The 56119-nt window shown below is 68.1% G+C and carries 48 protein-coding genes, 2 tRNA genes and 1 pseudogene (1 of these 51 cut by a window edge); 24 read left to right on the forward strand and 27 right to left on the reverse strand.

The annotated features are described in order from the left end of the window. Nucleotides 1-135: 135 nt before the first annotated feature. A pseudogene (locus H7A85_RS15145) lies at nt 136-831 on the forward strand (zinc ribbon domain-containing protein); the annotation flags it as partial. Here H7A85_RS15145 and H7A85_RS15150 read toward each other — a convergent pair. Together H7A85_RS15150 and H7A85_RS15155 are read right to left on the reverse strand one after the other, a co-directional pair. Then, a tRNA-Arg gene (locus H7A85_RS15150) sits at nt 802-878 on the reverse strand. The pseudogene H7A85_RS15145 and the gene H7A85_RS15150 overlap by 30 nt on opposite strands. Before the next feature lie 136 nt (nt 879-1014). After that, entirely contained in the window at nt 1015-2487 is a 1473-nt protein-coding gene (locus H7A85_RS15155; protein WP_182086802.1) for a HAMP domain-containing sensor histidine kinase, read from the reverse strand. 317 nt (nt 2488-2804) lie between these two features. Here H7A85_RS15155 and rpmH point away from each other — a divergent pair, with 317 nt between their 5' ends. The 5 genes from rpmH (at nt 2805) to yihA (ending at nt 6568) form a co-directional block, all read left to right on the forward strand. Continuing rightward, complete coding sequence (rpmH, locus tag H7A85_RS15160; RefSeq protein ID WP_182086803.1) at nt 2805-2939, forward strand: 50S ribosomal protein L34; 135 nt, start codon at nt 2805-2807, stop codon at nt 2937-2939. A gap of 41 nt (nt 2940-2980) precedes the next feature. Continuing rightward, a complete protein-coding gene (gene rnpA / locus H7A85_RS15165; RefSeq protein ID WP_182086970.1) occupies nt 2981-3334 on the forward strand; it encodes a ribonuclease P protein component in 354 nt (117 codons plus the stop codon). Nucleotide 3335: 1 nt separating this feature from the next. Next, nucleotides 3336-5144 carry a membrane protein insertase YidC gene (gene yidC / locus H7A85_RS15170; RefSeq protein ID WP_182086804.1) on the forward strand — a complete coding sequence of 603 codons (1809 nt, stop codon included), beginning with the start codon at nt 3336-3338 and terminating at the stop codon, nt 5142-5144. 132 nt (nt 5145-5276) lie between these two features. Beyond that, entirely contained in the window at nt 5277-5882 is a 606-nt protein-coding gene (locus H7A85_RS15175) for a CatB-related O-acetyltransferase (RefSeq protein WP_280514926.1), read from the forward strand. Further along, nucleotides 5879-6568 carry a ribosome biogenesis GTP-binding protein YihA/YsxC gene (yihA, locus tag H7A85_RS15180; protein WP_182086806.1) on the forward strand — a complete coding sequence of 230 codons (690 nt, stop codon included), beginning with the start codon at nt 5879-5881 and terminating at the stop codon, nt 6566-6568. Before H7A85_RS15175 ends, yihA begins: the two co-directional genes overlap by 4 nt. Nucleotides 6569-6571: 3 nt before the next feature. Here the strand turns inward: yihA and H7A85_RS15185 are convergent, their stop codons facing one another. Next, a complete protein-coding gene (locus H7A85_RS15185) occupies nt 6572-6934 on the reverse strand; it encodes an NUDIX domain-containing protein (RefSeq protein ID WP_182086807.1) in 363 nt (120 codons plus the stop codon). A gap of 89 nt (nt 6935-7023) precedes the next feature. After that, complete coding sequence (locus tag H7A85_RS15190) at nt 7024-7695, reverse strand: TetR/AcrR family transcriptional regulator (RefSeq protein WP_182086808.1); 672 nt, start codon at nt 7693-7695, stop codon at nt 7024-7026. Between the two features lie 132 nt (nt 7696-7827). On the opposite strand from H7A85_RS15190, the gene H7A85_RS15195 reads away from it, so the two are divergent. After that, nucleotides 7828-9048 (forward strand): HlyD family secretion protein, encoded by a 1221-nt coding sequence (locus H7A85_RS15195; RefSeq protein WP_182086809.1) that lies wholly within the window; start codon nt 7828-7830, stop codon nt 9046-9048. 55 nt (nt 9049-9103) lie between these two features. Continuing rightward, nucleotides 9104-10684 (forward strand): DHA2 family efflux MFS transporter permease subunit, encoded by a 1581-nt coding sequence (locus H7A85_RS15200; RefSeq protein ID WP_182086810.1) that lies wholly within the window; start codon nt 9104-9106, stop codon nt 10682-10684. Here H7A85_RS15200 and H7A85_RS15205 read toward each other — a convergent pair. From H7A85_RS15205 to H7A85_RS15225, 5 genes are all read right to left on the reverse strand, one after another. After that, on the reverse strand, nt 10678-11124 hold the full coding sequence (locus H7A85_RS15205) for a low molecular weight phosphatase family protein (RefSeq protein ID WP_280514927.1): 447 nt from the start codon (nt 11122-11124) through the stop codon (nt 10678-10680). The genes H7A85_RS15200 and H7A85_RS15205 overlap by 7 nt on opposite strands. A gap of 46 nt (nt 11125-11170) precedes the next feature. Then, complete coding sequence (locus H7A85_RS15210; RefSeq protein ID WP_182086811.1) at nt 11171-11641, reverse strand: UPF0262 family protein; 471 nt, start codon at nt 11639-11641, stop codon at nt 11171-11173. 10 nt (nt 11642-11651) lie between these two features. Further along, nucleotides 11652-12947 (reverse strand): histidinol dehydrogenase, encoded by a 1296-nt coding sequence (hisD, locus tag H7A85_RS15215; protein WP_182086812.1) that lies wholly within the window; start codon nt 12945-12947, stop codon nt 11652-11654. A 45-nt stretch (nt 12948-12992) separates the two neighbouring features. Then, on the reverse strand, nt 12993-13439 hold the full coding sequence (locus H7A85_RS15220) for a DUF2948 family protein (protein ID WP_182086813.1): 447 nt from the start codon (nt 13437-13439) through the stop codon (nt 12993-12995). Between the two features lie 80 nt (nt 13440-13519). Beyond that, nucleotides 13520-14503, reverse strand: a complete 984-nt coding sequence (locus H7A85_RS15225) for a glycosyltransferase family A protein (protein WP_182086814.1) — start codon at nt 14501-14503, stop codon at nt 13520-13522. 122 nt (nt 14504-14625) lie between these two features. Here H7A85_RS15225 and H7A85_RS15230 point away from each other — a divergent pair, with 122 nt between their 5' ends. The 3 genes from H7A85_RS15230 (at nt 14626) to H7A85_RS15240 (ending at nt 17518) form a co-directional block, all read left to right on the forward strand. Further along, entirely contained in the window at nt 14626-15846 is a 1221-nt protein-coding gene (locus H7A85_RS15230) for a glycosyltransferase family 4 protein (protein WP_182086815.1), read from the forward strand. Nucleotides 15847-15926: 80 nt separating this feature from the next. Further along, nucleotides 15927-16646 (forward strand): WecB/TagA/CpsF family glycosyltransferase, encoded by a 720-nt coding sequence (locus H7A85_RS15235; RefSeq protein ID WP_244631222.1) that lies wholly within the window; start codon nt 15927-15929, stop codon nt 16644-16646. 5 nt (nt 16647-16651) lie between these two features. Then, entirely contained in the window at nt 16652-17518 is an 867-nt protein-coding gene (locus H7A85_RS15240; protein ID WP_182086817.1) for a DUF6492 family protein, read from the forward strand. Here the strand turns inward: H7A85_RS15240 and H7A85_RS15245 are convergent. Then, nucleotides 17515-18813: a lipopolysaccharide biosynthesis protein gene (locus H7A85_RS15245; protein WP_182086818.1), complete on the reverse strand. Its 1299-nt coding sequence runs from the start codon at nt 18811-18813 to the stop codon at nt 17515-17517. The two genes, H7A85_RS15240 and H7A85_RS15245, sit on opposite strands and share 4 nt — an antisense overlap. 135 nt (nt 18814-18948) lie before the next feature. On the opposite strand from H7A85_RS15245, the gene H7A85_RS15250 reads away from it, so the two are divergent. Together H7A85_RS15250 and H7A85_RS15255 are read left to right on the forward strand one after the other, a co-directional pair. After that, a complete protein-coding gene (locus H7A85_RS15250; RefSeq protein ID WP_244631223.1) occupies nt 18949-19959 on the forward strand; it encodes an endo-1,4-beta-xylanase in 1011 nt (336 codons plus the stop codon). A 103-nt stretch (nt 19960-20062) separates the two neighbouring features. Next, nucleotides 20063-22054, forward strand: a complete 1992-nt coding sequence (locus H7A85_RS15255; protein ID WP_182086819.1) for a GumC family protein — start codon at nt 20063-20065, stop codon at nt 22052-22054. A gap of 12 nt (nt 22055-22066) precedes the next feature. On the opposite strand, the gene H7A85_RS15260 is transcribed toward H7A85_RS15255, so the two are convergent. From H7A85_RS15260 to H7A85_RS15295, 8 genes are all read right to left on the reverse strand, one after another. Beyond that, nucleotides 22067-24016, reverse strand: coding sequence for a nucleoside-diphosphate sugar epimerase/dehydratase (locus tag H7A85_RS15260; protein ID WP_182086820.1), 1950 nt, complete (start codon nt 24014-24016; stop codon nt 22067-22069). Between the two features lie 117 nt (nt 24017-24133). Further along, entirely contained in the window at nt 24134-25948 is a 1815-nt protein-coding gene (edd, locus tag H7A85_RS15265) for a phosphogluconate dehydratase (RefSeq protein ID WP_182086821.1), read from the reverse strand. Nucleotides 25949-25981: 33 nt separating this feature from the next. Continuing rightward, a complete protein-coding gene (gene pgl, locus H7A85_RS15270) occupies nt 25982-26683 on the reverse strand; it encodes a 6-phosphogluconolactonase (RefSeq protein WP_182086822.1) in 702 nt (233 codons plus the stop codon). Nucleotides 26684-26691: 8 nt separating this feature from the next. Beyond that, a complete protein-coding gene (zwf, locus tag H7A85_RS15275) occupies nt 26692-28170 on the reverse strand; it encodes a glucose-6-phosphate dehydrogenase (RefSeq protein ID WP_182086823.1) in 1479 nt (492 codons plus the stop codon). 127 nt (nt 28171-28297) lie between these two features. Continuing rightward, nucleotides 28298-30889 (reverse strand): HWE histidine kinase domain-containing protein, encoded by a 2592-nt coding sequence (locus H7A85_RS15280; protein ID WP_182086824.1) that lies wholly within the window; start codon nt 30887-30889, stop codon nt 28298-28300. Then, complete coding sequence (locus H7A85_RS15285) at nt 30886-31494, reverse strand: biliverdin-producing heme oxygenase (protein WP_182086825.1); 609 nt, start codon at nt 31492-31494, stop codon at nt 30886-30888. Before H7A85_RS15285 ends, H7A85_RS15280 begins: the two co-directional genes overlap by 4 nt. Nucleotides 31495-31562: 68 nt before the next feature. Continuing rightward, the gene (locus H7A85_RS15290; RefSeq protein WP_182086826.1) at nt 31563-32855 is read right to left on the reverse strand and encodes an FAD-binding oxidoreductase; all 1293 of its coding nucleotides are present in this window, start codon (nt 32853-32855) and stop codon (nt 31563-31565) included. Further along, entirely contained in the window at nt 32848-34389 is a 1542-nt protein-coding gene (locus H7A85_RS15295; RefSeq protein ID WP_182086827.1) for a glutamine synthetase family protein, read from the reverse strand. Before H7A85_RS15295 ends, H7A85_RS15290 begins: the two co-directional genes overlap by 8 nt. A gap of 219 nt (nt 34390-34608) precedes the next feature. Here H7A85_RS15295 and H7A85_RS15300 point away from each other — a divergent pair, with 219 nt between their 5' ends. The 6 genes from H7A85_RS15300 to H7A85_RS15325 all read left to right on the forward strand — a co-directional run bounded on the left by H7A85_RS15300 (nt 34609) and on the right by H7A85_RS15325 (nt 40076). Beyond that, entirely contained in the window at nt 34609-35433 is an 825-nt protein-coding gene (locus H7A85_RS15300; RefSeq protein ID WP_182086828.1) for an aspartyl/asparaginyl beta-hydroxylase domain-containing protein, read from the forward strand. 29 nt (nt 35434-35462) lie between these two features. Continuing rightward, nucleotides 35463-35963: a GNAT family N-acetyltransferase gene (locus tag H7A85_RS15305; protein WP_182086829.1), complete on the forward strand. Its 501-nt coding sequence runs from the start codon at nt 35463-35465 to the stop codon at nt 35961-35963. A gap of 68 nt (nt 35964-36031) precedes the next feature. After that, the gene (locus tag H7A85_RS15310; protein ID WP_182086830.1) at nt 36032-37123 is read left to right on the forward strand and encodes a polyamine ABC transporter substrate-binding protein; all 1092 of its coding nucleotides are present in this window, start codon (nt 36032-36034) and stop codon (nt 37121-37123) included. Nucleotides 37124-37179: 56 nt separating this feature from the next. Next, complete coding sequence (locus tag H7A85_RS15315) at nt 37180-38331, forward strand: ABC transporter ATP-binding protein (protein WP_182086831.1); 1152 nt, start codon at nt 37180-37182, stop codon at nt 38329-38331. Nucleotides 38332-38343: 12 nt separating this feature from the next. After that, nucleotides 38344-39255: an ABC transporter permease subunit gene (locus H7A85_RS15320; protein ID WP_182086832.1), complete on the forward strand. Its 912-nt coding sequence runs from the start codon at nt 38344-38346 to the stop codon at nt 39253-39255. 2 nt (nt 39256-39257) lie between these two features. Then, nucleotides 39258-40076, forward strand: a complete 819-nt coding sequence (locus tag H7A85_RS15325; RefSeq protein ID WP_182086833.1) for an ABC transporter permease subunit — start codon at nt 39258-39260, stop codon at nt 40074-40076. A gap of 4 nt (nt 40077-40080) precedes the next feature. On the opposite strand, the gene H7A85_RS15330 is transcribed toward H7A85_RS15325, so the two are convergent. The 3 genes from H7A85_RS15330 to H7A85_RS21000 form a co-directional block, all read right to left on the reverse strand. Then, complete coding sequence (locus H7A85_RS15330; protein WP_182086834.1) at nt 40081-41292, reverse strand: hypothetical protein; 1212 nt, start codon at nt 41290-41292, stop codon at nt 40081-40083. Nucleotides 41293-41336: 44 nt separating this feature from the next. After that, nucleotides 41337-43133, reverse strand: coding sequence for an AsmA-like C-terminal region-containing protein (locus H7A85_RS15335; protein WP_182086835.1), 1797 nt, complete (start codon nt 43131-43133; stop codon nt 41337-41339). Between the two features lie 268 nt (nt 43134-43401). Beyond that, the gene (locus tag H7A85_RS21000; RefSeq protein ID WP_182086836.1) at nt 43402-46380 is read right to left on the reverse strand and encodes a histidine kinase dimerization/phospho-acceptor domain-containing protein; all 2979 of its coding nucleotides are present in this window, start codon (nt 46378-46380) and stop codon (nt 43402-43404) included. A gap of 238 nt (nt 46381-46618) precedes the next feature. Between H7A85_RS21000 and H7A85_RS15345 the strand changes: the two genes are divergently transcribed. Both H7A85_RS15345 and H7A85_RS15350 read left to right on the forward strand, forming a co-directional pair. Continuing rightward, entirely contained in the window at nt 46619-47107 is a 489-nt protein-coding gene (locus tag H7A85_RS15345) for a phasin family protein (RefSeq protein WP_182086837.1), read from the forward strand. Between the two features lie 82 nt (nt 47108-47189). Next, nucleotides 47190-47266: transfer RNA gene (locus H7A85_RS15350), tRNA-His, on the forward strand. A gap of 652 nt (nt 47267-47918) precedes the next feature. Here H7A85_RS15350 and H7A85_RS15355 read toward each other — a convergent pair. The 6 genes from H7A85_RS15355 to H7A85_RS15380 form a co-directional block, all read right to left on the reverse strand. Beyond that, on the reverse strand, nt 47919-48731 hold the full coding sequence (locus H7A85_RS15355) for a DUF1684 domain-containing protein (protein WP_182086838.1): 813 nt from the start codon (nt 48729-48731) through the stop codon (nt 47919-47921). Next, the gene (locus tag H7A85_RS15360) at nt 48728-49489 is read right to left on the reverse strand and encodes an ABC transporter ATP-binding protein (protein WP_182086839.1); all 762 of its coding nucleotides are present in this window, start codon (nt 49487-49489) and stop codon (nt 48728-48730) included. Before H7A85_RS15360 ends, H7A85_RS15355 begins: the two co-directional genes overlap by 4 nt. After that, nucleotides 49486-50295 (reverse strand): ABC transporter ATP-binding protein, encoded by an 810-nt coding sequence (locus H7A85_RS15365; protein WP_182086840.1) that lies wholly within the window; start codon nt 50293-50295, stop codon nt 49486-49488. The genes H7A85_RS15360 and H7A85_RS15365 overlap by 4 nt, the downstream gene beginning before the upstream one ends. Further along, complete coding sequence (locus H7A85_RS15370) at nt 50292-51134, reverse strand: ABC transporter permease (protein WP_182086841.1); 843 nt, start codon at nt 51132-51134, stop codon at nt 50292-50294. Before H7A85_RS15370 ends, H7A85_RS15365 begins: the two co-directional genes overlap by 4 nt. Next, on the reverse strand, nt 51131-52072 hold the full coding sequence (locus H7A85_RS15375; protein ID WP_244631235.1) for an ABC transporter permease: 942 nt from the start codon (nt 52070-52072) through the stop codon (nt 51131-51133). Before H7A85_RS15375 ends, H7A85_RS15370 begins: the two co-directional genes overlap by 4 nt. A gap of 85 nt (nt 52073-52157) precedes the next feature. Continuing rightward, nucleotides 52158-53639: an ABC transporter substrate-binding protein gene (locus tag H7A85_RS15380; RefSeq protein ID WP_182086842.1), complete on the reverse strand. Its 1482-nt coding sequence runs from the start codon at nt 53637-53639 to the stop codon at nt 52158-52160. A 224-nt stretch (nt 53640-53863) separates the two neighbouring features. Here H7A85_RS15380 and H7A85_RS15385 point away from each other — a divergent pair, with 224 nt between their 5' ends. The 3 genes from H7A85_RS15385 to H7A85_RS15395 form a co-directional block, all read left to right on the forward strand. After that, nucleotides 53864-54697, forward strand: a complete 834-nt coding sequence (locus H7A85_RS15385; RefSeq protein WP_182086843.1) for a MetQ/NlpA family lipoprotein — start codon at nt 53864-53866, stop codon at nt 54695-54697. Between the two features lie 85 nt (nt 54698-54782). Then, a complete protein-coding gene (locus tag H7A85_RS15390; protein ID WP_182086844.1) occupies nt 54783-55850 on the forward strand; it encodes an ATP-binding cassette domain-containing protein in 1068 nt (355 codons plus the stop codon). Then, nucleotides 55843-56119, forward strand: partial view of a methionine ABC transporter permease gene (locus H7A85_RS15395; protein ID WP_182086845.1) — the start only. 386 nt of this gene lie beyond the right edge of the window; only the first 277 of its 663 coding nucleotides appear in the window; its start codon is at nt 55843-55845; its stop codon lies off the right edge, out of view. Before H7A85_RS15390 ends, H7A85_RS15395 begins: the two co-directional genes overlap by 8 nt.

Genomic DNA, 56119 nt, shown 5'->3' on the forward strand with positions numbered 1-56119 from the left:
GCACCTGCCGCCGCGCTATGGCCGGCTGCGCCACCCCAACCCGCTTCGCCGGCCACCTCAACCGTGGTCGCCAAACCTACCATGCATTAGATTTGAACCGGACCACCTGATAGGGGCAGGCCAACGGGTCTTGCCACCTGCGCGCATTGCGGCGGTGGCATGACGCAGCGCACTGGCACGTCGCGCTCGGGAAAAGTCTACGCCTATTACACTTGCGCAAGTCGAGCGCAGCGCGGCCCGACCGTCTGCCGCGGCAACTCGATCCCGATGGCGCACCTTGACGATTTGGTGCTGACGGCGCTGCAGGAGCGGCTGTTCGCACCCAAGCGTCTTGCCGAGGTCTTATCCGCCCTTGTGGCCCGTCGTGCGGCTCGGGCGGAGGCGGTCGATGCTCGCCTCGTCGCGCTTCAGACCGAGGCCGCGGCCGCCGAAGACAAACTGCGCCGCCTCTACAAGCTTGTCGAGGACGGAATGGCGGAGCTGGATGACATCCTGCGCGATCGCATCGCCGTCCTGAAAGGAGAGCGGGAGAGAGCACAGGCCGCCTTTGAGCGGGCGCGTGCGCAATTGGGTGGGCATGCTGCGATCGATCCGGAAAAGGTGGCAGCCTTCGGCAAGCTGATGCGCGAGATTCTGTCCTCGACCGACACGCCGACCCGCAAAGCGTATCTTGGAGCCATTCTTGGTGCCGTCGAGGTCGACACGGCGACGGTGCGCATCACTGGTAGTCGCGACGTACTGCATGCCGCAATCGATGACACCCCAGCGGCGGGTAAAGTGGTTCAGTTTTCTGGACCGAAATGGCGCGCCCGAAAGGATTCGAACCTCTGACCCCCAGATTCGTAGTCTGGTGCTCTATCCAGCTGAGCTACGGGCGCCTACGGAACGTCGGGCAGTGCCTCAGCCGTTCGTGAGGGGGTACGTACCCAACCTCGCAGACGAATGCAAGGCCCTGCGGCGGGGGTTTTGGGATGTTTGTGCGTTTGGGCTTGTGCCGCACGCTCGTCTCACGCTTCAGGTCCCGGCGGGGGCGTGCGCTGGAGCGGGAAGGGCGTTGGGTAGGTCGATCTCGAAGCGTGCGCCGGAGGCGGGCGCGGCCGACAAGCGGATCTCGCCGCCGTGCGCCCGCACGATCTCGGCGGCGATCGCGAGGCCGAGACCCGTTCCCCCGGCCCGCGTCGAGCCTCGGAACGCCTGGAAGAGATGGTCGCGCGCCGCCGGCCCGAGGCCCGGCCCCGTATCTTCGACGACGATGCGAAGGGTTTCGGACTCCGGCTCTTCCGTGCGCACGGTGACGCGGCGAACCATCGCCTTGTCGTCGTCGCCTTCCAGCGCCTGCACGGCGTTGCGCACGAGATTGGACAGGGCGCGAAAGAACTGCTCCGGATCGAGATCGACCTCAAGACCGGCGGGCACGGCGTTGCGAAGCTCGATGCCGCCCTCCGGCGGTACGAGCTGCGTCTGGAAGATTTCCTCCACGACATGATGGAGGCGCACGCGCCGGCGCGCCGGGCGGCTTTCGCTGGCCCGGCCGTAGGCGAGAACTGACTGGGTGTAGTGCAGGGCGCGGTCGAGGCTGCGAATCAGAACCGGGGCGAAGCGCTGGACCTGCGCATCCGGCACGTCCACGAGGCGGTCGGAGATGAGCTGCGCGGAGGCGAGGATGTTGCGCAGGTCGTGGTTGATCTTGGACACGGCGAGGCCGAGATCGGCGAGATGGCGCTGCTTGCGCAGCGTGTCGGCCAGAACACTCTGCATGCCGGCGAGCTCGCGCTCGGCGATGCCGAGCTCGTCGCGTCGCTCGCTGGCTTTGAGAATCAGGCGGGGATCCTCCGGATCGGTGCCAAATCGCACGAGGGCGCGGGTCAGGGCGCGAATCGGGCGCAGAAGGAAGTGGTTGATCGCCCCGAACACGAGGAGCCCGGTAAAGCTCGCGATGCCGAGCGACAGGAGAAGGATGTTGCGCGAATAGATCAGCATCGCCCGGCGAAGCGGGCGCTCGTCGATGACGACCTCGCCGGTGATCGTTCCGTCGCCGATGGCGCCGACGAGCCGGATCAGGCGTGGGCGCGTGGTGAACAGCGTCTCGAAGGCCTCGACCACCGCCGACAGGCGTCCTTCGGTGGCGAGATCGACCTGGTCGTCCACCGTGCCGAGATCGGGGGCCCTGGCCAGAAGCTGCGTCGAGCCGGGCTTGCGGATGGCGATCAGATGCGCGTCCAGCGCATGAAGAAGCTCGCTTTCCTGGTCGGGCGACAAGAGAAGGCCGCCCTCGGCGAAGCTCGACACCAGCGTGGCGACCGACACGGTCTCGAGCTTGGACTGGAGCCAGTCGACGCGGAAATGGGCGATCGAGGGCACGAAGATCAGAATTTCCGCTCCCATGATGGCCAGAACCGTCATGACGAAGAGACGCGAGGACAGGCGCCGCGCGAAGGGGGGGCGCGTCGCGGAGCGAGGCTTGGCGTGGTCGGTCGGCTTGGTCATAACAAGCCCATCGCGGGCGCCTTCCTGCAAGGGCCGGCTCGGAGGGGCGCAAGCCGATCGTCGCCGATCGAAAGGACGCGGGCGCGCGAGACGGCATCGGCTGGGCTCAAGCGACGGCGAGCCGTCGGCAAGTCCGCGTTCGCGCCAACCTGCGTCCCGGCGATTGACTTCGCCGATGCTTCGTCCTTATAAGCGCGTCCACAGACGGATGCCGGGTCGGATGGGGTGTTGCCCATGCGGATCTTTCGTGCGTTCGACGTTCGATTTGAACCCCTAGCCGATCAAGAGGCCCGCGGGCCACCCCGTGGGAGACGTCCATGAAGCGCACCTATCAGCCCTCCAAGCTCGTTCGCAAGCGCCGTCACGGTTTCCGCGCCCGCATGGCGACCACCGGCGGCCGCAAGGTCATCGCCGCCCGTCGCAATCGCGGCCGCAAGCGCCTGTCGGCTTGAGCCCAAGCCGTTCCGACGCGGGCGGAGCGATCGTTTCCAGACTGACGAAGCGCGCCGAGTTTCTGGCCGCAAGACGGGGCCGTCGGTTGAACGGCCCTTTCTTTTTGATCGAGGCTCTGGACCGGGCGGACGGCGGATCGGCGCGATACGGACTGACCGTGACGCGCAAGGTCGGAAACGCGGTGGAGCGCAATCGCATCCGCCGCCGCCTGCGAGAAGCCATCCGCACGGGTTGCGGGGCTGACATGGCGCCCGGCTTCGATTATGTGGTCGTCGCCCGCCGCGATCTTCTTTCGCTGCCGTTCGAGACACTCAAGGGCGAGCTTTCCAGACGCGTCGCCAAGGTGAAGGCGTCCCGGCAACCGCCCGCAACGCCTCCCTCGGGGACCGAATAACATGGAAAACAGCCGGAATTTCCTGATCGCCATGGCGCTTTCGATCGCCGTTCTGGTCGGGTGGCAGTTCCTGGTCGTCAATCCGCGCATGGAGGCCGAGCGCGTCGCCGCGCAGGGCCAGGAGGCGACCCTCCAGACGCCGACGACCCCCGCGGGTACCGAGCAGGAGGGCGCGGTATCGCCGGCCGGGCGCGAAAGCGTCGTGCCGACCACGCAGACCCCGGCCGTCACCGGCCAGACGCGCGAGGCGGCGCTCGGCTCCAGCCCGCGCATCGCGATCGACACGCCGGCGCTGTCCGGCTCGATCAATCTTCAGGGCGCCCGCCTCGACGATCTCCGGCTGAAGAACTACCACGAGACGGTGGACGACACGTCGCCCACCATCGTGCTCCTGTCGCCCGAGACGATCGGCTCCAACGCCTATTTCCTCGAATTCGGCTATTCGGGCCAGGGCGCCGGCGCGCTGCCGGGCCCGGCGACGCTCTGGCAGGCTGAGGGCAATCAGACCCTGACGCCGCAGACGCCGGTGACGCTGACCGCCACCAACGAAGCGGGCGTCACCTTCGCGCGCCAGATCTCGGTGGACGGGGAATCCATGTTCACCGTGCGCGACACCGTGCGCAACGAAAGCGCGGCACCGGTCACCATCTCGCCCTACGGGCGCGCCGTCCGCTTCTCCAAGCCCGAGGTCGCCGCGGCCTTCGTGATCTTCGAGGGCCTGATCGGGCATCTCGGCGAGGACGGTCTGCAGGAGGTCACCTACAAGAAGATCGAGGATGAGGGCCGCGCCTCGCCCGCCAAGACCGACACCGGCTGGCTCGGCATCACCGACAAGTACTGGGCGACGGCGCTCGTTCCCGCGGAAGGGATCGGCACGTTCCAGCCGAACTTCCGCTATTCCGCCGAAGGCCGCGCCTTCTACCAGTCCGACTATCTCGCCGATCCGATCACCGTGCAGCCGGGCGCTTCGCTCGACACGACCACCCGCGCCTTCGCCGGTGCCAAGGTGGTGGACACGATCACCGGCTACGAGAAGAGCCAGCGGATCGCCCATTTCGGCCAGCTGATCGACTGGGGCTGGTTCTACTTCATCACCGAGCCGATGTTCCACGTCATCGACTTCCTGTATCGCTTCACCGGCAATTTCGGCGTCGCGATCCTGCTCGTCACCGTGGCGCTCAAGCTGATCTTCTTCCCGCTCGCCTCGAAGTCCTATCGCTCCATGGCGAAGATGAAGACGGTGCAGCCGAAGATCGCCGAGCTGCGCGAAAAATACGCCGACGACCGGGCGAAGCAGCAGCAGGAGATGATGCGGATCTACAAGGAGGAGAAGATCAACCCGGCGGCAGGGTGCTGGCCGGTGCTGGTCCAGATCCCCGTGTTCTTCGCGCTCTACAAGGTGCTGTACGTGACGATCGAGATGCGTCACGCGCCGTTCTTCGGCTGGATCCAGGATCTGGCCGCGCCCGATCCGACGAGCGTCTTCAACCTGTTCGGCCTGATCCCGATCACGCTGCCGCACCTTCTGATGGTCGGCGTCTGGCCGATCCTGATGGGCATCACGATGTTCATCCAGATGAAGCTGAACCCGACCCCGCCGGACCCGGCGCAGCAGATGATCTTCACCTGGATGCCGATCATCTTCACCTTCATGCTGGCCTCGTTCCCGGCCGGCCTCGTGATCTACTGGACGTGGAACAACACGCTCTCGATCACGCAGCAGAGCGTGATCATGAAGCGCCACGGGGCCAAGATCGAGCTGTGGGACAATCTGCGCGACACGTTCCGGCGCAAGAAGGCGAGCGGCTGACGGCCGTTCCATCCCGAAACTTCCAGCGAAGGCCCGCCCGTTCCGGCGGGCCTTTTGCCATGGACGGCGCCGGGATCAACTCGTAAGACGAACGCCATGTCACACGGCCCCGATCCCCGTGCGGTGCACCCCATGCCCGCCCATCAGCGCATCGTGTTCCTGCGCAACGTCGTCGACGATCCCAAGATCGAGATCGGCGAATACACCTATTACGACGATCCCGGAGGGGCGCTCCTCTTCGCCTCGCGCAACGTCCTGCATCACTACGATTTTCTGGGCGACCGCCTCCGCATCGGCCGCTTCTGCGCCATCGCCACCGGCGCCCGCTTCGTGATGAACGGTGCCAACCATGCGATGACCGGCTTCTCCACCTTCCCCTTCAACATCTTCGGCAGCGGCTGGGAGGAGGGGTTCGAGATGGAGACGATCTTGTCCGGCTTGAAGGGCGACACGGTGGTAGGCAACGACGTGTGGATTGGCTCCGATGCGCTGATCCTGCCGGGGGTGACGATCGGCGACGGTGCGATCGTGGCCGCCAACAGCGTCGTATCGCGCGATGTCGCCCCCTACGCGGTGGTGGCGGGCAATCCGGCGAGCAAACGCCGACGCCGGTTCGACGACGCGACGATCGAGCGGCTCTTGGCCGTGGGCTGGTGGAACTGGCCGGTGGAGCGGATCAGCCGAAACCTTGCCGCCATTCGCGGTGCCGACATCGACGCGCTGGAGCAGGCGACATGAGCGAGACCACCGGGCCGGATGCCGGCCAAGAGACCGCAGCCCAATCCGAAGAAGCGCGCCGCCTCTTCTTCGCGCGCCCCTGGGTCTTCATCCGGGGCGTGCCCGCCATGAAGTTCCTGCCGCCCGAAGGGCCACCGGAGATCGCCTTCGCCGGGCGTTCCAACGTCGGCAAGTCGTCGCTGATCAACGGCATCGTCGGGCAGAAGGGCCTAGCACGCACCTCGAACACGCCGGGGCGCACGCAGGAACTCAACTATTTCGTACCGGACGGCTTTTCCGGCGAGGCCGGCGACCTGCCGCCGATCGCCATGGTGGACATGCCGGGCTACGGCTACGCGCAGGCGCCCAAGGAACAGGTCGACGCCTGGACGCGCCTCGTCTTCGACTACCTGCGTGGGCGCGCCACGCTGAAGCGCGTCTTCGTCCTGATCGACGCGCGCCACGGCATCAAGAAGAACGATGCCGACGTCCTGACGCTTCTCGACAAGGCGGCCGTCTCCTACCAGATCGTGCTCACCAAGGCCGACAAGATTTCCGCCCTCGCCCTGCCCAAGCTGGAAGCGGCCACGCGCGAACTGATCCGAAAGCGCCCGGCCGCGTTCCCGGAGATTCTCGCCACCTCGTCCGAGAAGGGCGTCGGCCTCGACCTCGTACAGGCGGCCATCGCGGGATTTGCCGAGGGCTGACGCTCAAAGCGTCCGATGCAGCATGACGTCCAGGCGATCCGCCAGACCTGTCGGGAAGAGCCGCGGTTCGCCCCGCTTCAGGTCGCCGATCTCGAACCACCGTGCGATGCACGGCATGCCGTCGTCGAAGGCGAGGGGCGCATCGAGATCGAACGGGCCGTCCGGAAGGACGATCGGCGCCGCGAAGATGATCTCGTGACCAACGACACCTTCGTGACGGAAGAGGTTCTCGATCGCCTCCCACGGACCGATGATCCGGATCGCGGCGCCGATCTCCTCCAAGAACTCGCGACGGAGCGCGTCTTCTCGCGTTTCGCCGAACTCCACGGAGCCGCCGAGCGGGCGAACGCCTTTGAGACGCCCCATGTCATCTCGAACTTCCGCCGCCAGGATCCGTCCGCCAAAGTGCGGCAGGCCGATCACCTTGACCCGTATCTGCGGGGCGGGGCGCCAGCTCAACGGGCGTTCGCGCCGTAGCCGGCCATGAACAGGCGCACCGCCGAGGCGACGATCCGCTCGATCTCCTCCTCCTCGACCGGCGGCGCTTCGTCGTCGAAGAAGCGGCGGCGCAGGACCCCGGCCGTGGCAAGCTCCACGAACTGCGAGGCGGCGAGCGGCACGTCGTCGATGCGAAGCGCGCCCGTGTGGCAGGCCCGCTGAAGGTAGGAGGACAAAAGGGCCAGACCGCGCTGCGGCCCGTGCCGATAGAAGTCTCGGCCGAGTTCGGGCATGCGGTTGGCGACCGCGATCACCGTGCGCTTGGCATGCATCGCGGCCGGCGACATGATGTGGTGGGCCAGCTTCAGGCCATATGTGCGCAGGGTGTGCTCGGGCGCTTCAGGGTCGGTCAGGAGCGCTTCCATCTCGGCCATGTAAAGTTCGCGCTCCGCCTCGATCAGGGCGCGGAACAGGTCTTCCTTGGAGCGGAAGTAGACGTAGAGCGTCGATTTCGAGACCCCGGCCTCGCGTACCACGTCGTTCATCGAGGCGGCGTCGAAGCCGAGTTCCACGAAGATGCGCCGCGCCCCGTCCAAAATCTGCCGACGCTTGACCGGGTCCTCGCCCGCGGCCGAGCGCCGCTCCGCGGGAACGTCGCAAAGAGTTGGGGATTGAGTCGGTTGGTTCATGGCAACCCACACGGTTCGCTAAGTCTGCCGAAAGAAAATGCGAAAGAGCGCTGTCGTGCTTCTTGCACTGCACCCTCATCACGTCTATGTCAACGTCGAACCGAACGGTTCGGTTCGATTGGGATCATTGTCATGTCGCAATCCTCGTCTCCGATTTCCAGTGCCCCGTCTGCGGACGATCGCGCCAGCGCGCCGCGCCTCGAGGTGGTCGGCCGCAAGGGTGGCGAGGATGCGCCCCAGGCCGCCGCCACGCAGTCGGCCAAGACCGATGCGCCCAAGAAGAAGGGCATCGGCAAGCGCCTCGTTCTCCCGGTGGTCGTGATCGCGGCGCTCGCGGGCGGCGGCTGGTACGGGCACCAGTGGTGGGTCGACGGACGCTTCCTCGTGTCCACCGACGACGCCTATGTCGGCGCCGACATGGCGGTGCTCACGCCCAAGGTGACGGGATACATCCAGTCGCTTCCCGTGGTCGAGAACCAGCACGTCAAGGCGGGCGACACGATCGCGGTGATCGATCCGGGCGATTACCAGCTCGCCCTTCGCTCGGCGGAGGCCAAGATCGAGACGCAGAACGCCTCGATCGCCCGCATCCGCGCGCAGCGCGATGCCGCCGTCGCACAGGTTTCCGAAGCGCGCGCCAACGAGACGGCCGCCGAAAGCTCGGTCGCGCAGACCGCGCTCGACCTCGAGCGCGCCGATCGTCTCGTCCGTTCGGGCGCGGGCGCGCAGGCCCCGCTCGATCAGGCCCGTTCCGCCAAGGCGGAAGCCGACGCGCGTCTGGCCGGCACCAAGGCCGCCAGCGCCTCGGCCGAAGCCAACGTCTCGGTGCTCGATGCGCAGATTGCCGAAGCGCAGACGACGCTCGGCTCGCTCGCCGTGGAGCGCGACCAGGCCAACCGCGACCTCGGCTTCACGACGATCCGTGCGCCCTATGACGGCGTCATCGGCAACCTGTCGGTGCAGGAGGGCGATCTCGTGTCGCCGAGCCGCCGCCTTGCCGCCGTGGTGCCGCTCGACCGCGTCTATGTCGATGCGAACTTCAAGGAAACGCAGCTCCATGAGATCGCGGTCGGCGAAAAGGTCCGCATCGAGGTCGATGCTCTGCCAGGCCACGACGTGACCGGCACGGTGGTGTCGCTGGCGCCCGCTTCCGGCTCGGTGTTCTCGCTGCTGCCGGCCGACAACGCCACGGGCAACTTCACCAAGATCGTCCAGCGCGTGCCCGTTCGTATCGCGATCGACCCGTCGGATGCGGCCAAGGGCAACCTGCGCCCGGGGCTTTCCGTCACCGCCGCCGTCGATACGCGCACCGCGCCCGACGGCGCCGCCGAACTCGCCGAGGCCGCCCGGTAAGCGACCTGACACCAACGCCGGCCCGCATCACCCGAAGGCCGAGGTCCGTCAGCTCATGTCCTCCATCACCGCCGATAAGCCACTGGCCGCCGCCCCGGCCTCCGATACCGTTCCGACCCGCCGTATCCTGGCCTTCATGGCCATGGTGTTCGGCATGTTCATGGCCATTCTCGACATCCAGATCGTGTCGGCCTCCCTGTCCGAGATCCAGGCCGGTCTGTCGGCCTCGACCGACGAGATCGCCTGGGTCCAGACGGCCTATCTGATCGCCGAAGTGATCATGATCCCTTTGTCCGGGTTCCTCGCCCGGATGCTGTCGACGCGCGTCCTCTTCTCGCTCGCCGCCGCCGGCTTCACCGCCTCTTCGGCCCTGTGCGCGACGGCGACCAACATCGACCAGATGATCCTCTACCGCGCGCTCCAAGGCTTCATCGGCGGCGGCATGATCCCGAGCGTGTTCGCGGCCGCCTTCACGATCTTCCCGCCGTCCAAACGTGCGCTCGTGTCGCCGATGATCGGTCTCGTCGCGACGCTCGCGCCCACCATCGGCCCGACCGTCGGCGGCTATCTCAGCCACGCCCTGTCCTGGCATTGGCTGTTTCTGATCAATGTGCCGTTCGGCATCATGGTCACGCTGGCGGTCTGGAACCTCGTGGATTTCGACAAGCCGGACCTCGGCCTGTTCTCCAAGTTCGACTGGTTCGGGCTGCTCGGCATGGCGGCGTTTCTCGGATCGCTCGAATATGTCCTGGAAGAGGGGCCCATCGACGACTGGTTCGACGACGAGGTGATCGTCGTCATGACCGTCGTCCTGGTGGCCGGAGCGCTTCTGTTCTTCTGGCGCGCCTTCACCGCCAAGGAGCCGATCGTCGATCTGTCGGCCTTCAAGAACCGCAACTTCGCCTTCGGCTCCCTGTTCTCGTTCATCATGGGTGTCGGCCTCTACGGGCTGACCTACCTTTATCCCGTCTATCTCGGCCGCATCCGGGGCTACGATTCGCTGATGATCGGGGAGACCATGTTCGTGTCGGGTCTGGCGATGTTCGTCACCGCCCCGATCTCGGGCAAGCTGTCCACCAAGCTCGACCCGCGCGTGATGATGGGGATCGGTTTCCTGTCCTTCGGCCTCGGCACGTGGCTGATGACGGGGCTCACCCACGACTGGGACTTCTACGAGCTCCTGATCCCGCAGATCCTGCGCGGCTTCGGCCTGATGATGGCGATGGTGCCGATCAACAACATCGCGCTCGGCACTCTGCCCCCTCAGGTGATGAAGGGCGCGTCCGGCCTCTACAATCTGACGCGCAATCTCGGCGGTGCGGTGGGGCTCGCCATCATCAACACGATGATCAACGACCGCACGGCGCTTCACTACGAGCGGTTGGTCGAGCACGTGCGCTGGGGCAGCCAGATCGCCGAGGAGCGCATGGCCGACATCGCGGCCAACCTGTCGGCCGCCGGGCTCGACGGATCGCAGGCCGCGATCTCGCAGATGGTGCAACTGGTGAAGCGCGAGGCTTCGGTCATGGCCTTTTCGGACGTGTTTCTGGCCTTGACCACGCTGTTTGCGGGCCTTTGCGTCCTGTGCATCTTCGTCCAGCGCCCGCAGACGGGCGTCAAGGTGGACGCTCACTGACGGTTGGTAAGCTCCACGAGCTTGGCGCGGATGCGCCGGTAAAGGTCGCGATAGGCGTCGAGAATCTGCCCCCGGCTGCCCGACACGGCGGACGGGTCGGGCATCGGCCAGAACTCGACGCTCGTCGCCTCTGCTTCCGTCGCGCTCATCGCGGCATGGTGGGCTTCGGGTGAAAGGGTGACGATCAGGTCGAAGAACCCGTCTTCGAGATCCTCGTATTTCTGCGGCTTGCGGTCGCCGAGCGACAGGCCTTCCTCGGCAAGGATCACGTCCACAAACGGATCGCGCTCGCCATCCTTGACGCCAGCCGACGCGATATAGGTGGCGGGCGGCAGAACGGAGCGTGCGATCGCCTCGGCCATGGGCGAGCGGATCGCGTTCATCCCGCAGACGAACAGGATCGAGCCCGGCCGCGAGGCGGTGCCGCTCCGCTCGCTCAAGCGCGTTTTCCCATCGTGATCCGGCGCCGCATCGCTCCCATCCCCTTCAGTTCCGCCGATGAAGGACGCAGATCAGCGTGAACAAGCGCCGAGCCGTGTCCTTGTCGAGCGTGATCTTTCCGCCGAGCCGTTCGCGCAGGAGATCGGAGCCGTCATTGTGGATGCCGCGCCGACCCATGTCGATGGCCTCGATCTGCGACGGCGTCGAGGAGCGGATCGCCTCGTGGTAGCTGTCGCAGATCAGGAAATAGTCCCGGATCACGCGCCGGAACGGCGTCAACGAGAGGATGTGCGTGACGGTGGGCGCGCCGCTCTCGTCCGACACGTCGAAGACGAGGCGCTGGCCGGCGATCGACAGGCGCAGGTTGAAGCGCTCGCCCGCCAGTCCCTGGGGTTCGAAGACGTTCTCCTCGATGAGGTCGAAGATCGCGACGGCACGCTCGTGCTCGACGTCGGGCGAGGCCTGACCGATCGTCTCGTCGAGTTCCACCGCGATCAGCCGGGGCGCGCTGGCCATGTCGCCGGTCCTAGAGGTTGAGCCGGACGGCGACGGACCGGCCGTGCGCGTCAAGCCCTTCCACCCGCGCCAGCTCGATCGCAGACGGTCCCAGTGCGCGCAAAGCTTCGGGGGACAGTTTTAGGATCGAGGTGCGCTTGACGAAGTCGAGAACCGATAACCCGGACGAGAAGCGCGCCGAGCGCGCGGTCGGCAGGACGTGGTTGGAGCCGCCGACATAGTCGCCGATGACCTCCGGCGTGTGGCGGCCGAGAAAGGCCGCGCCGGCGTTGCGGATGCGCGCGAAAAGCGCGTCGGGATCGCCGGTCGCGATCTCCAGGTGCTCGGCGGCGAGGCGATCGGCGAGCGGGGGCGCGTCGCGCGCGAGATCGGCCACCACGATCGTCGCGCCGAACTCGTCCCAGCTCGCACGCGCCGTCTCGGCGCGCGACAATTGCCCAAGCTGGCGCTCCACCGCGTCCTCCACCCGCGCCGCGAAGGCGGCGTCGTCGGTGAGGAGGATCGACTGGGCCGAGCGGTCGTGCTCGGCCTGCGCCAGAAGATCGGCGGCGATCCAGTCCGGGTCGTTGTCCGCGTCCGCGATCACCAGGACCTCCGAAGGACCGGCGATCATATCGATGCCGACCTGCCCGAAGACCTGCCGTTTGGCGCTCGCCACATAGGCGTTGCCGGGCCCGACGATCTTGGCGACGGGGGCGATCGTCGCCGTGCCGTAGGCAAGAGCGGCGATCGCCTGCGCCCCGCCGACGCGGTAGATCTCGTCGACGCCGGCCAGGCGCGCGGCCGCCAGCACGAGCGGGTTCAGGGCCCCGCGCATCGCCGGCACCACCATGGCGATGCGCTCGACGCCCGCGACCTTGGCCGGCACGGCGTTCATCAGAACGGAAGAGGGGTAGCTTGCCGCCCCGCCGGGAACATAGAGGCCGACCGATTCCACCGCCGTCCAGCGGCTGCCGAGGACCGCGCCGATCTCGTCCTCGTAGAGATCGTCCCGCGGGCGCTGGCGCTCATGGTGGCGGCTGATACGCGTGTGCGCGAGGGTCAGGGCGTCCCGCGTCTCGGGCGGCGTCGCCGCGAAGGCGGCCTCGATCTCGTCTTCGCCGACGCGCAGCGTTTCGGGCGTCAGATCCAGGGCGTCGAACTTCGCGGTGTAGGCGATCAGCGCCTCGTCGCCGCGCCCCCGCACATCCGTTACGATGGCGCGCACGGTGGCTTCCACGTCGGCCGAGGCTTCGCGCTTGGCGGACAGGAGATCGCGGAAGCGGCGCTCGAAATCCGGCTCGGCCGCGTTCAGCCTTTGGGGCACTGTATTGGACTCCTTGGGTCGGCGGAGCGGTTCGTCGGCCCCGCGTCAGACCCGGTGGTTCGGCTGGGACGCCGTCGTCCACGCGGGGCCGAGATCGGTCAGCTGGACCTCGATGCATTCGATGTCGAGCCTTATCGCGGCTTCGCCCGCGAAGACAAGCTCGATCGTCCCCGATGGAGCCTCCCCCTCGATCCAGCGAAGGGCGAGAAGCGACAGGATCTCGTCGGGCGAGGCGGGATCGATGCCAACACGCCGGGCCGCGAGAACCCGGTCGAAGCGCAGGACGCTGCGCCGCCGCTCGTGCTCGGCCGTCCCCCCGAACCAGCGCCGGGGCGGCGTCTTTTCCCAAACGAAGCGGTTGACCGGGACGAGGAACCGGCGCGCCCGCGTGTCGAGCGTGAGATCGCCCGCCCGCGCCACCGCGTCCTGCGTATGGGCCGAAAGGACCGCGAGGTCCTCCGCGTCGAGGGCGTTCAGGCGAAGCTGGTCCATGCGAGGCGCGTCTTTCCCGGTGTTTGGAGCCGGCATCTAGCGCGCCGTTCGCGATTTGGCACCTTGGGCCTCGGGAAAGCTCAGTTGGCTTCCGGTTGGCGATACTGCTCGCCCATCCGACCGAACTCGCCCTGCAGCCGGCCGAGCGCGATCTGGATGGGGTAGAGACCGATCAGGGCCGAGCGCTCGCGAACCCCTTGCGCGATCGCGCGGGACGGCGAGGCGGCCAGAAGCAGAAGCGTCTTGGCGAGCGAGCGGCGCCGTCCGGCCCGTCGGCGCTGGATCAGGGCGGACAAGGCGCCGTTGCGCAAGGAGCGGGCGTGAATCCAGGACCACTCGACGCGCCGGGCTGGCACCGTTTCGAGAACCCGCCCGTCCGCGCACCACCCGAGTCGGATGCCCCGCTCGATCGCACGCGAGAAGAAGTCGGCGTCGCCCCCGCCGGTGAAGTTGAACGCCGTGTCGAACAAGGGATCGCCCATCCGTTCGAGAACGCGGCGATGGAGGCAGAGATTGCCCGAGGAATAAAGGATCGGCACGAGGCCTGTTCGCCCATAGGGCGCCCGGAACACCGGATGACGTGCCACCGCCGCGCTCGGGGAGCGCTCGAACACGGGCACCTGCGGGCCGCCGACGATGTCGACGTCGAGCATCGCAAGCGTATCCGCCATCGCGTCGATCCAGCCGGGCTCGGCGGCTTCGTCGTCGTCCAGCACGAGGCAGTGCCGCATGGCGGGAAACTCGCGCCGCGCCGCCGCGAACCCGGCATTATAGGCCGAGCAGTTCCCCCGCTCGTGCGCCACGAGGATGAGCCCTCGCGTCTCGCCGCTTTCGAAGCGGGCACGGGCGGCTGTGAGCCCGGCCAGTCCGTCGGCGTCGTTTTCCATCACCACCACGGCGAAGGAACGGCGCGTCGTCTGCGCGCGGAGCGAGTCCAGGCTGCGCGTCAGCCCGTCCGGCCGGCGGAAGGTCGGCAGGATCACCACCGTGTCGACCGCGGCCGGGTCGTGCGGCGAACGGGCTTCGATGGTGACGCAAGGGGAGGGCGCGGCAGATGCTTCCATAGCGGCCGACGATAGGGCGCAAATGTTGACGATCCGCTGAGCGTCGAAGTTTGTCCTGGTGCCTTTGACGAAATCGCAACGGCCTGCGTGCGAGCGTGATCTCGAAGAGGACGAATCCGTCGATGCATCTGCTTTTCGTGTCATCCCTCCTGCCGGAACGGAAACCGGCCACGGGCTTCGAGATCGCCAACACGGCGATCGCGCGCGCCTACGAGGCGAACGGAGCGCGGGTGACCTTTGCCGGGTTTCGCCGCCCGGGCGCCGAGCGTCCCGCCGGCCCTCACGTCGATCTCGGCGAACTCCTGATCGAGAACGCCGAAGCGAACGGCGCGCAGAAGCTCGGCTGGCTCGTGGCCGCGCTGCGGAGCGGACTGCCCGTCGGCGCCGCCAAGCTGCGCACGGTGGACGAGCGCGATCTCCTCGCCCGCATCGAGCGGGCGGGACCGTTCGACGCCCTGGTTCTGTCCTCCGTACAGATGCCGATCGCCTATCCCGCGCTCATGCAACTCGGCCCGACGATCTTCGTCGCCCACAATGTCGAGCATCGCTCGGCGGCCGAGATGGGAACGAGCGCGACCTCGCCGGCCACACGCCTCCTGTATCGGCGCGAGGCGCGCCTCCTGCGGGCGCACGAGGCCTGGGCCTGCAAGTCGGCGAGCGCCGTTCACTCGCTGTCCGCGACGGACGCAGCCGATCTTGGCCTGTCCGGCGATCGGCGTTCGGTGGTGCTGCCGCTCACCGTCGGTCACGGGACGAGCGGACTTGGCGATGCCGGGCTCCGCGCCTTCGACGTGGTGCTGATCGGCACCTGGAGCTGGGCGCCGAACCGGGTCGGCGTCGACTGGTTCGTCCATGAGGTCGCCCCGCGCCTCGATCCCGCGCTCGCGATCGGCATCGCCGGTCGCTTCGACGGCGCGCCGCCCCCGGCGCCCGGCTCGGTGCGCTTTCTCGGCCGCGTTCCCGATGCGCAGGCCTTTCTTCGATCCGGCCGCGTCGTCGCTCTGCCGATGCGGGGCGGGACCGGCGTTCAGCTGAAGACGATCGAGACCCTGGAGGAAGGCCTGCCGGCGGTCGCGACATCGTCCTCGCTGCGCGGGATCGGGACCGCGCTCCCGTCCAACATCCGCGTGGCGGACGATGCCGCAGCCTTCGCCGACGCGCTCACCGAACTCGTGGCGCGCGAGCGCGCGGGCGAGCCGCTGCGGCTCGATGGGCAGGCCTTCGCGGCCCGCCAGCGCGCCGAGCTCGAACGCGGCGTGCGGCGAGGGCTCGAACTGGCCGGATTGTCCGCCGAGCTCGCGAGCGTTCCATCCGATTTCGAACACCGGGCGCTCGCCTCATGATCGATCCGCTTCCGCTTCCCGTCCCCCCCGTTCCCCCACGAGCGCCGGCCCGCCAACCGAGGCCATTGCCGACGCGCCGCATGGGCGGGCTTCGGATCGCCGCGATCACCGGCGACGAGACGATCCGTATGATCGAGGCCGCGATCGAGGGGCGAACGGGCCTCCACGTCGCCTTCGTCAACGCGCATTGCGTCAACGTCGCCGCCGAAAGCGACGGCTATCGCGAGGCCATGGCCGACATGCTGTGCCTGCCCGACGGCATCGGCGTCGACATCGGCTCGCGCATGCTGTTCGGCGAGCCGTTCCCGGAAAACCTCAACGGTACCGATTTCCTGCCTCGCTTCTTCGGGGCGGCGAAGGGGAGCCTGCGCGTCGGGCTCGTCGGCGGCGAGCCGGGCATCGTGGAGCGCGCGGCGCTCGGCTTCGGCGAGCGGTTCGAGCAGCATCGCTTCATCGCCATTTCGGACGGCTATTTCGAGCCCGGCAAGGAAACGGCCAACGTTCTCGACTGGATTCGGCTGGCGCGCGTCGACGTCCTCCTAGTGGGAACCGGGGTGCCGCGCCAGGAACTCTTCATGGCCGCCCATATCGGCGCGCGCGAAGCGCCGGTGAGCTTCGCGGTGGGCGCGCTCCTCGACTTCACCGCCGGCAAGGTGGTGCGCGCGCCCGCCTGGATGCGCCGCTGGCGTATGGAATGGGTCTGGCGTCTCGTTCTGGAGCCGCGCCGTCTTGCCAAGCGCTATATCGCCGGCAACCCCGCCTTTCTCGCCCGGATCGCCCGGCAGCGCATCGAGAAGTGAGCCGCATGCGCTTCGCGCTGGTGACCTCCAGCTATCGGGGGGATTGGGATCGCTGCCGCCTCCTGTGCGACAGCGTGGATCGCTTCGTGTCGGGCCACGACTTCCACTACCTCCTGGTGGAGGAGGCAGACGTCGCCCTGTTTCGTCAGCTGGAGGGGCCCAAGCGGCGCGTCGTGTCGGAGCGCGATCTCCTGCCCTGGTGGCTGCGCCCGGTGCCCGATCCGCGCCGCCGGGGCCGGCGCCTCTGGTTGTCCCCGTTCGGGCCGGCCTTGAGCGGCTGGCACGTCCAGCAGCTTCGCCGTTTCGCGATGACGGCGGCGATGGGGGAGGAAGCGATGGTGTCGCTGGATTCCGACGTCGTCTTCGTGAAACCCTTCGACGTCGGCACGCTGCACGAGGGCGGGCGCGTCGCCTTCTACCGGGTGCCGGACGGGATCGACGGCGTGCTGCCGCACCTGCGGGCCGAGCACGAAGCCTGGAGCGTCCGGGCGGGCCAGCTTCTGGGAACGGAGGCGCCGAGTTCGGCCACCTATATCGGCACCCTGATCGCCTGGCGACGGGATACGGTTCGAGCGCTCCTCGCCCGGATCGAAGCCGTGGGCGGGCGCTCGGCGATGCGCCGGCTCGTCGCCTCGCGCACCCTGTCGGAATGCACGATCTACGGACGGTTCGTCGACGAGGTGGAGGGGCACCCCGAGCGTCATGCGCCGACCGCTCTCCAACGCTGTGCCGTCTACTGGGACGGGCCGCCGCTCGACGCCGACGGCCTCGCCGCCTTTCTCGGCGGTCTGGCGGAGCATCAGGTCGCGGTCGGGCTCCAGTCCTTCACGGGAACCGATCCGACCCTGATCCGCCGTGCGGCGGGTCTCTAGCCGGCGACGGTCGCCGAGCGCAACCGACCGCCGCGGCGCATGTCGAGAACGAGATAGGTCGTCATCGCCGAGGCGAGCCATAGCGCCCCGAACACACCGTTCAGACCGATCACCCAGCCCGTGTCCGAGGCTGCCCCGTTGCCGAGGATCACCGCTAGGAACCCGGCCTTCAGGACGGTCAGGAAGGCGAGCACCGCAGCGCGAACCCCGGTCCGCCCTTGCGCATAGAGAAGCTCGCCCTCGTATTCCACGAGGTTGCGAAAGGCGGGAACCAGCAGCACCAGAAGCACGAGCGGCGCCGCGTCCGCGACATTGGTGCCGAGCAGCGTCGGCCGGATATGGAGGATCACCCCGAACGCGGCGAGGCCGCCGGCCGAGACCAGCGCGATGGCGCCCTCGATCCCCCAGCGCATGCGCCAGGAGTTGAGCCAGGCGGGCGAGCGCATCAGCTTCTGCACCACCATCATGTTGAACGAGCGCACGGGCAGAGCGGTCAGGTCGATCAGGCGCATCAGCATGGCGTAGAGGCCGGCGATGTGCGGGCCGCCGAGCGACAGGACGAGCAGCTTGTCGAGTTCGGACTGGAGATAGAACAGGACCTCGGCCCCCGCCACGGCGAAACTGTCGGCCGCGCGACGCTTGTAGAGATCGGGGCGCCAGCGCAGGCGCTGGCGTGGGTAGAGCGCGAGGATGCCACTGATCGCCGACACGGCGTTGGCGCCGAGATAGAACAGGCTCCAGCCGAGAAGCCCGCTTTGGGGGGCGAGGGCGGCGAAGAGTACGGCGGCCAGCGCCTTCATTCCCGTTCCCACCACCACCAGAACCGAGGCGCGGCCGAAGCGGTTCATGCCGTTGTTGACGATGCACACGACTTCGAGCGCGCGCCAGCACACGACCTCGGCCGCGACGATGGCGGCGAAGGCGGCAAGGCCCATGTCGCCGGCGAACACCAGAACGAAGAACAGCGCGCCCGCCAGGACGACCAGCGGCATCGACAGCGCGAAGGCCGCGAGAAGCCCCGCCGTGTAGGTGCCGACGAGGTGGGGCTTGCGCGTCGCCGCGCGGTAGAGCGGCGAGACGAAGCCGAGCCCGGCGATGCGCGACAGGACGATGCCGGTGGCCGAGGCCGTCGCGAACAGGCCGAAGGCCGACACGCTCAGGCTGTTGGCGACGGCGGTGAAATAGAGAAGCGACAGAACCAGGCGCCCGCCGGAGCCGCCCAGGAGCTTGGCGTAGTCGCGCACGACCTTCAGCTTTGCTTCAAGACTTCCTGCCAGGAATGGCGACTGGAGCATCGAGACACCTTGGAGGGCTGCGGCGTGATGACGCGAAATCCGTTCGACGCCGTCCGTAGCACGCCGCCTTTCGCCGGTGATAGACCGTCGAGCTTAACGCGCCGTTCGCTGCTGGCGGGAGGCGCTGCGGCCTTCATGGCCGGCCCGCTGCCGGCGCGAGCGTCGAGCTCGCCCGGAGCGATTCCCTTCGGCGCGGCGATCCAGTCCGACTTTTTCGACGCCGACCCGGACTATCGCGCGCTGTTCACGCGCGAATGCGATCTCGTCCTGCCGATGAACGAGCTGAAGTTCGCGCTTCTCCGGCCGACCCGCGAGACCTTCGCCTTCGAGGCGGCCGACCGGATGGTGGATTTCGCACGGGCCAACGGACAGGCCTCGCGCGGTCACACGTTCGTCTGGTGGTCCACCAACCCGGACTGGTTGGAGGCGATCGAGGACGAGGGGCAAGCCGAGCGCGTTCTCGTCGAGCATATCGAGCGCGTCGCCGACCGGTATCGAGGGCGCTTGTCGAGCTGGGACGTGGTGAACGAGGTGATCGCCCACGACCCGGACGAGGACGGCGGCCCGTTGCGCGACACGTTCTGGCTTCGGCGCCTCGGGCCCCGCCACATCCCGCTGGCCTTCCGGACGGCAGCGCGGATCGACCCCGCCGCGCGTCTCGTCCTCAACGACTACGACCTCGAGTTTCGCGGGCCCCGCTTCGACACGCGCCGGGCGATCGCGCTCGGCATCGTGCGCCAGCTTCAGGATGCCGGCATCCGCATCGACGCCGTCGGCATCCAGGGCCACCTCTACGCGCATCAGGAGATCGACGTCGAGGCGCTCGCCCGGTTCGGGCGCGACCTCAAGGCACTGGGGGTCGGGCTTCTGGCCAGCGAGCTCGACGTCATCGACTTCCAGGTGCCCGGCGATGCCGAGGCGATCGACGCGGCGGCGGGTAAGGTCGTGTCCGATTTCCTCGATGGGCTCATTGGCGGGCAGCGGCCGGAGGCCGTCGTCACCTGGGGGCTGACCGACCGCTATTCCTGGGTCGGCGACGCCATGCCGCGCGCTGACGGCCGGCCCTGCCGGCCGCTCCCCTTCGATGCCGAGCTAAGGCCGAAGCCCTGGTACGGCGAGCTCCGGCGGCGGCTGGCGCGAGGCTGACGCTGGGGAAGGGCGCTGTTTCGAGAATTAACGCTTTCTTTGCCATGATGCCGGAAAGCTGGACCCGTCGCAGTTGCGCCGTCCCGATCCAGGACCCTTTCCGATGTTCTACGCCGAAAGTGCCGAGTCCCGTCCCGCTTCCCGCTGGGACCCTGCGCCGGCCGGCGAGGGGGCGACGAAGAGTTTCCTCGATCCCGCCTATCTCGCCGGCGCCGTCTGGCGCGCGCGCACTCTGATCCTCGTCATGGGTGTGCTCGGCGCGGTGGCGGCGGGCGCCGTCGCCATGTCGAGCCCGAAGCAATACACGGCCGCGACGCAGATCGTGCTCGACCCGCGCGATCTCAACCTCGTGCAGAACGAGGTCGCACCGACCGCCAACGGTCTCAACACGGAAGCGGCGCTGGCGCTGATCGAAAGCCAGATCGCGGTGATCACCTCGGGCAGCGTCCTCGGACGCGTCGTGGACGAGGCGAACCTCACCGCCGATCCCGAATTCGGCGGGGCCGCCCGCTCCACTTGGCTGTCGCGCCTTTCCGCGACGCTGACCGCGATCTCGGCCGACGAGCCGGAAAATGCCGTGCGCGACCGCAAGCAGCGCACGATCAACCTCCTGCAGCGGCACGTCACCGCCACGCGCAACCCCAACAGCTTCGTGATCAACCTTTCGGTCTCCAGCGAGGACCCGGAAAAGGCCGCGCGCCTCGCCAACCTGACGACCGAGATCTTCATCGCCGAGCAAGGGCGCGCCCAGTCCGAGCTGGCCCGCCGGGCGACGGCGTCCCTGTCCTCACGCCTCGCCGAATTGCGCGCGCGGGTGGTCGAGTCCGAAGACGCGGTGGAAGCCTACAAGGCGAAGAACCAGCTCGTCGGCGTCGGCGGACGGTTGATCGACGACGAGTTCATCACCCGCATCAACAACCAGCTTGCGGACGTGCGCACACAGATCACGGCGCTCAACGTGCGCGCCCGCTCGCTGCGCGAGGCAAGCGTCGAGGACGTCGCGTCCGGCTCCTTTCCCGAAGGGCTGAACGCCGAGTCGCTCCTGCGCCTGCGCCAGATCTATTCGGAAGCGGCGCAGAACCAAGCGGTCCTCGCCACCCGCCTCGGCCCCCGCCATCCCCAGCGCATCGCGGCCGACCAGGCCGTTTCCACCGCGCGCCGCGCCATCCAGACCGAGCTGTCGCGCATCGTCGCCTCGGCCCAGACCGAACTGGCCCGCGCCCAGGCGACGGAGGCGGACCTTTCCACCCAGATCGAGACGCTGCGCTCGCGCCAGATCGAGACGAGCGGCGCCTTCGTGCGCCTGCGCGAGTTGGAGCGGGAGGTCGACGCCTCGCGCGCGGTCTACGAGGCCTATCTCCTGCGCACGCGCCAGACCAGCGAGCAGGAAAGCCTGAACTCGGCCAACGTGCGCGTGATCTCGGACGCCAGCGTGCCGTTCCAGCCGTCCAGCCTGTCGCGCAAGATCGTCGTCGTCGTGGGTCTGATCCTCGGCCTTGGTGTCGGCATCGCGCTGGCGCTGGGGCTCGCGATCCTTTCCTTGTTCCGCAACGGCCGGCAACGCGTGCCGGAATCCGCGACCGCTGCCGCCGCCTCCGATCGCCTGCGCGCGCAAAGGAACGAAGCCCAGCCTGAACCCGCCATGGCCGAGGCGAGCGCGCACGAACCTTCGCCCGCCGCCGCCCGGACGCAGGCGTTCGCCCCGGCCGATGACTTTCATCCGACCGCCCCGCAGCTTCCCGAGCGCGCCGAGGAGGCGGAGGCGCCGGGAATGGAGGATTGGGCCGGCGACTGGTCGCTGCGCGGCGCGCTGGGAGACGCCGAGCCGCCGGGCGACGCCGTGCCGGACGAGGACGCGATGGAGCCATCGCCCGCCAGCGACATCGAGGAGCGCCGGGACGCCCTGCGCCGCCGCATCCGGGAACTTGGCGAACGCCGCTTTCCGTTGGGCGGGGCGAGCGGGGAAAGGGAAACGAGCGCGACGGGCGAGGCGCTGCCGCGCGACGAGCGCCGCGAGCGGATCAGCTTGCGGCTCGCCGCCGCACGCCAGCGCCGCATGGCAGGGGAAGACGAGCCCGCCACCCCCGAAGCATGAACGAGCGCCGGTTCAGGCGCCCGGCGCGTCGAGAAGAACCGGCCCGCCGTTCGTGGCCGCGATGCGCGTGCGCCCATATTCGGGCACGATCGCGCACAAGATTTCCACCGCGCGGGCCGCATCGCCATCGCCGAGCGCCCGCTCCACCGCCTCGAAACGCGAGCGCAGGAAGCTGAGGTCGGACACGCGCGATCGGGCGATCAGGAGGCCGGGGAGCCCGGTATCCTCGCGCGTTTCGCCTTCGCCGAAGAGCTCCTCGTAGAGCTTCTCGCCCTTGCGAAGGCCGGTGAACTCGATCGCAATGTCGGTATGCGGGCGCAGGCCCGCCAGCTGGATCAGCCGCTCGGCAAGCTCCACGATGCGGATCGGCCGGCCCATGTCGAGAACGAAGATCTGGCCCTCCGCCGCCCGGTCCGCGATCCCGTGTCCCGCGGCATGGAGGATCAGCCGTGAAGCTTCCGGAATGGTCATGAAGAAGCGCTCGATGTCCGGGTGCGTCACCGTCAGCGGGCCGCCGCGCCCGAGCTGGCTCTGGAACAGCGGGATGACGGAGCCCGCCGAACCCATGACGTTGCCGAAGCGCACGGTCATGAAGCGCGTGCCGCCGCCCGCCAGATCCAGCGCCTGACAATAGGCTTCCGCCGCCCGCTTGGTGGCGCCCATGACGTTGGTCGGGTTCACCGCCTTGTCGGTCGACACCATGACGAAGGCCATGGCGCCGCAGGCGAGCGCCGCGTCCGCGACGTTGCGCGAGCCCAGAAGATTGGTCTCGATGCCCTCCAGCGGGTTTTCCTCGACGAGCGGCACGTGCTTGAGGGCGGCCGCGTGAAAGATCACCTCCGGGCGCCACTGCGCAAACGTCGTCATGATCCGCTCGCGCTGGCGCACGTCGGCCACGCGCTCCACCACCGGTACGTTCGGAAAGTTCTCGGCCATGCGGCGGCCGATCGAGTAGAGGTTGAACTCGCCCGCATCGACCAGGAGAAGCCGGCTCGGTCCGAACGAGGCGATCTGCGCGACGAGCTCGGAGCCGATCGAGCCGCCAGCCCCGGTCACGGCGATGCAGCGCCCCTGGATCAGCCCGCTGACCTCGCCGATATCGAGCCGGATCTCGCGGCGGCCGAGAAGGTCCTCCAACGACACGGGCAGGACCTCGATCGGCGTGTCGCCGAGATCGCCGGCGCGCGAAATGTCGGGCAGGCGCTTGACCGCGATCTTCAAAGGCGCGGCGACCTCGACGACCTCCGACAGCTCGGGCGGCGACACATGGCCCTTGGCGACGATGAGCTGGGTGAGGGGGGTGGCCGAAAGCTCGGCGCGCCGGGCAATCTCGGGAAGGTCGGCGAGCGAGCCGAGCACCTTCACTCCGTGCAGATGGCGCCCCTGGTTCTTCGCCTTGTCGTCGACGAGGCCGACGATGTGCACCCCGTGATGGGAGCGCCGCGCGTCGCGGATGAAAAGGTCGGCATTGTCGGTGAAGCCGTAGAGGACGACGTTCTCGGTCGGTACGCGGATGCCGCTCGTGTCGAAGAAGCGCGCGGACAGACCGCGTTCTTTCCACAGGCGATATGCGAGACGCGGGCCGCCGAGGCCCACGATCATGATGAACCAGGTCATCACCAGCGAGGAGCGCGGCAGGTAGAGGCCGCGAAACAGGATGAAATGGCCGACCAGAAACACGACGTTGATCGCCGTCACCGCCTTGACGATCGACAGGACGTCGAGAAGCGAGGCGTAGCGCCAGGCGCCGCTGTTGAGCGAGAAGAGCGGGAACATCGCCGCCGACAGGAGCGTGAAGGCGACGACGAGCGACCAGATCTGCCAGTAGCCGAACAGCGCGGTGAAGCCGAAGGCCAGCCCCATCGACAGGGATATCGCGATCGCCGCGATCAGGACGTCATGGACGATGCCGAGCGAGCGGAACGACCCTCTAGGCAGGGAGAAGGGAAGGCGAGGCTGCATTCGGTTGTCCGCGTCGTCGAGGCGCGCAAGCCGCCGGGCGGCCCCGCTCGAGCCCACCTCTAGCCGATCCGGGCGGGCCCTGTCACGCAAGGCCGGTTTCGGCCGGCGCGGGGGCGCTCAGAAGACGCTGGCGCCCGTGTCGGCGGTGCCGACCGCGCGGCGGAACACGGCGAAGAGGTCGCGCCCGAGGCCCGTCTCGTTGGCCGAGAGATCGGCCTCGGCATTGGGCCGGCGCGCGAACTCGGCCGGGTCCACCAGGACTTCCAGCGTACCCGCCTCGCCGTCGAGCCGGATCAGGTCGCCGTCGCGGATCTTGCCGATCGGGCCGCCGTCCAGCGCTTCGGGCGTCACGTGGATCGCCGCCGGCACCTTACCGGACGCGCCCGACATGCGTCCGTCGGTGACGAGCGCCACGCGCTGCCCCCGATCCTGGAGGACGCCGAGCGAGGGGGTGAGCTTGTGAAGCTCGGGCATGCCGTTGGACTTCGGACCCTGGAAGCGGACGACGGCGACGAAGTCGCCGGTCAGTTCGCCCGCCTTGAAGGCGCGCTGCAACTCGTCCTGATCGTGGAACACGCGAGCCGGCGCTTCGACCACGCGCTTCTCCGGCTTCACGGCCGAAACCTTGATCACCGCCTTGCCCATGTTTCCCGACAGCATGCGAAGGCCGCCGTTTTCCGAGAACGGCTGATCGGCGGTGGTGAGCACCTTGGGGTCGCCGCTGAGCTCGGGCGTCGGCGTTCGAACGACCTGTCCGTCCTCCCCGAGCTTGGCCTCGACCGTATACGAAGACAGGCCCGTACCCCAGGCCGTGCGCACGTCGTCGTGCAGGAGGCCGTGGCCGAGAAGCTCGCGGATCAGGAAGCCCATGCCGCCGGCCGCCTGGAAATGGTTCACGTCGGCGAGGCCGTTCGGGTAGACGCGGGCGAGCAGCGGCGTGATCTCGGACAGTTCCGAAATGTCGGCCCAGGTCAACTTGATGCCGGCCGCCGCCGCCATGGCGACGAGATGCAGCGTGTGGTTCGTGGAGCCGCCGGTGGCATGAAGGCCGACGACGCCGTTCACCACCGCCCGCTCGTCCACCACGAGGCCGGCGGGCGTGTATTCGTTGCCGAGCGCGGTGATGGCGAGCGCGCGACGTGTCGCTTCACGCGTCAGCGCGTCGCGCAAGGGCGTGTTCGGGTTGACGAAGGAGGAGCCCGGCGTGTGGAGCCCCATGATCTCCATCAGCATCTGGTTGGAGTTGGCCGTGCCGTAGAAGGTGCAGGTGCCGGGGCCGTGATAGCTCTTCGACTCCGCCTCCAGCAGCGCGTCGCGCCCGACCTTGCCTTCGGCGTAGAGCTGGCGCACCCGCGCCTTCTCGTCGTTGGGCAGGCCCGATGTCATCGGGCCGGCGGGCACGAAGATCGCCGGCAGGTGGCCAAAGGACAAAGCGGCGATGACGAGCCCCGGCACGATCTTGTCGCAGACGCCGAGATATACGGCGGCGTCGAACATGTCGTGGCTGAGGCCGACAGCGGCCGACATGGCGATGACGTCGCGCGAGAAGAGCGACAGCTCCATCCCCGTCTGCCCTTGCGTGACCCCGTCGCACATGGCGGGCACGGCGCCCGCGACCTGCGCCGTGGCGCCGGCTTCGCGCGCGGTCTGGCGGATGATCTCGGGATAGGTCTCGAACGGCTGGTGGGCCGAGAGCATGTCGTTGTAGGAGGTGATGATGCCGAGGTTGAGCGTCCGGTCGCCGATCAGACGCTCCTTGTCGGTCGGGCCGCAGGCGGCAAAGCCATGGGCGAGATTGCCGCAGTTGAGGGCGGAGCGCTTGGGCGCGGTCGCGGCCTTCTGCCGGATGCGCGCGAGATAAGGCTCGCGCGTCGGAGCGGAGCGCTCGCGGATCCGGTCGGTGATGTCTTCGATACGGCGATCGGCGGACATGGCGTCAACCCTTCGGGATGGAAAGGGCGCCCTTCAGGGCGCCCAGAAGATCTGCAGCGGCTCGGCCCGCTCGCCCCTAAGGACGGAGCGCACGGGCATGTCCTCGACCGGACCCTTGCCGCAGGCACGCTGCAGCGTCGCGCGCTTGTCCTCGCCCTCGATGTGGAGCGCTAGGAACCGCGCTTCCAGAAGGAAGGGGAGGGTCAGCGTGACGCGTGGCTCGCCGGCGCCAGGGGCCTCGATCGCGATGACCCGGTGCGGGCCGTTCGGATCGATCGCTTGCGGCAGCCGGTCGGCACCTGGAAAGAAGGACGCCGTGTGCCCGTCGTTGCCCATGCCCAGAATCGCCGCATCGAAGGGGCGGGGCAGGGCGGAGAAGCGCGCGGACAAGGCGTCCTCGGCTTCGGCTGCCGAGGGGCCGTCCACGAAGATCGGCTCGAGATGGGCCGCGGCGGCGCGCCCCGTTAGGAGGTTTTCGCGCACCAGCCTCGTGTTGGAGCGATCGCTCGTCTCGCTCACCCAGCGCTCGTCGACGAGGCACACGGTGACATGGGCCCACTCGAGATCGACGTTCGCCAGCGCGGCGAAGAAGCGCTTGGGCGTCGAGCCGCCCGAAACGGCCAGAACCGCCGAGCCGCGTGTCGCGATGCCGCCGGCCAGAACCGCCGCGACGCCGGTGGCGAGCGCCTCGGCGAGCGCCTCACGCGTCGGATAGTCGTGCTCGCGGATCGTCATCGCCCGCCTCAATCCGGCTCGTGCCACGTCCGCCCGTCGCGCTCGATCAGCGCGATGGAGGAGGACGGGCCCCAGGTGCCGGACGTATAGCCCTGCGGGCGAAGCGAACGGGCTTCCCAGGCCTTGAGGATCGGATCGACCCATTCCCATGCGGCCTCGACCTCGTCGCGGCGCATGAACAGGGTCTGGTTGCCCCGGATCACGTCCATCAGCAGGCGCTCGTAGGCGTCCGGGTTACGAGCACCGAAGCTTTCCGCAAAGCTCATGTCGAGCGGCACGTGGCGCAGGCGCATGCCGCCGGGGCCGGGATCCTTGATCATCAGCCATTGCTTCACGCCCTCGTCGGGCTGAAGGCGCATGACGAGCTGGTTCTGCTGCACGTGGCCGGCTTGCTCGTCGAAGATCGAGTGCGGGATCGGCCGGAAGGTGACGACGATCTCGCTCATGCGCTCCGACAGGCGCTTGCCCGTGCGGATGTAGAAGGGGACGCCCGCCCAGCGCCAGTTGTTGATCTCGGCCTTGATGGCGACGAAGGTCTCGGTGTCGCTGGTCGGCTCGCCGAGATCGTCGAGATAGCCCTTCACCGCGCCGCCGTTGGAGGCGCCGGCCTTGTACTGGCCGCGCACGGTGAGATGCTCGATGTTGCTTTCGTCGATGCGCTTGAGCGAGCGCAGGATCTTCAGCTTCTCGTCGCGCAGCGCGTCGCCGGTGAAGGAGGAGGGGGGTTCGAGCGCCACGAGGCAGACGAGCTGCAGGATGTGGTTCTGCACCATGTCGCGCAGGGCGCCGGCCTTGTCGTAGTAGCCCGCGCGCCCTTCGAGGCCGACGCTTTCGGCCACCGTGATCTGCACGTGATCGACGAAGGCCGAGTTCCACAAGGGCTCGTAGAGCATGTTGGCAAAGCGCAGAGCCATCAGGTTCTGCACCGTTTCCTTGCCGAGATAGTGGTCGATGCGGAACACCTGGTTCTCGGCGAAATGCTCGCCGATCAGGGCGTTCAGGGCCTTGGCGGAGGCGAGGTCGCGCCCGACCGGCTTTTCCACCACCAGGCGCGTCTTCTCGTTGGCGAGGCCATGGCGCTGGACGCTGGAGGCGAGGTCGCCGAAGAGCGCCGGGCTGACCGCGAGATAGAAGGCGCGGATCCGGTCCCCGCCGGCTTCGTCGAGAAGGCTCTTCAGCTCGGCCCAGCCGGTCTCGCTGCGCGCGTCCACCTGCCGGTAGAACAAGCGCGACACGAAGCGCGCAATGGCCTCCTCGTTGCGATCGGCCTCGGCCACGAAGGACTGGAGCGCTTCGCGCGCGAAGGCGCGGTATTCCTCGTCCGACAGGGGCGTTCGCGACGCACCGATGATGCGTGCGCCCGGCGGGATCTGTCCGTCATTGTCCCGATGGTAGAGGGCGGGCAGAAGCTTGCGCTCGGCAAGGTCGCCGTTGCCGCCGAACACGATGTAATCGAAGCAATCGACGGGAATGATCTGACTGGACAAGCGGCTTCACCTCCGAGCAACGGCCGGATGGCGGCTTGGGACGTCCGCCTCCGATCTCGATAGTCTAATCGATTGAAAAATGGAAGACCGGTCCGTGGACCGTTGGCGACGAGGCGTCAGCGACGCCTCATCGCGGGCTCCCCCGCGCCGCGGCCCGCGCGATGGCGGCAATCAGGAGATCGGACACGAAGGGCTTCTTCACCGCGTCGGCATGCTCGGCCTCGGGCGGCAGTTCGATGGCTTCGCCGTATCCGGTCACGAAGACGAAGGGGATGGCGCGCGCGTTCAGGTCGCCGACCAGCGGGAAGGACGTTTCCGAACCGAGATTGACGTCGAGAAGCGCGACGTCGACCCGCTGGGTGTCGATGATGTGGCGCGCATCCGCGACGCTGGCGGCGGTGAACACCTCGCTCATGCCGTGGTCGAGGAGAAGCTGCTCGGCGTCGAGCGAGATGATCAGGTTGTCTTCGACGATCAGTCCCTTCAGCCCTTCCAGCGAGACGCGCCGGTCCGCGGGGGGCAACGTCGCCTCCTCCTGCGCCTCGGACACGGCGAAGGTCGAGCGCGGCGCCTGCGTATGGAACACCGCGCGGGGCAGGCTGAAATGGGCCTGGACCCCGGCGAGCCGGTAGTCGACGCGCGCTTCGCCCGACAGGTCGTGCGGGATGGAGCGCTCGATGATGGTCGAGCCGAAGCCGCGCCGGCGGGGCGGGGCGACGGGCGGGCCGCCGCTTTCCACCCAGTCGATGCGGCAGGTCTCGTCCTCGTCGAGCTGCCACGATACGGCGACGCTGCCCGAGGAGTCGGACAGGGCGCCGTATTTGGCCGAGTTGGTCACGAGCTCGTGGAACACGAGCGCCAGCGTCGAGAAGGTCTTGGCCTCCACGAAGATGTCGGGCCCGGACAGGCGCACCCGGTCCGCCTTGCCGCCGATATAGGCGGAGACTTCCGTGCGCACGATGTCGCGCAGCGTGGTCGCGGCGGCCGTGTCGCTGGTGATCTGATCGTGCGCGCGCGCTAACGCCTGGATGCGTCCGCCGATGATGCCGGCGAACTCGTCCACGGTGCGCGCGCTGGGTTTGGACTGGACGACGAGCGCCCGGATGAGGCTGAGGATGTTGCGCACGCGGTGGTTGAGCTCGGCGATCAGGAGTTCCTGGCGCTGCGTGGCGAGGCTCTGCTGGCGCTCGCTTTCCTCGTTGAAGCGCAGGAGCACTTCCAGGATCGAGATGCGCAGCGCCTCGGCCGCCTTGGTCTCGCTCACCGTCCAGGCATGGCTCTTGCCGTGCACGGTTTCCTTCCAGGCCTCGAAGCTCTTGCGCGGGGTCAGCCGGACGCCGTTCGGCCCGACCGTGCGCTCCTTGGTCTTCGGATCGCCCGCCCAGGTCACGGTCTGGACCATCTCGCGGCGGAAGAACAGGAGGTAGTCGCGCGGCGAGCGCGAGATCGGGATGGCGAGAACGCCGGCCGCCCGCTCGATATAGTCGGCGCCGGGCGCATGCAGCGCCGAGATCTCGTCCGTCGCGTAGATGCGGCCCGAGCCCGCGCGGTTCAGGAAGCGGGCGAGACCGGCGAGTTCCTCCTCCGTCGGGCAATGGCCGAAGCGCTGCGCCTCGCCCTTGACCCAGACCGCGAAACCGTCGGCGGGAATGATCTCGCGCAGGTCGTCAGCAAACTCGCCGATCGAATCCAGCGTCGAGGATGCGGCGACGATCTTGGACACGAAGCGGTCGTGAAGCTCGCGCCCGAGTTCTTCCGCGCGGCGCTGCTCCTTGGCGAGGCGCCCTTCGATGATCAGCGACACCATCTGGCCGAACAGCTCGGCCGCGCCCCGCACGTCCATCGGCAGATGGCGCGGTGCGTAGTTGTGGAGCGCGAACAGTCCCCACAGCTTGCCGTCGATCACGATCGACACCGACATGGAGGCCGCAACGCCCATGTTGGTCAGGTATTCGATATGGATGGGCGAGACCGAGCGCAGTACCGAAAGCGACAGGTCGATCATCCGCCCGTGCGGGTCGAGCTCGGGGACGATGGGAACGGTCTGCGACCCGACATCGGCGATCAGGCGCACCTGATTGCGGATGTACAAGGCGCGCGCCTGCGGCGGGATGTCGGTCGCGGGATAGTTCAACCCCAGGAAGGACCCGATCGACGAGCGCGCGGTTTCCGCGATCACCGAACCGGCGCCGGAATCCTGGAAGCGGTAGAGCATGACGCGGTCGAAGCCGGTGATGCCGCGCAGCTGGCGCACGCATTCGCGATAAAGCGCGTCCAGCCCGTCCGTCTTCTGGACGCGGGTGATCATACTCTTGACGAGCGCGCCGGGATTGCCGGAGGGCCGCTCGGCCAGCGGCTCTGCCTCGATCACGATGGAGCCGCCCGACACATGCAGCGCGACATCGAAGCGCAGGCCGCCGCCGAGAAGGTCGAGGCCGAGAATGCGCTCCACCCCGCCATCGCCCGACAGGATCTGCAGCCGCCCGCGAATCGAATGGAGGGCGCCCTCGGAGACGATCGACAGCACCGGCTCGCCGAGAAGGCTCTCGGCGTCGCGGTTCACGAAAGCGTCGATATTGGTCGAGACCCGCTCGATCAGCCAGTCCATCGACACGACAAGCAGAAAGCCGAAGTTCTGGATGCGCCCCAGAAACTGGATCGGCTCGCGCTCGCAGTTGGTGAGATCGACGTCGCCGAACTCTTGGGCCTGTATGGTCAAACGCGGATCGTCCTTGTTGCGCTGTCTTCGGCCAGACGTTGAAAGAAGCGGAACGTCTCGTCCGCCGCACTCACTGCGCGACGAACCATCCCTTCGTTCATCGGCTCGGCGTCCATGCGCTCGATCAGATGGGCGAAGGGACGCGCATCGCTGGAAGCTTCCAGATAGGCCGTCGGCCAGGGATCGCCACTCCCCGCCCCCTCACGTTTCAATGCACGCAGCATGAATTTGGCCCCGAGGCGTGAACCTTCCAGGACGTAGGCGATGCCGAGCGCTTCGGGCAGGTCGGGGTTTTCGATCGGGAAGCCCGGCGCGGGCTCGGGCGGCAGTCCGATCGCCTCGGCGTCGCGGCGCACGGCTGCCAGGCGTCCCGCATCCGGCGCGTCCCGCCCCGTCCAATCGAGCGGGCTGCCGGACAGGATGGGCTCGATCGCCTCGTGCGCCAGATGGTTCATCCGCAGGAACCGGCGATAGCGCGCGCCTTCCGCGTCGCCGAACATGTCGGCGAAGGATGCGTCCAGCGCCTCGTGCGCTTCGCGCGTGTCCGATCGCAGGCGATCGCGCAAGGAGGGCCGGGCGGCGGCGGGAGCGTCGGTGATGGTCAAGGCGAGCCTTCCGGTCTGGCGACGTTGCGCCAAGCTCATGACGCCTATCGGTTTCCGGTTGTCATCTATCAGAAACGATCGCGCAAGGCATACCAAGTCATCGCCAGGAACAGAAGGGGACCGCGCAGCCACGATCCGCCGGGAAAGGCGGGGATGTCGAGATCCTCGAAGACGCCGAGGCGATCCGTCCCGCCTCCCGTGATGCGCTCGGCGTAGAGGCGGCCGGTCCAGTGCGTCAGCATGACGCCGTGGCCCGAAAACCCGCCGATCGCGGTCAGCCCGGGCTCGGGGCTCGCGACATAGGGCATGCGCGGCATGGTCACGGCAACCGAGCCGCCCCAGGCATGGCTGAAGGCGACGTCGGACAGATGCGGCCAGATCGAGCCGACCTGCGCCCGGATCTGGCCCGCCACGTCGCCGGACGCCGACGTATAGGCCTCTCGCCCGCCGAACAGGAGCCGGTTGTCGGGCGTCTTGCGGAAATAGCGCACGACGAAGCGCGAATCGTCTGCCGCCTCGTTGCCGGGCAGGACGCGGTCCGGTTCGGCGAGCGGCTCCGTCGCGCCGATGAACGAGCGGATCGGCAGGACATGGGCGGCGTTGTCGCGGTTGAGGCGCCCGCCATGGGCGTTGGTGGCGAGCAGGACTTGCGTCGCCGACACGGTTCCCGTCGGCGTTTCGGCCTGCCAAAGGCCGTTCTCGCGGCGTAGGCGGCGAACCGGCGTGTCCTCGAAGAGCCGCGCGCCGGCCCGCCGCGCGGCCCGGCCCATGCCGACGAGGAGCTTCATCGGGTGGATATGGCCCGTGCCGGTGTCGCGAAGGCCCGCGTGATAGGCGGGCGAGCCGAGCCGCTCGGCGGTCTCGGCTGCGTCCATGAAGCGGATATGGGGGTAGTCGTAGCGCTCGTTCAGCCAGTCGGCATGGCGCCGGAAGTCTTCGACGTAGCGCTTCTTATGGGCGAGCGAGATTTGGCCGGGGCGAAAGTCCGCGTCGATCCCCTCCGCCGCGATCGTCTCGACGAGGCTCGCCTTGGCCGCTTCCGCCAGATCGAAGAGCCGGCGGGAGCGCTCCACGCCGTATCTCGGCTCCATCTCCTCCGGCCAAAGGCGCTGGCCGGTGCCGAACTGTCCGCCGTTGCGCCCCGACGCGCCGTCGCCGAGCCGTGCCCCCTCGCACAAGACGACGTCGACGCCGGCCCTTGCCAGATGGAGGGCCGCCGACAAGCCGGTATAGCCGCCGCCGACGACGAGGACGTCCGCCCGCGTCGATCCGTCGAGCGACCGATAGCGCGGGCGATCCCCGACCGAGTCCTCGTACCACGAGCGGCCGGGCGAGATCGGGGACTGGTAGGGCTCAGACATTGAGCAGCAGGAACTCCCGCTCCCAGGGGCTGATCACCTGCATGAAGGTCTCGTGTTCGCCGCGCTTGATGCCGGCATAGGTGCCGACGAACTCCTTGGACAGGACCTCCTGGAAGGCTTCCTCCGCCTCGAAGGCGGCGACCGCCTCCAGAAGGCCGCGCGGCAGCGAGATCACGCCGTCCTCGTTCACCGTGCGGTCGGTCGGCTGGTCGGGCTCGACCGCGTTGACCATGCCGAGCCAGCCGCAGGCGAGCGAGGCGGCGAGCGCCAGATAGGGGTTGGCGTCCGAGGAGGGGAGACGGTTCTCGACGCGGCGCGCGGCCGGGTCCGAGGTCGGCACGCGAAAGGCCGTCGTGCGGTTGTCGAAGCCCCAGGCGTTGTTGGTGGGCGCCGACATGCCGTAGGTCAGGCGCCGATAGGAGTTCACGTATGGCGCCATCATGACGAGGGCCGCCGGCACGTAGCGCTGCATGCCGCCCAGAAACGAGAAGAACAGAGGCGAGGGCGCCCCGTCCTCGCCGGCGAAGACGTTGCGCCCGGTCTCGACGTCGACCACCGACTGGTGGATGTGCATGGCCGAACCCGGCTGGCCCTGGATGGGTTTCGCCATGAAGGTCGCGTAGATGTCGTGTTTCAGCGCTGCCTCGCGGATCGTGCGCTTGAACATGAAGACCTGGTCGGCGAGCTCGATCGGGTTGCCGTGGCGCAGGTTGATCTCGAGCTGGGCGGCGCCGTCCTCGTGGATCAGCGTGTCGATCTCCAGGCCCTGCCCGTCGGAGAAGTGGTAGATGTCGTCGATGAGTTCGTCGAACTCGTTGATGCCGCCGATCGAATAGGACTGCCCGCCCTGGATCTGTCGGCCCGAGCGCCCGATCGGCGGGGTCAGGGGATAGTCGGGGTCGACGTTCTTGGACACGAGGTAGAACTCGATCTCGGGCGCCACCACGGGGCGCCAGCCTCGGCTCTCGTAGAGGCCGACGACGCGTTTGAGGACGTTGCGCGGCGTGTAGCCGACGGCTTCCCCGGCGGTGTCCACGAGGTCGCAGATCACCTGCGCGGTCGGATCGCTTTCCCAAGGCACGGCCGACAGCGTCGAAAGGTCGGGCACGAGCTTCAGGTCGCCGTCGTTGGGCGAATAGCGGAACGAGCCGGTTTCTTCCGGGTAGTCGCCCGAGATCGTATGCATGAAGAGCGCGGACGGCAGCGCCAGCGAGGTGTTGCCAGTGAACTTCTTGGCCGGCATCATCTTGCCGCGTGCCACGCCGGCAAGGTCCGGCGTGATGCACTCGATGTCCTCGATGCCCCGAACGCGCAGCCATTCCCCCGCTTCCGCCATGGAGCCGACGCCGCGCTTCGAATCCAGGAAGGACGGGCGGCTGGCGGACAGTTCGGGCACTGCGCGAGGACCGCCGAGGCGCGGAGAGACACTGGGGCTCAGCGGCCCGTCGCCCGTGCTGCGCCGCTTGGGCTTGTCGCGCTTGATCTTGGACGGGCTGCCGTTCTCCGGCTTGGACGATCGGGTGCGGTCGGGCATGCGATCCTGCGGGCGGTTGATCGATGGCGCCGAGCATATCGTCTCGCACCATCGGACGGAAGGCGGGCTCGGAAGGCGGCGAAAACCTCGCGCCGCCGGGTGCCGCCGGCACCGCGCGGTTCACGTCTTCGACATATCTTCCGCTTGACGGCCGGAGGATTCCATTGAAACCCGGCGCGAAGCACCGAAATGGTGACGACGGAAAGACGCGAGACCGCCATGAGCGACACCCGACCCAAGCCGACGAGCCCGAACGAGCGCAGCCCCCAGCAAACGGGGAAGACGCAGGGGCTGGAAGACACGATGAGCCGAGGCGGCGTCGTCGCGCGCACCGTGCAGGGGCTGGTCGACAAGGCGGAAGCCTTGAATCTGCGGCATTCGGCCGTCGGCAACCCGCCGGTCTACCCGACCGACGACTTCCCCTGGGCGCGCGAGGTCGAGGCCGAATGGCGCCTGATCCGCGAGGAACTCGACCGGATCCTGGTGCGCAAGGGCGACCTTCCCGCCTTTCACGAGATATCTTCCGAGGTGCGCTCGATCTCGTCCGATCAGAACTGGAAGACGTTCTTCCTGTGCGGCTACGGCATCAAGTCGGAAGAGGCGATCCGGCAGTGCCCGGAAACCTGGCGCATCCTCCAGAAGATCCCGGGTCTGAAGTCCGCGATGTTCTCGATCTTCGAGCCCGGCAAGCACCTGCCGCCCCATCGCGGCCCCTATAACGGGGTCCTGCGCTTCCATCTCGGGCTCGTCGTGCCCGACCAGCCCGACAAGATCGGCATCCGCATCGCCGACGACACGCGCCATTGGCGCGAGGGCGAGGCGCTGATCTTCGACGACGCCTACGAGCACGAGGCCTGGAACCATTCCGATGGAGTCCGCGTGGTGCTGTTCGTGGATTTCGAGAAGCCGCTGCGCTTTCCCGCCAACCTGACCAACAAGGCGGTTCTCAACCTGGCCGTCTTCACGCCGTTCATCCGCGAAGGGTACAAGGCGCACAAGGCGTGGGAGAAGATGTTCTACGGCGAGGGGCGCAAGCACCGGTGAGGGCGCCGGCGCCTGGCGACTGGCGGCCGATGCTGGAGGCCGACATCGAGGCCGTGATGGCCCTGTCGGAGCGTGTCCATCCGACCTTCTTCGAGCGGCGCGAGATGTTCGCCGACCGGCTCGCCCTGTTCGGACAGGGGTGCCTCGTCCTGCCCGACCAAGACGAAGAACTTGCCGGCTACGCGATCGCCTATCCCGCCCCCTTCCGGCGGCCGCCGCCGATCGACACGGTGCTCGGCGCGCTGCCGACAAACGTCGACAGCCTTTACATCCACGACGTCGCGGTCGCGCCCGAATGGCGCGGGCACCATCTGGCGGACCGGGCGGTCGAGAGCCTTCTCCGTCTTGCCGAGCCTTTCGGGGCTGCGATGCTCGTGTCCGTCTACGGCACGTCGCCGTTTTGGAGCCGCTTCGGCTTCTCGCCGCTGGACGAGCCGGAGGTGCGCCGATGGATCGCACCCTACGGCGAGGATGCCGTTTTCATGACCCGCTCGAATAACCGGCAAAGGGAAAACGTGCGAAGGCCCTAGGCAAATCAGGCCTCGTTGTCGATATTGCCCGGCAACAGACCCGACCGCGAGAAGAAGGTGTCCGACCGATGCGATTTGCGTCCTCCCTCCTGACCGGCGCCCTGATCCTGGCCGGCTCCCACTCGGCCCTGGCGCAGGAAAAGGTCGTCAACGTCTTCAACTGGTCGGACTACATCGACACTTCGATCATCGACGACTTCACCAAGGAAACGGGGATTCGCGTCGTCTACGACGTCTACGATTCCAACGAGATCCTGGAAACGCGCCTCCTGGCCGGCGGCAGCGGCTACGACGTCGTGGTGCCGTCCGCCGAATATCTTTCGCGCCAGATCGAGGCCGGCGTCTTTCAGAACCTCGACAAGTCCAAGCTGCCGAACCTCAAGAACATGTGGCCGCTGATCTCCGAGCGCGTCGCCCTGTTCGATCCGGGCAACGCCCATTCGGTGAACTACATGTGGGGCACGACCGGTATCGGCTACAACACGGCCAAGGTCGCCGAGGCGCTGCCCGGCGCGCCGCTCGACAGCTGGGCGCTGGTGTTCGACCCGAAGAACGCCGAAGCGTTGTCGAAGTGCGGCATCGACATGCTCGATGCGCCGGGCGAGATCATCCCCGCCGCGCTCGCCTATCTCGGCCTCGACCCGAACGCCAGCGACGCCGATTCGATGAAGAAGGCCGAAGAGCTCCTGTCGGCAATCCGCCCCTTCATCCGCCGCTTCCATTCCTCCGAATACATCAACGCGCTCGCCAACGGCGACATCTGCGTGGCGATCGGCTTCTCGGGCGACGTGTTCCAGGCGCGCGACCGCGCCGAGGAGGCCTCGAACGGCGTCGAGATCGGCTATGCCATCCCGAAGGAAGGCGCGATGATGTGGTTCGACCAGATGGCGATCCCCGCCGACGCGCCCCATGTCGACGAGGCGCACGCCTTCATCGACTACATGATGCGCCCCGAGGTCATCGCCAAGGCGACGAACTACGTGTCCTACGCCAACGGAAACCTCGCCTCGCAGCCCCTGATCGACAAGGAAATCCTGGAGGATCCCGCGATCTATCCGGACGAGGCGACCCTTCGTAAGCTCTTCATCAAGCTGCCCTACGACTCGCGCGCGCAGCGTCTGGCGACGCGCGCCTTCACCACGGTCAAGACCGGGCGCTAGAGCGCTTCGGTTCCGCGATCGACGGGAAACGGGACACACGGGTTCGAAAGGTCGGCATGGCGGGCGCGCAGAAGTCACTCGGCAACATTCGCCGCAATTTCGACCCCTGGAACGACCCCGCTGCCAAGCCTCTGATCGAGTTCGATCGCGTGTCCAAGCGCTTCGCCGACTTCACGGCGGTGGACGACCTGTCGCTCGGCATCTACGACCGCGAGTTCTTCGCGCTTCTCGGCCCCTCCGGCTGCGGCAAGTCCACGCTTCTGCGCATGCTGGCCGGCTTCGAGGAACCGACCGCGGGCGACATCCGGCTGGGCGGCGCGAGCCTCAAGGGCGTGCCGCCCTACCGCCGCCCGCTCAACATGATGTTTCAGTCCTATGCTCTCTTCCCGCATATGAGCGTGGAGAAGAACATCGCCTTCGGCCTGCGTCAGGACGGAATGGCGCGCTCGGAGATCGACGCGCGGGTTGGAGAGATGCTGAAGCTCGTCAAGCTGGAGCCCTTCCGCCGCCGCAAGCCGAGCCAGCTGTCGGGCGGCCAGCAGCAGCGCGTGGCGCTCGCGCGCTCGCTCGCCAAACGCCCGAAGGTGCTGCTTCTCGACGAGCCGCTCGGCGCGCTCGACAAGAAGCTGCGCGAGGAAACCCAGTTCGAGCTGATGGACCTCCAGCAGGAGCTCGGCCTGACCTTCGTGATCGTCACCCACGACCAGGAGGAAGCGATGACCATGGCCGACCGCATGGCCGTGATGCGCTCGGGCCAGCTCTGTCAGGTGGCGCCGCCGGCCGTGGTCTACGAGGCGCCGGCCTCGCGCTATGTCGCCGACTTCGTGGGCAACATCACGCTGATCGAAGCCGTGGTGGACCGGGTGGACGGCGAGATCGCCCGGCTGGACAGCGTTCCCGGCCCGATCGAGACGGAAACCGGGCTGGCGCTGCGGCCCGGCCAGAAGGTCGCCTTCGCGATCCGGCCCGAAAAGGTCCGCCTGTCGCGCCGTGCGCCCCCGGACGGTACGCCCAACACGCTGCGCGGCACCGTGTGGGACATCGCCTATCTCGGCGACGTGACGGTGTTCAACGTCAAGCTCGCCGACGGAACGCTGATGTGCTGCACCGTCATCAACGCGGCGCGCGCCTCGTCCGAGCAGATCGCCTGGGAGGAGGAAGTCTTCCTGTCCTTCGGGCGCGACGCCGGCGTGGTTCTGGCCGAATAGGGGCGGGGAGCGATGGCGAGCGCGACAAAGGCGGCGGGGGCTGGAGGCTGGTGGCGCCGCACGGTGATCGGCGTGCCCTATCTCTGGCTGCTGGCGCTGTTTCTGGTGCCGTTCGGCATCGTTCTCAAGATTTCGCTGTCGGAAACCACGATCGCCCAGCCGCCCTACATCCCGGCCTTTTCGCTGGACGGCTGGTCCGGGTTCCTGGCCGATCTCCGGCAACTGGGCGTCGACAACTACCTCTGGCTCGCCGACGATCCGCTTTATCTCGACGCTTATCTGTCGTCGCTGCGCATCGCCGCGATCTCGACCGCGCTGTCGCTTCTCGTCGCCTATCCGCTGGCCTACGGCATGGCGCGGGCACCGCGCACCGCGCGCCAGATCCTCGTCATGCTGACGATCCTGCCGTTCTGGACGAGCTTCCTGATCCGCGTCTATGCCTGGATCGGCATCCTTCGCAACGAGGGCTATCTCAACCAGTTCCTCCTGTGGACGGGCGCGATCGCCTCGCCGCTCCAGATCCTCAACACCGAGACGGCGGTCCATATCGGCATCGTCTATTCCTACCTGCCCTTCATGGTCTTGCCGATCTACGCCAGCCTGGAGCGGCTCGATCCACGCCTTCTGGAGGCGGCGAGCGATCTCGGGTCGACGCCGCTTCGCGCCTTCTGGAGCATCACCTTTCCTCTGTCGCTGCCGGGCGTCGTCGCCGGCGCCTTTCTGGTCTTCATTCCCGCCGTCGGCGAGTTCGTCATTCCCGATCTCCTCGGCGGGTCGCAGACGCTGATGATCGGCAAGACCTTGTGGGACGAGTTCTTCACCAACCGCGACTGGCCCGTGGCATCCGCCGTCGCGGTGCTCCTGCTTCTCGTTCTGGTGATCCCGATCATGCTGTTCCAGCGCGTCCAGGCGAAGGTGTCCTGAGGATGCGCGGTCTGTCCCCGTTCAACGTGGTGTCGCTGGTCCTCGGCTTCGCGTTTCTCTACCTGCCAATCCTGATCCTCGTGATCTACTCGTTCAACGCCTCGCAGCTCGTGACCGTGTGGGGCGGGTTCTCGACGCGCTGGTACGCCGCGCTCGCGGGGAACCGGCTGTTTCTCGACGCCGCCTTCGTGACGCTGCGCGTCGGGCTCCTGTCGGCGACGCTCGCCACCGTGCTCGGCACGCTCGCAGCCCTCGCACTCGTGCGCTACACGCGCTTTCGCGGGCGCATCCTGTTTTCGGGCATGGTGTTCGCGCCGCTGGTCATGCCCGAGGTGATCACCGGCCTGTCGCTGCTGCTTCTCTTCGTCGCCATCAATTTCGATCGCGGCTTCTGGTCGGTGACGCTCGCCCACACGACGCTCACCATGTGCTTCGTCGCCGTGGTGGTGCAGTCGCGGCTCGTGTCCTTCGACCTGTCGCTGGAGGAGGCGGCACAGGATCTCGGCTGCCCGCCCTGGAAGGCGTTCTTCCTCGTCACCCTGCCGGTGATCTTTCCGGCCGTGGCGGCCGGCTGGATGCTGGCCTTCACCCTCTCGCTGGACGATCTGGTGATCGCGAGCTTCACCTCCGGCCCCGGCGCGACGACGCTGCCGATGCGGATCTACAGCCAGGTCCGGCTCGGCGTCACGCCCGAGATCAACGCCATCTCCACCATCCTGATCGCGGTGGTGGCGGTGGGCGTGGTGATCGCCGCGCTTCTCGCCAAGCGCCAGGAGATCAGGCGCCTGCGCGACGAAAGGCTCGCCGCGCAAGGAGCGTGACGGGTCAGGGCGCGCAGTGGCAGGCTTCGGCCCGCGCGGTCTCGATCGCCTGGAACGTCGCTTCCAGCGCGGCCGGCAGCGGGTCGGCCGGCATGTCGGCGGCGGCCAGGAGATAGTCCAGCGCTTCGAGGTCGGACAAGGACTGCGTGAGATCGGCCCGCAGGAGCGGATCCGACGTAGGAGCGGCCGGGCCGACGAGGCGCGGCTTCAGTTCGACGAGAAGGGCGAGCGCCGGACGCGGATCCGGCCTCTGCGGGCCCATGACGGCGATCGAGCCGGTGCGCACGGGATCGGTGTCCGTCGCGGCGGGAGCACCGAGGGCGCCCGCGCCCTGCGCCCGCGCGGCCAGATCGCGAACCGCTCGCGCCACGTCCTCGTTGGTGCGCAAGGCCTCGAAGCTTTTGCGCGGCGGCAGGTCGGGATCGGAGCTTCCTTCCGAGATCCGGACGTCCTGGCGGCCGGCGACCCGCATCACCGGTCCGTAGACGTCCTCGTCGTGCAGGCCGACGCTCGAGCGCAGCGTGTCGGCCACGAGTTCGGAGCCCGGCCGGTCGCTCGGGGCGAAGCGCGGCAGGGGAGCGGGACGCAGCGCCGCCCTCGCGCGATCGAGGCTCGCCTTGGCGGCCTCGCGCTGGGTCTCGACCTGGGCGGCGAGGCGGTCCGGCGAGGAGCCGATCCGCGCGGCCTGCGCGCGCAGCGTATCGAGATATTCCGCGATGCCGCTGCACAGATAGGTCGTCGGCTTCTGGGACAGGAAGTCCCCCAGATCCTCGCGGATGCGGGACACGATCCAGCGCGTGTTGGCGTCGAGCGGCTGCGCCATCGAGCCTTGGCGGCGGGCGAGATCGGACGCGGCGCGCAGCGCCGAGGCATTCTCGGCTGTGCCGGGGCGCGCCTGCGGGGGGAACAGAAGCGCGCCCGGCAGGCGCGCGTCGCCGGCCTTAGCGTCGGCGCCGGCCGCTGTCTTCAAGGCGGCGAGCGGCCCGGTGCGGATCGCCTCGAACCGCGTGTGGAACTCTTGCGCGCAAGCCGCCGGCGAAGCGGACTTTGCCGGCTTCGCCTTGAGCTCGACGACGCTGGAGCCGCCCGCCCCGCGCGCTTCGCCCACCGCCACGGAGGAGGCTGCGGCCGGCGTCAGGCTCGCGGCGGAGGTCGCGAGGGCAAGAGCGAAAGTATGAATGCGGATCGTGCGGGGAAGGAGGGGCGGCTTTGCCATGGGCGTCCGGTTCCTGATGCCAAGCGCCCCACCACTCGTTAGCGTTAGATCGGCGCGTCGGGCGCGTTCACGATCATGTCCGGGCGGGGCCAGTCGCCTCGGATCGTAAACGAAACCGGTTGAGAGGAAGTGAACGTCGGCCCCGAACCCGAGGCCTCCACCACCGGCGCGAGCGATCGGCCGCGAAGCTCGATCGCCTGCGTGCGCGCGTCGAACGTGCCGTGCGCCTCGCTCGTTCCCGCGCTCGTGGTCATCGCCACGGTGTCGAGGCGCATGCGTGTTCCCGCACCGTGCACGGACAGCGTGAAGTCCTGGAACGGCTGCGACGCGCCGCCCGGCGAGAGATCGATCGCATGCTGCCCGGCCGAGCGCAGCATGTCGGGGGCAAATCCCTGGAGCGTTCCGTTGTCGACGCGCAGCGTCAGGTTCGAGCGGCTGTCCATCAGGATCTCGCCCCAGTTCGCCGCCGGTCCCTTCCAACTCAGATCGAGGTCGCCCGATCCGGCCGAAAAGGGAATGGGCGTCTGCGACAGGGCGGCGAGGTCCGCCATCCCGACGCGTCGCAGGCGCATGTCGGCGCTCAATGCCGGTTGCGGGCCGGACATGTCGAGGCCGACGCGCATGCTGCCGCTCCCGCCCAGGACGCTCATATCCCCGATATCGAGGATGCCGGAGCCGTTCATCACCTTGACGGCCGCCGCGACGTCGCTGGCCGGAATGTCGCCGAAGCGCGCGCGCGCCGCCGACACGCGCATGTCGATGTCGAGCGTCTTCGCCCAGTCGATCCGGATCGGGCGCTGGAGATCGACGATGTTGCGCGGAACCGGGGCCACCGTCTGGAGAAAGGGCGAGACGTCAAGATCCTGGAAGGCCAGCGTACCGGACACCGAGCGCTTGGCATTCGCGCCCCCCGTCAGGATCGCCTCCACGGCGCCGCGCGCGCGGCTGCCGCCGAGGTCGAGATCGAGAGCGCCCAGATTCAGCCGGTCGCCGACGAGTTCGATCCGCGTTTCCAGCGAAAAGGCGCCGAAGTCCGGCAGCGCCGCACCGTCGATCCAGCGCGCGGCGCGCGACAGGGACGGCGTGGACAGTTTCAACGCGCCCGCAAGGCGCAGATACTCCCCGCCCGACCCCTCGCCCGAGAAGGCCGCCTCGCCGGATGGGGAGGACAGTTGCACCTGGATCGGGCTCGTTTCCCCGTCGAAGAACGGCAGCGGACGGTCGAGCCGCGTTCGAATGGTGGCCGGCTGCCCGTTCCAGACATAGGTGCCCTCAAGAAGAGCCGGGGCGCTGCCGCCGTCCCAGCGAAAATCGAGATTGGCGTTGGACAGGCCGTTGCGCAGCCCCGGCCAATGAAGAAGGCCGTCGCGAATGCGCAGTTCCCGCAGACCCTCGAATCGCACGAGGAGATCGCGAAGATCCCGCCGGTCTCCGCCCGCCGGCGAAGGAGGCGCGATGCCGGGGGAGGCGGGGGGCGGGGCAATGGCCGCTGCGCCCGCCGGGTCGATCTCGGACGGCGGTCCGATCTCGGGCCGCACGAGGGTGACGCGCTTGATGTCGGCCGTGCCCGTCAGCGCGTCGAGAAGGTCGAACTCCGCTTCCAGACGATCGACGTCGAGCTGGACGGGATGGCTGCCGCCGGCCACGGCCCGAACGGAGGACAGGACGACGCGAGCCTTGGGAAACAAGGAAAACTCGGCGGTCCCATCGACCACCACAGGTGCGCCGACGAGCCGCGTCAGGCGCGCTTCGATATCGCTGCGGGCGGCGGAAAGATCGAGCGGAACGGACGACAGAAGGTAGAGCGCCGCCGCGCCCATCGCAGCGAGAACGAGAGCCACCGCCGCGAAGCTCCGCCTTTTCCAGTCTCGGGCCGTGCGCCCGCCGGACGAAGCGCGGGAAGACGGGGCACGGGGTTCGATCAATCTCTCGTCCTTCGAGGAAGGCTGGCGGCAACGATGCTGCGCAAAGACCACCCGGTGGATCGGACCGACCCTTCGGCTTTCCTTGCCATTTAATTGCGCCGCCGCCAAGGCAAGGCGCAAGGCGGGCGAAAACGGGTTTGCCTCGGCTCAGCTCCGAGCGCCCGCCCGGCGCGCCGCCGACCCGTCAGCCCGCGAGGACGCGCTGGGCGGGAAACAGGATTTCCACCATCGTTCCCTCGCCCGGCGTCGAGGCGATCGAGAATTGGGCGCGGTTGGCCTCCGTCATCGCCTTGGTCAGCGGAAGCCCGAGACCGGTGCCCTCGCTCCGGTCGCCCCGGCCCGCATGGACCTGCTGGAACGGGGTCAGAGCGATCTCGATCTCGCGATCCGTCATCCCGATGCCGCTGTCGCGAAAGCGCAGGGCGACGTTTCCGTCGGTGCCGTAATGGGTCGAGGCGACGATCTGGCCGCCGGCCGGCGTGAAGCGCACCGCGTTGGCGATCAGGTTGAGGGCGATCTGCCGGACCGAGCGCCGGTCGGCGACGACGGCGGGAACCGAGGCCGGCAGGACCGAGCGCACGATCACCCGCTCGCGGTTGGCCTGCGGTTGCATCAGCGATACGACCTCGGCCACCACCTCGTTGAGCGAGACGGCTTCGAAGGCGAGATCCACCTTGCCCGCCTCGATCTTGGAGATGTCGAGGAGGTCGTTGACGAGATCGAGCACGTGGTGCCCGGAGCGCTTGATGTCGCCGAGATATTCGAGATACCGCTCGTGGCCGATCGGTCCGAAGCATTCGGAGGCCATGACGTCGGCGAAGCCGATGATGGCGTTGAGCGGCGTGCGCAGCTCGTGGCTGATATTGGCCAGGAACCGGCTCTTATGGAGGCTGGCGTCCTCCGCCTGCCGCCGCGCTTCCACGAGTTCGGACTCGGCCGTCTTCCACTGCGCGATGTCGCGGATCACGACGCACCAGCCGCGCCCTTCCGACAGGCGACCGAGCGTGACGAAGATCGGGATCGCCCCGCCCCCGGAGCCGACGCGGGCCATGACCTCGCGCCCGTCGTTGAGGATGGAGGCAAGGCCGTTGTCGCGAAGCGTGCCGATATAGTCCGACAGCGGCTGCCGGCTTTCGGGCGTCAGGAGATCGTGCAGCGGCAGGCCGGCATAGGCGTCGGGGCGAACGCCGAACAGCGCCTCGGCTGCTCCGTTCATCTTGCGGATCCGCTCCTCCTCGTCGAGAAGGAGGATGCCGTCCGTCGCCGTGTCGAGCACCGCCTGCAACTCCTCGACCTCGCGTTCGAGATCGAGGAGTTCAGTGTCGAACTCCTCCTCCGGCAACGGCGCCGTCGGGGGAAAGGACATCAGGAGACAGGAGCGGCCGGCCACGCTGATGCGCTGGAGGTGGAGGCGCGCGCGTTCGATCGCCCCGTCGGCGCGCATCAGGACGGCGTCCTCGTCGCCCTCGCCCGAGCCCGAGGTCTGGATCAGCCGGTCGAGCCCGCCGGCATCCTCCAGCGCGTCCAGATCCTCGTAGCGCGTCAGCGCGAAGAAGCGGCGGTTGGCGAAGATCAGCCGGTCCTGCATCTGGACGAGAACCGCGAGGGGCAGCGCGTCGAGCATGTCCTCCAGCTCCTGCACCGGCAGGAGAAGCTCACCCTCGCCTTCTTCGGGGGCGGGAGCCGCGGAAGCGGGCGGCTCGGATGCGACGGGCAGGGCGGACGGCGGCGGCACGGCCGTCGAGGGGGCGATCGGCAGGCCGAGCTCCGCACCGATGGCGCGGAAGGCGGCGGCCTCCGCCGAGGACAGGCTGCCCTCGCGCCGTCGCGGATCGGCCGGCACCGGAGGCGGCGAAGCGCGGCGCCCGAAGGCGCGCTCGCCATCCGCCGTGTCCGGTGCCTCGGCCGCCTCCGGCGCTTCGATTGGGGCGGGGCCCGGCTCGGCGGCGGCCGTGGGCGGCACTGCGCCGCGATCGGGGATCGTCAGCGCCAGGCCGATCGCGGCCGGGTCGGCCTCGTGTTCGCCGGGGCGAACGACGCCGAACCCGCGAAAGCCCAGAAACTCGCGGCCGCGGCTGTAGACGGGGAGAGCGGCGAGATCCACCGGCGCGCGCCGGTCCGTTCCTTCCAGCGGCCAGACGATCGAGCGGCCCGACCATGTGTCGCGACGCTGGAGAAGCCGTTCGATCTCGCCGTTTTCGTCGAACCCGAACACCCGTGCGACATCCGCGAAGGAGCGGCCGATCACATCGGCCGCGTGCGGACCGACCGCCGCGGCGAATTCCGGGGAAAGATGAGAAAAGCACGTGTCGGCGTCGATCTGCCAGACGAAGCGCACCGGCTCGGCGTCGAGCTTGGCATGAAACGGCCCCGAAATGGTCGGAGCGGGAGGGGGCGCCTCGTCAGGTCCGTCGTCTCGTGCGATCGGCGCCGGATCGGCGGCGGCGATCTCGTCCGCTTCATGCTCGATCGCTTCGGCGGCCGGCATGGGAGCTTCGGGTGGCGGGGCTGCCTCATCGTCGACGGTAGGCGAAGCCGACAGCTCTTCGGGTGCCTCGATCGTCTCCTCTTCCTCGGGCGACGACGCGTCCATGTCGATCATGTCGAGATGGATCAGGGCCAGCGACGGCGAGATGCGTGCAAACGACAGGGCGCCCGCCTCGTCTTCCACGATCAGCCGATCCTCCTCGGCCAGAAGGAACTCCCGGCCCTGAACGGCGAGAAGCGAATGCTCGTGCGCGGGAAGGGACGGTGTTGCGGCCACCATGCCATCGAGTTCGACGACGCAGGCGAGCGAGGCTTCGAGGCCGGCGTCGTGCAGGGCGTCCCGCGCCTCCTCCACAAGGGTCCGGGTGACGAGGCCGAGCTTCACCGAAAGAAGGGCGAGAGGGCGGGACCCGAGCGCGACACGCTCCAACCGGGCGAGCACCGCGCGCCCTAACCCGCTCGCGGCATTCGGCCGGATGAGGAGTTGGGTGCGCCCCTTGGCGGCGAAGGCTTCGCGCGCCGAGCCGATCTGCCGAACCACGTCCGCGTTGCCGCCGGGCGAGCGGGCGAGCCGTTCCCCGGCGCGGTTGGTCCACAGAACCGATCCGAGCTCGTCGTCGAGCACGATCACGGCGGAGCCCGCGGCGGCGGCCGCCTGGACGGATTTCAGGGCCATGATGTCGAGGGCGGAAGAAATGGCCTCGGCTCCCAGGAACGACTTAGGGTTACCGTTCCGTTAATAGAGCTTGGCGCAGGTCAAAGCCAGAACCTCGCGCCCGGCGACGCGTGAAGGCCGCCCTTAGGGTTAACGCGCGTTCGCATGGCCGCCGCGTCGGGGCTGTTCCTAGCGCACGGCGCGCCTAGCTTTCAAGCGAGGGCTTCATCTTTCATCGTTCGTTTCCGGAGGAATTCTCATGTCCGACACCGAGAACTTCAACAACAACGATCCGGCGCGCGACGCCTTCGAAAGCGCGCAGCGCGCCCAGGCCGCGCTCGGGCTCGACCCCGCGAGGATGGGCGAGGCCTTCCGCACGATGACGCAGAAGTCGATCGAGCAGTCCCGGCAGGCCTACGACCGGATGAAGTCGGCCGCCGACCAGGCGTCTCAGACGCTGGAGGCGACGATCGAGAACGCCCATGCCGGCTCCTTGAACCTCACCAAGCGTGCCCTTGAGGGCATGAGGGCGCAAGCGGAGATGAACTTCTCCCATCTGGAAAAACTCGCCTCGGCGAAAAGCATGGCCGAATTCATCGAACTCCAGACGAGTTTCCTCCGCCGTCAGGTGGAACTGGCGGCCGACCAGGCCAAGGAGTTGCAGACCCTGTCGCAATCCGTCGCGCAGGATGTCGTGCGCCCGGCGCGCGAGGCGGCCGAAAAGGCCAGGAGCCGGGACGGCTTGTGAAACGCGGGGCTGCTGCTTCGCCATCCTCCAGCGGCCCCTTGCCTTTCCCCGCAAAGTTTTCTATTGCGGGCACTGTCGGTATGCGGTTGTAGCTCAGTTGGTTAGAGCGTCGGATTGTGGCTCCGAAGGTCGGTGGTTCGAACCCACTCAACCGTACCACCGTTTTTCCCAAACGTTTGCAGTGGCGAGCCGCGAGAAGCGTCGGACCCTCGATCTGATGTCGCATCATGTTGTGCGCTGGTTGCCGGCGTTCGATAAGCGATGGTGGAATTCATGATTTTCGGGTCGTCCGTCCGCTGATTTGACGATCGACGTGTCGAGGCGTTGGACAGGTGATCGCGGTGGATAGGTGTGAGCCGAGCGATGTCCGGTGCGGTATAGCGCTTCGCGGCTGTCCAGCACGACGGTGACGTTCCTGTTGGCACACGCGCTTCCTGCCCTTCGCGACGCGCTGGCATCGAAGAACCAGCCCCTTCGCCGGCGGCGTCCATCCGGCCAGTGCCATGATCGGGCTACGCTGGACGTCGATCCGCGCTAGCGCTTCGAAGCTCGGGGTTGCCGTTCGCCAGATACGGAACGCTCCTTCCACCCCAAAGCAATGCGGATGCGTTTCCCGAAAGCGGTCGAAGGTGGAACCGACGTAGCGTCCGGCTTTCCGAACGCTCCTGGCCGGCTTCGGACCTTTTCGATCGAGATGGCGGTCGTTCCTTCGCGACGTGCGTTCCCCTATCGATCCGGCATTCGCGCTATACCGGATTCCGGTCGGCCCATGCACTGGCGAGTCCTCTGTTGAAGCTTCATCGAGGTTCATTCATCGCGTCGTCGGATGCGAGGGCGGCGCGAGTTCGCCGGCTTCGATGCGGATCGGCAGGACGTTTTCAGGCGGGGGCAGGGGGCAGACCGCGAAGTCGGTGAAGGCGCAAGGCGGGTTCACGGCGCGGTTGAAGTCGAGGACGATCGTCGTGTCCGTCACCCCCTCGCCGAACAGGAAGCGTGCGGCCGGATAGGTTTCGCCGCCCTTCGCCGTCGCGTCGCGGAAGACGAACTGCGGGCGCTCCGGCGTGCCGTGCGTCGCTAGAAGCTCGAAGCGTTGTCCGTCCCGCTCGAACACGGCGCGATGTGTCGCCTCGACGGCGGTGCGGATGCTGCGGCTGGTGTCGATTTCCATCGCGTGGGGGGCGTCGAGGCGCTCCCAGCGCGCGGTGATCCGCCAGGAGGGATCGAACGGGAAGGTCGAAAGCTTCGGCAGGTGATCCGGCTCGATCGGGGTCGTGTCGCGCACCCGCAGGGCGTTCTCGCCGTTCAACGTCGTGACCTCGAGGAGGAGGTGACTGCTCGTGAAGCGGGGCGGGGCGTATTTCGACAGGGCGAGCCTTTGTTCGGAGCCGCCGCCCGCCGGCCGGTAGCTGACGCCCGTCTCGTCCTGCGTAAGCGTGCCGACCTCCGCCGGTCCCGTCGGCAGGACGATGTCGTTTCCGGGCGCGCTGCCGACGCGCAACGTGCCGTTCTCCAGCGGGTAGCGGCCGACGATGTTGAGCCAGCCGTCCGGAGCGGCCAGTGCCGCAAGGCGGCTTTCGCGAAAGGCCCGGAACTCGGCTTGCGCTGCGGAGATGGGGTCGCTCATCGGGATGGTCCTTCCGGGTCGAGGCGGGGAACGCTGGCGAGAAGGCGTTGCGTATAGGGGTGGGACGGGTTGGCGAGAACGGCGGCGGTCGGACCCGCTTCCACCACGCGACCGCGCTCTAGGATGACGATGCGCCGGCAAAGCGCCGCAACCGCGCCGATATCGTGCGAAACGAAGAGGATCGAAATGCGCGTGCCGAGCTCCGCCAGAAGATCGAGGATGCGGATGCGGGTGGTGAGGTCCAGTGCGCTCAGAGCCTCGTCGGCCAGGAGCAGGCGCGGACCGCAGACCACGGCGCGCGCGATGGCGATGCGCTGGCGCTGGCCGCCGGAAAACTGATGGGGATAGCGCCCGGCGATTTCCGGGTCGAGCCCGACGGCCCGCAGGGCGTTTGCCACCATGGACGGGTGGTCGCCCGCGATCCGCAGCGAGCGCAGCGGCTCGGCGACGATGGCGCCGACGCGCTGGCGCGGGTCGAGCGAGGCGTAGGGGTCCTGGAACACGGCCTGGACGCTCTGGCGGAACTGCCGCATCCGGCGGCGATCGCGGGTATCGAGCGCGGCGCCCTCGAAGCGGACGGCGCCCGTCGTCGGGCGCGCGAGGCCGAGCGCGAGGCGCAGCATCGTCGTCTTGCCGGAGCCCGACTCGCCCACGAGGCCCACCGCCTCGCCTTCGCCGATTTCGAGCGAGACGCCGTGCAGCACCGTGCGCCGCGCGTCGTAGGCATAGGTCGCGTCGTCGAGGGCGAGCAGCGTCATGCGAGGGGCCCCAATGCGGCATCGAAGCGGCGGGCGGCGGCGACGAGGCTTTGCGTGTAGGGATGGCGAGGCGCGCCGAGGACCTCGGCGGTGGGTCCCGCTTCCACGGCGATGCCGCGCTGGAGGACCACCAGCCGGTCCACGGCCTGAGCGACGACGGCGAGGTCGTGGCCGATGAACAGGAGCGCCATGCCCCGCTCGGCGACGAGGCGATCGAGAAGGGCGAGCACCTCGCCCTGTGTCGTCACGTCGAGCGCGGTCGTCGGCTCGTCGGCGATCAGGAGGTCCGGTCGGCAGGCGAGCGCCATGGCGATCGCGACGCGCTGGCGCTGGCCGCCGGACAATTCGTGCGGATAGGCGCGCGCGATCCGGCCGGGCTCGGGCAGGGCGACCTCGGCGAAAAGCTCTTCGACCGCCCGGTCGAGCGCATGCCCCCGCAGGAGCGCCCCGTCGCGGCGGCTGCGCCGGGCAAGCGGCAGGGCCACCTGACGGCCGACGCGCATCAGCGGATCGAGCGCGGTGAGGGGTTCCTGGAAGACGAGAGCGACGGCGCTCCCACGAAGGGCGTCGAGGCGCCGGTCGGGCGCGCCGACCACCTCCTCGCCGGCCAGGCGCACCGAGCCTTCGGCTCGAATGCCCGCGGGCAGGAGACCGGCGATGGCCAGCGCGGTGAGCGACTTACCCGATCCGGATTCGCCGATCAGGCCGACGCGCTCGCGCGGGCCGACGCCGAGCGACAGATCCTGGACGAGCGGCGTGTCGCCGGAACGGATCGTCAGGCCGGTGATGGAGAGGAGGGGGGTCATCGCCCGGCCTGTCGCGGATCGGACCGCTCGCGAAGGCCGTCGGCCAGGAGGTTGATGCCGATCACCAGCGAAACGAGGGCAAGGCCGGGAAGAACGGCGCCGAGCGGCGCGGTGAAGACCGTGCCCTGCGCTTCCTGCAGCAGCCGGCCCCAGGATGCGTTGGGCGGCGGCGCGCCAAGGCCGAGATAGGACAGCGAAGCCTCGGCGATCACGGCGAGCCCGAACTGCAGCGCGAAGGCGACCGACAACTGGGGCCAGATGTTGGGCAGGACATGCCCGAACACGATGCCGGGCCAGGACGTGCCGCAGGTGCACGCGGCGGTGACGAAGTCGAGCACGATGACGCGCTTGGCGAGAATGCGCGTCAGCCGCGCGAAGATGGCGGAAAGGCCGAGGCCGAGCGCCAGGACGGCGGTGAACAGGCTGGCGCTTTCGCTGACCGCGACCACCAGCATGGCGATCAGGAGCGTCGGAAAGGCGATCATGATATCGAGCGCGGCAGCCAGCGCGTCGTCGAGCCAGCGCGAGGCGAAGGCGGCGAGAATGCCGAGCGTGACGCCGACGAGGGCCCCGACCGCGACCGCTCCGGTGCCGACCAGGAGCGCGATGCGGCTGCCGATCATCATCTGCGTCAGGAGATCGCGGCCGAGCCGATCGGTGCCGGCGAGGTGAAGAAGGCTCGGGCCCTCCAGTCGGCGCCCCGCGAGCTCGGTCGGGTCATAGGGCGTCCAGACCAGCGTGAGGAGCGCGACGGCGAGATGGAGCGCGACGAGGACGAGGCCGACCCGCAACGTCCAGGAGCGGGGTGGCTTCGAGGCCGAGGCGGCGAGCGCGCTCATGCGCCCGATCTCTCCCGCAGGCGCGGGTCGAGAAGGCGCTGAAGGAGATCGGCGGCAAAACCGACGAGAAGCACCAGAAGGGTCGAAACGAAGAGAACGCCCTGGACGCTCGGATAATCGCGCTGCTGGATGGCGAGCAGCAGCATGGAGCCGAGACCGGGCAGGCTGAAGACGCGCTCCACCACGACGGCGCCGAGAAAGGTGCTCGCGATCTCGATGCCGAGGATGGAGACGACGGGAATGGCGCCGTTGCGAAACCCGTGCCGCAGGAGCGCCTCGCGCCGCCCGGCCCCCATCGCGCGCGCCGTGCGCAGGTAGTCGGAGCCGATGACCCCTTGCGTCGCCGCGCGTACGTAGCGCAGCAGCGAGGCTCCCATCACGAGACCGACCGTCAGCGCCGGGAGGATCATCGCCTCCATCGCACCGGACGGATCGCCCCATCCTCGCCGCGGGAAGCTGCCCGAAGGCAGCCAACGCAGGTTCACCGCGAACAGCGTGACCAGGAGGATGCCGACCCAGAATGCGGGGACGGCGACACCGAGCTGCGAGACGACCGAAATGGCAGCGCCAGAAGGGCGGTCCGCCCGCAGTGCCGCAAGGATGCCCAATGGCACGGCAAGAAGGAGTGCGAGGAGGAAGCCGGCCAGCGTCAGCGGCAGCGTCACGGACAAGCGGGCTGCGATCTCGCCCGATACGCCCGCGCGGCTGACGAAGGACGTGCCGAGGTCGAGACGCGAGAGATCCGCAAGGTAGCGCGCGAACTGCGCGGCGATAGGCTGGTCCGAGCCGACCTCGGCGCGCGCCGCTGCCAACTGCTCGGGGGTCGCGCCGACGCCCACGAGGGCATTGGCCGGATCGCCGGGCAGAAGACGCAGGAGCACGAAGAGAATCAGCGCCGCCGCCAGCAGAGAAACGAGGAGGATCAGCGTGCGTCGGATGGCGTAGGCGAGAATGGGTCGGCCCCTGAAATGCGATGCCGCCGGCAGTTCGGGCCGACGGCGTTTCGGTCGACTGGGCTCGCGGTCAGTCCGCCTTGGTGATTCCTGCGGCGTAGAATTGCGAGTTGAGACCGTTCACCGGATAGCCCGTCACGTTCGCGTTGGCCACCACGATCTGGGGATAGAGGTAGAGCCAGTTGCTCGCCGCGTCCTCGGCGATCAGCCGATTGGCCTGACGAAGCTTGTCCGTCTGCCCCGCCTCCGTCGCCTCCTTCTCCGCGTCGGCGATGAGCTTGACGACCTGAGGGTTGTCGTAGCCCCAGTAGAAGTCCGGATTGCCGTAGAAGACGATGTCGCGGTGGTTGACGTGCTCCTGCAGCGTCGCCTGGAAATCGTGGCTCTGGTAGATCTTGGTGTACCACTCGTTGGCGGTGATGACGTTGATCGTCACCTTGACGCCGATCTTGGCGTACTCGCTCTGCAGGAACTCCGCGACGATCGGATGGGGATCGTAGTCGGGGGTGTCGAGAGTGAACTCGAACCCGTCGGCGAGACCCGCCTCGGCCAGAAGCGCCTTGGCGCTCGCCGGATCGTAGGCGTCGACACCCGTCAGATCCTCGTACCAGGGGTCGGTCGGCGGCACGAAGGAGCCGATGAGCGTGCCGTAGTCGCCCCAGATCGAATTCAGGAGGCGCTTCTTGTCGACGGCGCGCGCCAGGGCCTTGCGCACTCGGACGTCGTTGAACGGGGCGACGCGGTCGTTGTAGGCCAGGAGTTCCTTGGTGGTGGAAGCGCCTTCCGAGACGGTGAAGCCCGGATTGCCCTGGAACTGCGAAAGCGCGTCCGGGCTCTGGACCGAGGTGACGATATCGACCGCGTCCGTCAGGAGCGCGTTGCCGAGCGCGGTCGCGTCCGTGAAGTACTGGAACACGACTTCGCCGTTCCCAGCCTTATCGCCCCAGTATCCGTCGAAGCGCTGGAGCGAAAGGGCCGAGCCACGGCGCCAGTCGGCCAGCGTATAGGGGCCGGTGCCGTCTTCCTTGGCGGTGATGTCGCCGGCCGCGTCGTTGACGATCCAGACATAGGACAGGTTGTAGGGCAGCGAGATCGAGCGTGCCGACAGCTTCACCACCACAGTGCGATCGTCGGGCGTCTCGATCCCCGCGATCGTGGCCAGGCTCTTCTTGCGTGAACTCTTGGACGTCTCGGCCGTCACCCGCTCGATCGAGGCCTTGACGTCGGCCGCCGTCAGCGCTTTGCCCGAATGGAAGCGGACGCCCTCGCGAAGGGTGAACGTGTGGGTGAGGCCGTTCTCGCTGACCGTGTGCGTCTGCGCGAGCGCCGGCTCGACCGTTCCGGCATCGGTCAGCTTGAAGAGCGCTTCGTAGACGTTGCCGTTGAAGGCCTCGTTGATGCCCTGGCCGGCGCCAGCCGTGTTGTCGAGGTTCTGCGGCTCGTAGAGCGAGCCGATGCGGATCACGGCGTCCGGATCGGCCGTCTGTGCGAGGGCGGACGTGGACCCGGCTCCGACGAGGAGAAGAGCGAGAAGGATGGAAGAGCGGGCCATGGGAAGCGTCCGGTTCGAAGCGGGACCTGCAGCTTAAAGCGGCTCCCCGCGATTCGAAACGCATGCGCCGCTCCGAGGAGGGCGGGGAGGTGGACGTTTTTTCTCAAACCGTTCGCCAAGACGCATCACCGTTTCTGTATATCGTTGTTGTAGACAGATTAAGTCGGAGCGTCGGCGGGCGTTGTTTGCCGATGGCCCCCTTCTCTCGTTTCGGAAAGCCGACGATGCGTCTTCGCTCTCTTGCCCCCGCCAGCCTGTCCCGCCGCGTGCTTCTGTCCGCGATGCTTTCGGCCGCTTCGCTTCTTGCCCTGTCCGGCGGGGCCGCGCATGCCGAAGCGAAGTCGATCAAGGTCGGCATCATGAGCGGCGAGGACGAGGACGTCTGGCGCGTGGTCGCGACCGAGGCCGCCAAGCACGACCTCCAGATCGAGACCGTGGTGTTCAACGACTACACCCAGCCGAACGAGGCTCTGCAGAACGGCGAGGTGGATGCCAACGCCTTCCAGCATCAGCCCTATCTCGACAATCAGATCAAGACGCACGGCTACAAGATCGAGAAGGTCGGCTACACCGGCGTCTGGCCGATCGGTCTTTATTCGCGCAAGGCCGACAGCGTGGCCGACCTGAAGGAAGGCTCCGTGGTCGGCGTTCCCAACGACCCGTCCAACGAGGGCCGCGCTTTGAAGCTCCTGGAGCGCGAGGGGCTGATCAAGCTGAAGGACGGCACCGGCATCCTGGCGACGCTCGCCGACGTCGAGGAGAACCCGCGCAATCTCGAGATCAAGGAACTGGATTCGGGCGTCGTCGGCCGGTCCATTGAGGATCTCGACGCAGCCGTGGTCAACACCGACTGGGCGCTGAAGTCGGGCCTCGACGCCGAGAAGGACCGGATCGCGCAGGAGGCGGTGGAGGGCAATCCCTACAGCAACTTCATCGCCGTGCGCACCGAATCGAAGGACGAGCCCTGGGTGCAGAATCTTGTCGCGTCCTACCAGAACCCGACCGTGAAGGCCGAGTTCGACAAGGTCTACAAGGGCACCGGCCTTTCGGCCTATTGATCCCGTCGCAACTTCATCGAACGTCACCCATCGGGCGGCGCGGGCAACCGCGCCGCCCTTTCCCCTTGAGGTTTCACCAGCGTTCATGACCCAGCACGTTTCCCTCAACGAAGCGGCTTCGGCGCCGCCGGGCGTCCCGGATATCGTGCGGCTCGACGGCGTCGTGCGACGCTTCGGCCGGACGGCCGCGCTGGACGGCATCTCGCTCCGGGTGCGCCAAGGCGAGATCCTCGGCATCATCGGGCGTTCGGGGGCGGGAAAGTCCACGCTGATCCGCTGCCTCAACGGGCTGGAGCGGCCCGATGCGGGACGCGTCGAGATCGAGGGGCGGGACATCACCCACTTGAGCGAAGGCGAGTTCCAGCCGCTTCGCCGGCGCGTCGGCATGATCTTCCAGCACTTCAACCTCCTGTCGGCGAAGACCGTCCGGGACAACGTCGCGCTGCCGCTCAAGATCGCGGGGGAGGGCCGGCAGGCCCGGAACGCGCGCGTCGACGAGCTTCTGGACCTCGTCGGCCTCACCGAGAAGGCGGCCTCGTTTCCCGCTCAGCTTTCGGGCGGGCAGAAGCAGCGCGTCGGCATCGCGCGGGCGCTGGCGGCCCAGCCCGCGCTGCTCCTGTCCGACGAGGCGACCTCCGCGCTGGACCCCGAAACCACCCGCTCCATCCTGGCGCTCTTGCGCGACATCAACCGCCGCCTCGGCCTTTCGATCGTCCTCATCACCCACGAAATGGAGGTGGTGCGCGCGATCGCCGACCGGGTGGCGGTGATCGAAGCGGGGCGCATCGTCGAGGAAGGGCCGGTGTGGCGCATCTTCGCGCGGCCCGAACAGGCCCTGACCCGCACGCTTCTCGGCCCCGTGCGCCCGCAACTGCCCGAAGCCCTGGCGCAGGCGCTTGGTCCGGTTCCGGGGCGTTTCGTCGTCGTCAGGGCGGATGTCGTCGGCGGGGAGGCTTCGCGCCTTCTTCCTGAAATGCAGGCCGCGCTCGGCCGGCCCGTCGAGTTCATCCATGGCGGCCTCGAGGCGATCCAGGGCCACACGGTCGGGACGCTGTTCCTGCGCGTCGCCGTGTCGGGCGAGCCGGAGGTTGCGATCGTCCGATCGATCCTGGAAGGGAAGGGCGCTCGCGTGGAGGTTCTGGGCTATGTCTGACGTGATGCTTCGCCTGCTCGTTCGCTCCATCTGGGAAACGATCCTGATGACGATGGCGTCGGGCGTGATCTCGCTGGTGGTCGGGCTGCCGCTCGGGCTCGTGCTGGTGGCGACCGCCAAGGGCGGCTTTGCCGAGAACCGCTGGGTCAATTCCATTTTGGGCGCGGTGATCAACGGCTTCCGCTCCGTGCCGTTCATCATCCTTCTCGTGGCGCTGATCCCGGTGACGCGCTTCATCGTCGGCACCTCGCTCGGCACCTGGGCGGCGA

The sequence above is a fragment of the Aureimonas sp. ME7 genome (assembly GCF_903970965.1).
GTDB lineage: Bacteria > Pseudomonadota > Alphaproteobacteria > Rhizobiales > Rhizobiaceae > Aureimonas.

What these genes read in the sequence shown, in the direction of transcription:
- H7A85_RS15190 (WP_182086808.1), bottom strand. Translation starts at nt 7,695, where the DNA reads ATGAACCAACCGACTCAATCCCCAACTCTTTGCGACGTTCCCGCGGAG.
- yihA (WP_182086806.1), top strand. Translation starts at nt 5,879, where the DNA reads ATGAGCGAGACCACCGGGCCGGATGCCGGCCAAGAGACCGCAGCCCAA.
- H7A85_RS15300 (WP_182086828.1), top strand. Translation starts at nt 34,609, where the DNA reads ATGAGCGACACCCGACCCAAGCCGACGAGCCCGAACGAGCGCAGCCCC.
- H7A85_RS15260 (WP_182086820.1), bottom strand. Translation starts at nt 24,016, where the DNA reads ATGCAGCCTCGCCTTCCCTTCTCCCTGCCTAGAGGGTCGTTCCGCTCG.
- H7A85_RS15250 (WP_244631223.1), top strand. Translation starts at nt 18,949, where the DNA reads ATGGCCGGCCCGCTGCCGGCGCGAGCGTCGAGCTCGCCCGGAGCGATT.
- H7A85_RS15195 (WP_182086809.1), top strand. Translation starts at nt 7,828, where the DNA reads ATGTCGCAATCCTCGTCTCCGATTTCCAGTGCCCCGTCTGCGGACGAT.
- H7A85_RS15290 (WP_182086826.1), bottom strand. Translation starts at nt 32,855, where the DNA reads ATGTCTGAGCCCTACCAGTCCCCGATCTCGCCCGGCCGCTCGTGGTAC.
- H7A85_RS15360 (WP_182086839.1), bottom strand. Translation starts at nt 49,489, where the DNA reads ATGACGCTGCTCGCCCTCGACGACGCGACCTATGCCTACGACGCGCGG.
- H7A85_RS15245 (WP_182086818.1), bottom strand. Translation starts at nt 18,813, where the DNA reads ATGCTCCAGTCGCCATTCCTGGCAGGAAGTCTTGAAGCAAAGCTGAAG.
- H7A85_RS15230 (WP_182086815.1), top strand. Translation starts at nt 14,626, where the DNA reads ATGCATCTGCTTTTCGTGTCATCCCTCCTGCCGGAACGGAAACCGGCC.
- H7A85_RS15355 (WP_182086838.1), bottom strand. Translation starts at nt 48,731, where the DNA reads ATGAGCGACCCCATCTCCGCAGCGCAAGCCGAGTTCCGGGCCTTTCGC.
- H7A85_RS15240 (WP_182086817.1), top strand. Translation starts at nt 16,652, where the DNA reads ATGCGCTTCGCGCTGGTGACCTCCAGCTATCGGGGGGATTGGGATCGC.
- H7A85_RS15295 (WP_182086827.1), bottom strand. Translation starts at nt 34,389, where the DNA reads ATGCCCGACCGCACCCGATCGTCCAAGCCGGAGAACGGCAGCCCGTCC.
- H7A85_RS15380 (WP_182086842.1), bottom strand. Translation starts at nt 53,639, where the DNA reads ATGGCCCGCTCTTCCATCCTTCTCGCTCTTCTCCTCGTCGGAGCCGGG.
- H7A85_RS15320 (WP_182086832.1), top strand. Translation starts at nt 38,344, where the DNA reads ATGGCGAGCGCGACAAAGGCGGCGGGGGCTGGAGGCTGGTGGCGCCGC.
- H7A85_RS15175 (WP_280514926.1), top strand. Translation starts at nt 5,277, where the DNA reads ATGCCCGCCCATCAGCGCATCGTGTTCCTGCGCAACGTCGTCGACGAT.
- H7A85_RS15185 (WP_182086807.1), bottom strand. Translation starts at nt 6,934, where the DNA reads ATGGGGCGTCTCAAAGGCGTTCGCCCGCTCGGCGGCTCCGTGGAGTTC.
- yidC (WP_182086804.1), top strand. Translation starts at nt 3,336, where the DNA reads ATGGAAAACAGCCGGAATTTCCTGATCGCCATGGCGCTTTCGATCGCC.
- H7A85_RS15220 (WP_182086813.1), bottom strand. Translation starts at nt 13,439, where the DNA reads ATGGACCAGCTTCGCCTGAACGCCCTCGACGCGGAGGACCTCGCGGTC.
- edd (WP_182086821.1), bottom strand. Translation starts at nt 25,948, where the DNA reads ATGTCCGCCGATCGCCGTATCGAAGACATCACCGACCGGATCCGCGAG.
- H7A85_RS15225 (WP_182086814.1), bottom strand. Translation starts at nt 14,503, where the DNA reads ATGGAAGCATCTGCCGCGCCCTCCCCTTGCGTCACCATCGAAGCCCGT.
- H7A85_RS15155 (WP_182086802.1), bottom strand. Translation starts at nt 2,487, where the DNA reads ATGACCAAGCCGACCGACCACGCCAAGCCTCGCTCCGCGACGCGCCCC.
- H7A85_RS15345 (WP_182086837.1), top strand. Translation starts at nt 46,619, where the DNA reads ATGTCCGACACCGAGAACTTCAACAACAACGATCCGGCGCGCGACGCC.
- H7A85_RS15365 (WP_182086840.1), bottom strand. Translation starts at nt 50,295, where the DNA reads ATGACCCCCCTCCTCTCCATCACCGGCCTGACGATCCGTTCCGGCGAC.
- H7A85_RS21000 (WP_182086836.1), bottom strand. Translation starts at nt 46,380, where the DNA reads ATGGCCCTGAAATCCGTCCAGGCGGCCGCCGCCGCGGGCTCCGCCGTG.
- H7A85_RS15310 (WP_182086830.1), top strand. Translation starts at nt 36,032, where the DNA reads ATGCGATTTGCGTCCTCCCTCCTGACCGGCGCCCTGATCCTGGCCGGC.
- H7A85_RS15210 (WP_182086811.1), bottom strand. Translation starts at nt 11,641, where the DNA reads ATGGCCAGCGCGCCCCGGCTGATCGCGGTGGAACTCGACGAGACGATC.
- H7A85_RS15390 (WP_182086844.1), top strand. Translation starts at nt 54,783, where the DNA reads ATGACCCAGCACGTTTCCCTCAACGAAGCGGCTTCGGCGCCGCCGGGC.
- H7A85_RS15385 (WP_182086843.1), top strand. Translation starts at nt 53,864, where the DNA reads ATGCGTCTTCGCTCTCTTGCCCCCGCCAGCCTGTCCCGCCGCGTGCTT.
- rpmH (WP_182086803.1), top strand. Translation starts at nt 2,805, where the DNA reads ATGAAGCGCACCTATCAGCCCTCCAAGCTCGTTCGCAAGCGCCGTCAC.
- H7A85_RS15200 (WP_182086810.1), top strand. Translation starts at nt 9,104, where the DNA reads ATGTCCTCCATCACCGCCGATAAGCCACTGGCCGCCGCCCCGGCCTCC.
- H7A85_RS15305 (WP_182086829.1), top strand. Translation starts at nt 35,463, where the DNA reads ATGCTGGAGGCCGACATCGAGGCCGTGATGGCCCTGTCGGAGCGTGTC.
- H7A85_RS15235 (WP_244631222.1), top strand. Translation starts at nt 15,927, where the DNA reads ATGGGCGGGCTTCGGATCGCCGCGATCACCGGCGACGAGACGATCCGT.
- H7A85_RS15330 (WP_182086834.1), bottom strand. Translation starts at nt 41,292, where the DNA reads ATGGCAAAGCCGCCCCTCCTTCCCCGCACGATCCGCATTCATACTTTC.
- H7A85_RS15255 (WP_182086819.1), top strand. Translation starts at nt 20,063, where the DNA reads ATGTTCTACGCCGAAAGTGCCGAGTCCCGTCCCGCTTCCCGCTGGGAC.
- pgl (WP_182086822.1), bottom strand. Translation starts at nt 26,683, where the DNA reads ATGACGATCCGCGAGCACGACTATCCGACGCGTGAGGCGCTCGCCGAG.
- H7A85_RS15325 (WP_182086833.1), top strand. Translation starts at nt 39,258, where the DNA reads ATGCGCGGTCTGTCCCCGTTCAACGTGGTGTCGCTGGTCCTCGGCTTC.
- H7A85_RS15315 (WP_182086831.1), top strand. Translation starts at nt 37,180, where the DNA reads ATGGCGGGCGCGCAGAAGTCACTCGGCAACATTCGCCGCAATTTCGAC.
- H7A85_RS15370 (WP_182086841.1), bottom strand. Translation starts at nt 51,134, where the DNA reads ATGAGCGCGCTCGCCGCCTCGGCCTCGAAGCCACCCCGCTCCTGGACG.